We start from the raw sequence: 57,671 nt of genomic DNA on the forward strand, positions 1-57,671 counted from the left end.
TTTGATGTCGAGTTGTCTGCCGAGTTCTTGGGCTAGAGAGGTGACGGCCTTGTCATCGATTCCACAGGGGACAATATTGCCGAAGTAGTTGAGGTCAGTATTGACATTGAAGGCAAAGCCGTGCATCGTGATCCATCGGCTGGCTTTCACGCCTAGTGCACAGATTTTCCTTGCCTTGGTTTCATCATCTCCATCTATCCATACCCCAGTTAGTCCTTCTATTCTTCCCGCTGTGACACCATAGTCCGTACAGGTCATGATGACGGCTTCTTCGAGTAGTCGGAGGTATTGGTGTATATCGGTGAAGAAGTTGTCCAGGTCCAAAATCGGGTAGCCTACGATCTGTCCAGGGCCATGATAGGTGATGTCTCCTCCTCGGTTGATTTTGTAGAAGGTGGCATGTTTCTGTCCCAGTCCTTCTTGATCTAGAAGCAAGTTTTCTTCACGCCCTGATTTGCCGAGTGTATAGACATGTGGGTGCTGGCAGAAGATCAGATAATTAGGCGTTGGGTTTTGATCTGTCGTAGGTAGTTTTCTGTTTTGGATTTTGAGATCAACCGTTTTTTTGAACAGTTTTTCTTGGTAGTCCCAGGCCTCTTGGTAGTCTATCAGTCCTAGGTCGACGAACTGCGTCTGTTTGTTGAGCAAGTGGTTCATGGTGTGGCTAAAAAGACTACTCTTTCTCTCGTTTTTTGAGCGACTTGATAAAGGTGCTCCACGCGAAGGGATTGAGTAGAGAGATGGAGTTGGGCTGGAACTTGTGGTTGTAGGCAGATGCCTGCTGTGCCATGTAGTACTGGTGATTGCCTTCTGCACCCATCGATAGTCCGTTGGAGTAGTTCCTGATGTTGCTGCGGTTGGTGTTGCGGCGCATGTTGTTTATATCGTACTGGTTAGGTAGTTCGAGTGCTAGGATGGCTTCTTTGAACATCTCTTCGCTGGGAAATGGGTACACTTCGAGTTCGTCGAGGTAGGTCGTGTCTTGTTTTAGCGTGATGACGACCGTATAGCTATCTCGGTCACTGGATAGTCGGGGGACTCTGATTTTTTGTTTCTCAAAACTCACCGCACTGACGATGAGGCTGTCCCCTTCTAATACCGCCATGGAGAAGTAGCCATAGGGATTTGTAGTAGTACCACGGCCGCTTTTGGGGGCATAGATATGAACACCAGGGATGCCGATCGTGGCATCTTGATCCACGACTATTCCCGAAAACTGAACGACTTTATTGTCCGTCTGGGCATGGCAGGTTTCTGATGCTGAGATCAAAATGAGTGTGGTCAATATCGTGGCTATGAAAAGCTTCAAGGGTTTTGTTTTATTTAATGCTAATTTGCGTGAGAAAGTTTTCCTACGCGGTAAAATTACTAAATAATTAGTGAAATGACTGGCCGCAGCAGGATGTGTGAAACCAAAAGTCGGCTTGTATGAAGCTCAAAAATTTTAATCTTCAGTATGGCTCCCAGATTTTTAAATCCTTCTCGGATGAGGCCAGAATCAGAATCATGTCGTTGCTTTTCAATCACGAAGAGTTATGCATCTCGGATATTGAGCATATTTTAGACTTCACCCAGACCAAAACCTCCCGACACATCACTTACCTAAAAAATGCAGGTCTATTATCGTATCGCAAGGTAGATCAGTGGGTGTTCTATGAGATCAAAGAGGAGGTCATGGGGATGGTCGCGCAGATATTTAAGTTTCTAAACAAAGACGCCCAGTTGCAAAAAGACGATGAGGTCTATCAGGTGCTCAAGTCCAATAGAGAACTGGCTGTCAACAAAATTCACAAACCGCTTTGAGTAAGACGTATAAGTATGTTTTTTTTGATCTGGATCATACGCTCTGGGATTTTGATGCCAATGCAGAGGCCGTGCTTCGGGATTTGTATGTGTTGCATGATTTGGCAGGGGTAGGGATCGTTTCGGAGGATTCGTTTATTCGGGACTTCTTCGAGACCAATGCAGGCCTTTGGGCACAGTACAATGTAGGTCAGATCGATAAGTTTTATCTTCGAAATCAGCGTTTCCGTTTGATCTTTGAGGCAGCTGGGGCTATTATGAATTTGGTCTCCGATGAGTACCTCAAAGAGTTCAATAAGCAATTTTTGCACAATTGCCCAAGACAAACACGCCTCATGGATGGTACGATAGAGGTGCTAGAGGCGCTGCATGCGAAGTACCCGATGCACATCATCACCAATGGGTTCGAGGAAGTACAGTCACACAAGATGGAGTGCTCGAAGATTGCCAAGTATTTTGATCGTGTGATTACTTCTGAAAAGGCAGGGTTTAAGAAACCTTTCGCAGGCATATTTAATTACGCGATGAAATGGACAGGTGCCAATGCTGCTGAGTCCATCATGATCGGGGACAATCTGGATGCCGATATCAAAGGAGCCAGAGACTATGGGATGGATCAAGTATTTTTTAATCCCGACGGAAACCTACATAGCGAGGAAGTCACCTACGAGATCAGAAACCTGCGGGAGCTGCTGGAGATATTGTAGGGGTGTTAAAACTGGTTAAAAACCGTTTGGGCTGCTAGAAGTTACGGTAATTTTGATCTCGATGACTAGAATTAAAATTAGTTGGTTAGTATTCGCGATGGGAGTTTCTCTCATTGGGTTGGTCGTGTTTCAGATCTCTTGGATAGACAATGTGATATCCTCCAATGAGCAGGCCTTCAAAAATAGCGTGCAAAATGCGCTGCAAAGTGTCGCTTCCAAACTCGAAAAGCGGGAAGCACTCGAAGTGACCGTTGATAATTTTCACACAGACTTTATCTATAAGAGTTTAGCCAATGTGGATAGCAATCGGGTAGAGCTGATAGAAAGTACTTTCGAGAAGAAAATCGTAGAGATACAGGACCTAGTGCAGGACTCTAGTAGTCGGCCAGAGTGGATGAGTTTTTATTTTAACTCCAATGATGAACCCGATGGATTGAAAAACACGGCAGTGTCTATCTCCGCAGACATATCTCCCGATCACAACAAAGTAGTATACCTGGGAAATGATAACGACTCTACGGCTACCGTCAAGCTGCAGTATGAAAAGCGCTTGCGGCAGGTGGCCAAGAAAACCGAATATGTGCAGCTTGCTCTCCGAGAGCTTTTCACGGGCAAGAAAAAATTGTCCGATAGAATCAGTAATAGCAACTTAGACTCGTTGATCACCAGTGGCTTGGCCGACAATGGGATCGAACTGGAGTTTGACTATGCTGTGTTCGATCCAGTAGAGGGAGCAGTTTTTCCGAGGGATGCTGCACCAGAGGTGATGGTGTCTGACCTGAAGGCTACTTTATACCCGAATGATGTGATAGGAGAGGTCGGTTATCTGTATGTGAGTTTTCCTAAACAGGAGCGGTACATACTGAGCCAAGTCTGGTTTACGCTGCTCTCTTCACTCTTTTTTATTTTGATTGTTTTGTTCTGTTTTGGCTATGCCGTGAGAACTATTTATTTGCAGAAGCAACTTTCTGAGATAAAAAGTGATTTCATTAATAATATGACGCACGAACTCAAAACCCCAATCTCTACTGTGGCACTGGCTTGCGAAGCACTCCGTGACAAAGAGATTCAGAGTACAGGCGCATTGATGGGTAGATATCTCGGGATAATAGATGATGAAAATAAGCGATTAGGAGCGCAGGTGGAGAAAGTGCTTCAGATGGCAGTGATAGATCGAAATGATTTTAAGCTGAAGTTAGAACCAGTCAACGTGCACGAAATCATCGAAAATGCATTGGACAAAGTAGCACTACAGGTGGCAGGCAAGGAAGGGCGCATAGAGAAAGAGTTACTAGCCGTTCATCAGAACTTGACAGCTGACCGTGTACATTTGACCAACATCATCTTCAATCTGTTGGACAATGCCAACAAGTATTCTAAGGATGCGCCGGACATTAAGGTGACGACCAAGGATACCCGTAGTGGGATTGTGATTCGGGTGATCGATCATGGGATAGGGATCTCTAGAGAAGGTGTTAAACGTGTCTTTGAGAAGTTTTACCGCGTACCGACGGGCAACCTTCATGATGTCAAAGGTTTCGGGTTAGGCTTGTCCTATGTCAAGAGTATGGTCGAGGCTCATGGTGGTCAGATATCCGTGCACAGTGAGCTGAAAAAGGGGAGTGAGTTTGAGGTGTTTTTTCCTTATGAACTTAAAAACAAAACAGAATGACTAGAATATTGGTAGTAGAGGATGATCCTAATCTAGGACAGATACTTAGCGAGTACCTCCAACTCAAGGGCTTTGTGACAACCCTATGCACAGATGGCGAAAAGGGCTTTGAGAAGTTTAAAACTGAGAAATATGATTTTTGTATCCTAGACGTCATGATGCCCAAAAAGGATGGGTTCACGTTGGCTAAGGAAATTAGAGAAATTGATAAGACGATTCCAGTGATTTTCCTCACAGCGAAATCAATGAAAGAGGACACGATCGAAGGATTGAAAATCGGTGCGGATGACTATCTGACCAAGCCGTTTAGCATGGAGGAACTGATACTCCGTGTGCAAGCCATATTGCGAAGGTCAGGAGCTAAGTCGGATCAATCGAATACGATCAATAGATTCGAGCTGGGAGGATTGACTTTTCACTATGATAGAAGTCTACTCGAACGCCCTTCTGGAGATGTCAAGTTGACCTCTAGGGAAAATGAACTGCTAAAGATGCTCTGTGATCACATGAACCAGACGATGGAGCGTAATGCAGCGTTAAATGCGATCTGGAAGGACGATAGCTATTTCAATGCACGTAGTATGGATGTCTATATTGCGAAGCTGCGCAAGTACCTCAAAGAGGAAGAGCAGGTGCATATCCTGACAGTTCATGGTCAGGGATTTAAGCTTGTCAAAGTTGAGTAAATATCGTATATTTTGGTTATCTCTGTGATCCAAAAGAGATTTACATTAAACAACAACCATTATGCAACTTGTCCCCTCCATAGCCATCAAAGATGGAAAGGTGGTTCGTCTCACCAAGGGCGATTTTTCTCAACCCACAGTATATGACCAGAACCCTATAGATCTAGCGAAGCAGTTTCAGGATCATGGTGTCAAGCGTCTCCATATGGTCGACCTAGATGGAGCGAAAAAAGGAAAAATTATTAACTACCATATCCTCGAAGCAGTCGTCGGTCATACCGAACTGGCAGTCAATTTTACAGGAGGGGTTCACACGGATGGTGATATCACTAAGGTTTTCGAGTGTGGAGCGGAGAGTGTGACTTGTGCGACGATGGCAGCCTATTCTAGAGACCTGTTTGCGGCGTGGATCATGTCCTATGGCAGAGACAAAATTGCCTTAGCGGCAGATTGTCTAGATGGAAAAATCCGAATAGGTGGTTGGCAGAAAGATACTGAGCTTGATATTTTCAATCATATAGACTACTTCTATCAGCGGGGATTGAAATACGTCAAAACGACTGATATAGCTAAAGAGGGCGTACTCAAAGGGCCTTCCTTCGTTCTCTACGAGCAGATTTTAGAGAAATACCCAGGTGTGTTTTTGTTTGCTAGTGGAGGTATTCGAAGTATGAAGGATATCGAAAAGCTAGACAAGTTGGGTGTACACGGAGCTATTTTTGGGAAGGCTTTCTACGAAGGCCATATTACGCTCAAGGATATTGAAAAGTTCTCTGCTAAGTAGCAAAGAACTTTTCATGTCGAAACTATTTTTCGGTAAACCCGGGCTTTTCGTTGTAGATAGGACGTGGTTTTTTGACTGGAACGATCCAGTATATTCCATCGCTTTTTTCTACTTTTTCTTTTTTGCCGTATGGGGATGGATGATCTAGGTCATTGCGTCTATCCTCTACGACTTTCTTTCTACCAAAGATGAAATTGATACCGAAACGTAAGTCAAAGGAAGAGGTGTTTGGCACGTCGAAAGAACGAATAATCTGATCACTAGCTAGATATAATTGAACAGCACCTAGTGTAACGGCCGCTCCTAGCCCCATGTCTATACCTTGCTGAGGTTTTCGAATAACGTTGGCGGAGAGAGCTAATATTTGTCCAAATTTTCTTGTGTAGCCTAGTGCATAGTAGAATTGGGTTCGGTCTTGTACGACATGCGTAGCAATAGTGGCAGTGAACATATCTTTGGTCGTTAGATTATAGCTACCACTGGCATAGATGCTGGTGTTGAGACCAGATCTATAGGACTGGTAGGTTGTAGAATCATCCAGCTTGTTGATCAGTGAGTCTTCAAATGCGTCTGCTATGTTATCAACATCTCTTAGTTCTAATCCGCCGAAGACAAAGGACGTGTCAGCAACCCAGTAGTTCTTGGGGTCTGCTTTCCAATTGATGAAGCCTAGATCATTGACGGCTAGAGAAGCGGAGAATTGTTTATTGATTTGCCAATTAAACCCTAGATCCATTCCGAACCCTAAATTGTTATTGAAAGTAGCATAGGATTGTATTTCGTCATCCGAACCATTTTCAAACATATTGATCCCCGAGGTGTTGACTCTAGCGTTGGAGAGTTGAATGTGATGGTTGTAATCATCGTCAATAGAAATACTACCTGAAAAATCTCGATCTGTGATGACACTGACCATTCCGTTGATTAGTTTGGCACGAATACCTATGTCTATTTTTTGTTTGGGAAGTCGTTTCCAAAGGCCAATGCCATATTCTCGGTAGTAGCGAACGTCCGTCATGGTAGTAGAGAGATCGAGCGTTTGCCCTGCATAGTTTTTGTTTCCGTTCCATGCAAAATCTACTAGGTCATCACTGTAAAAAGATCTAGCCGCGATACGCTCTCTTACGAATAGTGAAATAGCGGTGTTGGCACTGGTACGGAATCCTAAGTAGAAAGTAGAGATCTCAGCTTCTGTCAGAACGGAGTTTTTGTCATTGGATAGCTGGACAAGCTTGTCTATATCTAAGGAATCTATGCCTTCTTCTTTTTTGATCGCGTCATTGTAGCTGTATGGTGAGTTGATATCAATCGCGATTCCAGATAAGACGGGAAGCCCAAAAAACACTTTACCTTCTGGTATGAAGGCGGGGTTCATGTTGTTCCCCTGAAAAGTAGTATTCTTGAGATGATAAAGAGAAATACCTGACTGACTATAGCCCAGTCTCGTTAGGCAGAGAGTCAATAGAAGTAGTATATATGGTCGTAAATTCAAGGTCTTAGAGTTCTATGTCAAGCGTGGCTTCTACACCTAAAAATATTTCTAATTTATAGTCAGCGTATATTTTTACAAAGCTGTCGTTGGCCGTGTCATAGCTGCTGATATTAAGTATCAGCCTTAAAGTAGGCTGGTTGTATAGTGCGTCTAGGCCTTCGCCAGATAACCGAATGTGGTCTATGCTTTCGCTTCCGGCTGTTATCTTGCCCCCAGAGGGGATTTCTGGAGATTGGAGGACACTTACGTTTTTTATCTGATAGATGACTGCACTATCAGCATCCAGAAACTGGAGATCTATCGAGCCGTTGAGTGGTAGCTGATTGATGGTTTTGATGCGAAGTGCAATGGAGTCAGCCTGATCAAAATCAAAATCATCTAAGCTGTAGTCAATATGACGCGTGAGATTAGTGAGTTGTAAATCCAGCGGCAACTCTATTTCCATATACGTAGTGGCGGAGCTGTTCGCATCTACGAAATTCCGGTCTTCTGGTGGATTTACGCTAGTGGTGTTCGAATAGTTAGATTGTGCCTCTACTGATACATTAATCACATTGGGACCAATGTTTAATAGCTCACTTAGATTAGAGACGTCATTATTGATGCGAATCGTTGATGTAGCTGAGTTACCTACTGAGTTGATGTTAGGTGCGTTGATGAACTGTGGAGCCTCTGTGACACTACCTGTGAGCGATACTTGATCACCTGCAGTATTGGATGAGATGATGCTAGAGAGGCTTAAACCCATCGGGACGCCAAATGAGTTGTCTACGATTAACCGAATTTCTGGTGATCCAAAACGGATGTCTCCATCTAGTTCATCAAAAAAATCCATTTCGATAGTTTGTGATTGAATCTCAAAATCTTTCTCTCCAAAGTATCCATAGATGGTCTCAAACTCTACGTCAGCAATGTCTATGCGGTATCTGAATTGGTCTGTCTTGGAGACACTACTGCCTGAAGTGATTTTTAGTGTGCCGTTGAATTCGCCTGTGAAGATGTTTTCATTCGCCGCATTCTGAGTGGCTATTGTCTTGTGGTTGGCTAGACTGAGTGTTTGGCTGCCTCCACTGTTAGCGCTTGCAGCACCGCTTAACACGAGCGGTAGACCAGTAGCACGATCTATGATGTCATCGATTACCATTTCGAACTCCATACCTACATTGAAAGTAGACTCATAGGTAATGGAGATACTGCCTGACGCATAGAGCAGTGAGTCTAATTCTTCACCATTCGAGATGGGATAGTTGAACTGAAGATTCTGAGTGAACTTGAAGTCTCCTGCTTCTGAGGAGCTGGCATTGGTGATTTCAATTGGGGACTCAATGAGCCCATTGTTGCTTACATCATCTATAGCTATGATTTCATTCGCGTCACTAAATATCGTGGTGTCTCTATAAACGAGTACAAGAATGCCTGCCTGAGTCGTGTCTACATCTAGCTGTTCATCATCTAAGTCTTCGATTAGTTCAGATGTGGTAAAAGTCGTAGTTCCTAAGGCTAGTACGACATCTCCAGTATAATTGGGTAGTTTGATGTCGTCAAAGGTCAGTTCTTCCGTGCTACATCTCGAAAGCAGTAGTAGGGAGAGAGAACCAATGATGTAGGGGATGAGTTTAGGGTAGTCGTAATGTTTCAACTTCGTCTATTATGAATGTTAAGAATGAAATAGCAGGAGGTGTAAATAGCGTGCGATTAAATTTTTACATTTTAATCGATCACAATATAATTACATCCTTAACCGTAATCCAAGCGTATTATTATTCCCCTTATGTCGAAAGTACAAATACTACAATTGATTAATGGAATCTTCCACTTTTCGCTTTAGTTCTTCTTTGTATTTTGCCAGATTGTCGCCAATCGTGTCGTCATGAGACCCGATGATTTGCGCAGCTAGTATTCCGGCATTTTTAGCACCATCGAGCGCTACTGTAGCGACGGGTACACCACCTGGCATCTGTAGTATAGATAGCACAGAATCCCACCCATCGATCGAGTTGCTAGATTTGACAGGCACACCGATCACTGGTAGAGTAGTGAGTGAAGCGACCATACCTGGTAGGTGTGCCGCGCCACCTGCTCCAGCGATGATGACTTTCAGCCCTTTTGACTTGGCGCTCTCTGCATATTCGACCATGCGGTGTGGCGTGCGGTGTGCTGATACGATGGTGAGATCATATTCTACTCCGAGCTCGGTTAATACCTCTGCGGCTTGCTTCATGATCTTCAAGTCCGACTGGCTACCCATGATGATTCCTACTTGTGCTGACATAGTTTATGCGATTATTTTAATGCTTTCTTTGAGTGCTCTTGCTTTAGTCTTTAGTGCTGTGAGGTCATCACCCACGAGTGTGAGGTGTCCCATTTTTCTAAAGGGCTTGGTTATTTTTTTGCCATAGAGATGGAGGTGCATTCCTGTTATTTCCATGGCTTCTGCTAGGCCTTCGTAGCGCGCATGACCACTGTGGTCAGGGTGTCCGAGTAGGTTGATCATTACGGCACTGCCTTTAACAGATGTGTCGCCCAATGGTAGATTCAGAATGGCTCTGATATGTTGCTCGAACTGTGAGGTGATGTTGCCTTCTATCGTGTGGTGTCCACTGTTGTGTGTACGTGGGGCGCACTCGTTGACCATGAGTCCACCGTCTTTGGTGACGAACATCTCTACGGCTAGCAGTCCCACCATATCAAATTCGGAGATGACTTTTTTTGCCAGTTCACGGGCATTGTTTCGGATGCTGAGATCTATTTCTGAGGGAGAAAACAGAAACTCTACTAGATTTTGCTCTGGATGGTACTCGAGTTCGACAACAGGGAAAGTGGACATTTCACCCTTTTCGTTCCTCGCTACGATCACAGATATCTCTTTTTGATAGTCCACGAACTTTTCCAAAAGGGAGGGTGCTTCAAATCCTTTGTCTAAATCTGCCTCTGTTTTGATGATTTGTACACCCTTGCCGTCATAGCCATCTGTTCGTAGTTTGTTGGCAGCAGGCAATAGGTTTTTGTGTCGTGTTAGTTCTCCTTTTTTTGAGATCAGTACAAAGTCCGATGTGGGGATGTTGTGATCAAGATAGAACTGCTTTTGGAATCCTTTGTCTTTGATGATTTTGAGTACGCTGGGTTGCGGAAAAACTTTTTTTCCTCTCCTTTCCAGCTCTTCTAATGCCTCGATATTTACATTTTCGATCTCCACGGTGATTACATCACAGCCTTCTCCGAAGGCTAATACTTCGTCATAGTTGGTGATGTCGCCGTTGACGAAATGGCTTGCGAGGTTCTTGCAGGGAGCATTAGGGTCTGGATCGATGCATGCTACTTCTAGGTTGAGGTTCATGGCAGATTGGATCATCATGCGACCGAGCTGGCCACCGCCAAGCACGCCTATCGAAATACTGGGATCAAAAGTCATAGTGCAAAATTGTATTCGGCGCAAAAATAGTCAGCTATGAATAAGGATTGTAAGCTTTTCTATTTTTTGATGATCCCCATCTTTCTCATCAGTGCACTGGCGTTGAAACTTCTACAAGGCCCGTCCGTCAATTTATAGTCAAAGGAGATTTCGTCCTCCGACAATTGACTGTTAAAGCTGTAGTTAGTCATACGGTCGATGGCTAGTTCGGCCAGTTCCACGTCGTGGGTAGAGATGAGACCCAAACTGTTAGAAGTGGTGAGTTGTTCGATGAGTGCGGTCGCCCCAGCATGGCGGTCTTTGGTATTGGTACCTTTGAGGATTTCGTCTAGGAGATAAAAGGTAGGGATGTCCTCGTCTATCTGTTCCAACATTTGTTTGATACGACTGATCTCAGCGTAGAATGAGCTGACGCTTTCTTCCAGATTGTCCTGTGTGCGCATGCTGGTGAAGATTTTGAGCGGAGAGAAAGAAAACGACTTTGCAGCGACCGGAGCACCCATTTGGGCCAGTACCAGATTGATGCCTATCGTACGTAGAAAAGTACTCTTGCCAGACATGTTAGAACCAGTGATGAGTGCGAGTTCCCCTCTACCGCTCAGTGTGAAATCATTGGTGATGGCCTCATAACCTCCGATCAGCGGGTGGAGCATGGACTGAGCTTGGACATGGCAGGTCTGTTGCTTAGGAGTAGGAAAGCAATAGTTTTCCTCGGCAAAACTGAATGCCGCTAGATCGGATAATGCTGCGATCTGATCCACACTGTCAAACCAATGCTCGACGTGATTACAATGACGTTGATGCCAAGTCTGGATACGTCGTAGCACGAATAGGTCCAGCATGAATAGCCCGTTGAGCGACTGGTAAAATAGATTGCCACGGTTGGTCAAGAACTGTAGTGAACCCTTAAGTTGCTTGATTTGAGTAGAAGCTTTTTGTCCATCACTCATTTTGGCTTTGAGGGACTGAAGGAGCGGAGCGGTGAATGTTTGCGACTCAATAGATCGTATGACTTCTTCGTAAGCACCGATGATTTTGGAGAAATCCCCGAGACTTTTGGTCAAATTAAGTAGCGGAATAAATAGCAATCTAAGGAATAGGAAATTGACTCCCAGTACTAAGAATAGCCAACGGGAGTCCCAGTCCATGAAGTTGATTAGAACCAGGAAAGCGATCGAAAGAATGGGTAAAGCATACTGTGCAATTTTCCAGATCGATCCATTAAGTACTTGTGTATCTGTGGCGATATCTTGGAGATAGCTTGAGACTGGACGTGCTTTGTTTTTTTGATTGATCTGGGCGTGACTGTGTGCCGTGTGGGTTTGTGTCCAGTCGGTTGCTTCACGTAGCTCTTTGATAGCAGCTTGTCGTTGTGTTATCGTGTCGATATCTGCAGGAGCAGCCATCCATTGGGCTAGTGTCTGTTGACTACCGAGGAACCGGTTGCGACTGATGAGCTGATACAGAGAGTGTGAACCAAATATATCTAAGTCTGGTGCATAGGGATGATGCGTGTCTAGGTATTCTGCTCCATTATGTAGCGATTTGATATTTCTGTGGAGACGAAGTATTTCGTTTTGATTGATCTCAACGAGAAAGCTCAACTGCTGTATTTCTGCTTTGATGCGACTATGTACATTGACCAGAATACCAAAGATCGGGACGTAAGTGATGATTACTCCTATCGCCCAAGCAGTCTCCCGTGAAGAGAAGAGAGCATAGACAACAGCCGCGAAAACCAAAAAACTAAGAATCCGTACCCAACCGACTAAGATTGAGGTTTGCTTTTTCTCATTTTGTTCCTTTTGGAAACGTTCGATTCGGGATTGAAAAAAGACTTCTTTATTGGCTTGTTGCATTATTTGAGTACTTGGTAGACGACTAATGCGCTAAGGTAAGCCAGTCCAGACATGTAAAACAACTGTAGTAGCGGCCACTTGTAGGATTTGGTCTCACGATAGACTACCGCTAGCGTACTCATGCACTGCATCGCAAAGGCATAGAACACCATTAGTGACATGCCTAGTGCAAAGGTGTACATCGGATCGCCAGTATGCGGATTGATTTCGGCTCTCAGTTTTTCTTTGATGGTCGTTTCGCTTTCCTCGTCTGCACCGACACTGTAAATGGTGGCGATCGTACCTACAAATACCTCTCGTGCAGCGAAGGAGGTGATGAGAGCGATACCGATTTTCCAGTCATAGCCGAGTGGAGCGATCGCAGGTTCTATGCTTTTGCCTAAGATACCTGCGTAGGAGTTTTCTAACTTGTAGGCTGAGACGGCATTTTCGAATGCTTGAGAATCTACTGCTAACGATGGCTGCTCCGCTTGGACTGTCGTAGTGGCCTGATCGAATTTATCTCCTGGACCATAAGACGCCAGTACCCATAGGATAATGGAGATGGCCAGAATGATTTTTCCCGCTTCGAACACAAAGGTTCTGCTCTTGCTAAAGATGGTAATCCATACATTTCTCCATTTGGGCCAGCGGTAGACGGGCAGCTCCATGATGAAATAGCTGCGTTCTTTGACCTTCAGTATTTTTTGCATAATGAGTGCGGAGAAAATCGCCCCAAAGAAACCCAGCAAGTACAAAAACATGAGTGTAAGCCCTTGCAGATTGAAGATGCCCAGTACGTGTTTTTCGGGGATTACCAAAGAAATCAATATAGCATAGACGGGTAGTCTGGCCGAACAGCTCATGAATGGCGTGACGAAAATCGTAATAATACGATCTTTCCAACTTTCGATGTTTCGAGTAGCCATGATGGCAGGGATAGCGCAAGCAACGCCCGAGATTAAGGGTACGATACTCTTACCGTTCAAGCCGAATTTACGCATGATTTTGTCCGTCAGGAAGACTACACGTGCCATATATCCAGATTCTTCTAGGATGGCAATGAAACAAAAGAGCAAGGCTATCTGCGGAATGAAAATCACGACTCCTCCTAGTCCGGGGATAATCCCTTCGGCTAATAGATCGGTGAGTACTCCAGGAGGCAACAAATCGTTGGCTAAGCCGCTAAGTTCGGCGAACCCCATGTCTATCCAGTCCATGAATGGGTTTGCCCACTCGAATATCGTCTGAAACATAAGTAGCAGCACCGCCATGAATATGAGATAACCATAGATTTTGTGCGTCAGTATTTTGTCCAGCTTACTGGTTCTGTTTTTGACTACTCCTTCTTGCGATCGAATGACTACTTCTTGTAGTTTTTTACGAATGATTTTGTACCGTTCTACCGTTTCTGTCGTCTGAAACTGACGGTCACAGAAATTGTATTTGACTTTTGCATCTGCTATAAATTGTTTTTCGTCAATGCTGAGAAAAGACTTGCTGTAGGTCTGCTGAGCATACTGATACGCGATGTAGTCATTGCGTAGCTCAAATTTGTCTTTGATGATAGGGATGATCTCAGGAGATAAATCATTGACATCATAGAATGGGACGTGCTCGGGATGTTTTGTGTCTAGTATTGCCTTTTTGAGATCTTCTAGCCCTTCTCCATTTCGTCCGTTGACTGTTATAACGGTCGTGTTGAATTCTTTTTCTAATGCTGAGATATCGATATTTAGCCCTTGCTTGTTGGCGATATCCAGCATCGTCAATACGAGGATGGTAGGCTGTCCGAGATCTTTGATCTCAGAGAATAGCAGTAGGTTTCTTTCGAGGTTGGACGCATCTGCTACTGCAATGATCGTGTCAGGGAAGTCATGGGCATTTTCATCACTAAGAAAGTCAAATACCACGCGCTCGTCCATAGATCGTGGATAGATACTGTATGTGCCAGGGAGGTCTAGTACGTTGACGGGGTTATTGTTGTAACTGTACAGACCAGAGACTTTGTCCATGGTGACACCTGGGAAGTTGCCCACTTTTTGGTTCATCCCCGTCAGTAGGTTGAATACAGATGTTTTGCCCGCGTTAGGATTGCCTACGAGGGCTACATTGATCGTTCTGCTCATGCTATGGATTAAGAAAGAATAATTGTTTTGGCCTCTTCGACTCTCAGCGATAGTGCATAGCCAGATACGTCTACACAGATAGGGTCTCCTAGGGGTGCGGCGAATTTCATGACGATTTCTGTACCGGGTAGGACACCCATTTCCATGAGCTTTAGTGAGATATACTCGTCTGTAAAATCCTTGACCATACCTTTTTGCCCAGGTACTAAATCTGCCGCTGACCGTTCCATTCTTCTTATTTAGAATAATTTTTAATAAGGCAAATCTATCCTTTTTGGGCAAGGGCTGCAAGTAACCGCAGCTGAGATATGTCATCTATGTCTCTTTTGGTGGTTAGGCTCCAAAATGTGCGTAGACGTAAGGAGTGCCAAAATAGGGTGTCGAGAAGACTAGATTTCTCTATGAAAGGGAATCCTTGTATTTTCGTCCTTGATAATCAATAGAATTATGGCCAAAGCAAAAACTGTTTTTTTCTGTCAAAACTGTGGTGCCCAATCTCCCAAATGGGTGGGTAAATGTATGAGTTGCGGTGAATGGAACTCCTATGTCGAGGAGGTGATAGAGTCTTCCGAAAAGAATGCCAAAATATGGACGGATAAGGAAACCAAAGGAGTGCCCAATAAGCCAGTTAAAATCCATGAAGTCAAAACGGAGAAAAGCGAACGCATGGGGACACATGATATCGAGCTTGATCGTGTGCTGGGCGGAGGAATTGTTGCAGGGTCACTGGTATTGGTAGGAGGAGAGCCAGGGATCGGTAAGTCCACCTTGTTTTTGCAGATGGCGCTGATGATGAATGACCGAAAGATACTCTATGTGTCGGGAGAGGAAAGTCCTCAGCAGATCAAGATGCGTGCAGAGCGGATGGCTCCTCTCTCGTCTGACAACTGTTTTCTATTGGCCGAAACTTCTGTGAGTCAGATTTTTCAGCAGGTGAGACAGGTGCAGCCCGATGTACTGATTGTAGATTCGATTCAGACGCTGTATAGTTCGAAGGTAGATAGCTCCGCAGGTAGTGTCAGTCAGGTGAGAGAGTGTACTGGGGAGCTTTTGCAGTTTGCTAAATCTACCGATGTACCGGTGTTTTTGATCGGGCACATCACCAAGGAAGGGACAATTGCAGGGCCAAAAGTACTCGAGCACATGGTGGATACAGTACTTCAGTTCGAAGGAGATAGACACCTAAGTTACCGCATACTGCGAACGATAAAGAACCGCTTTGGGTCTACCTCAGAAATCGGTATCTACGAGATGCTGGGCAATGGTATGCGTCAGGTCACGAATCCATCGGAGATTTTGATCTCAAATAAAGATAATGAATTGAGTGGGGTGACGATAGGGGCATCTATCGAAGGGAATCGCCCGTTGCTAATAGAGACACAGGCACTGGTGAGTACTTCTGCTTATGGTACGCCACAGCGATCTACGACTGGGTATGATGCCAAACGTCTCAATATGCTTTTGGCAGTATTGGAAAAGCGTGGAGGTTTGCGCCTAGGTAATCAGGATGTGTTTTTGAACATTGCTGGGGGATTGAAAATAGATGATCCCGCCCTGGATTTAAGTATTTGCGTTGCGGTGGTGTCGTCGCACGAGGAGCAAATTGTGTCGTCAGATGTGTGCTTTGCAGGAGAGGTAGGGTTAGGAGGAGAGGTACGTGCGGTCAACCGCATAGAGAACCGCATCTCTGAAGCAGAAAAATTAGGCTTCTCGGCGATCTATGTTTCTGCGGTTAATAAAAAATCGTTAGAGCCTGCTAAATACAAAATCAAAATTCATTTTGTGTCCAATATCGTGGAAGTGTTTAAGAGTCTAGCTACCTTAGATTAGCATCCACACCTATTGGTCGATAGGTTATGTGATGAGAGAACAAACAAATTAAACTATGAAAAAATTAATCTACCTAATCGTATTGATGCCGATGCTGTCATGGGCACAAGTCCCCACACTTCAGCAAGAATTTGCAGGTGCTACGGAGTACAATCAAGGACAACTTGTGCAGTTGATCGGTGTGATTCCTGCAGACAAAATGAGTTGGAGAAGTAGTGAAGATGTGCGTAGCGTGTCGGAAGTCATCGCTCATATTGCAGGGACTAATTATATGTTTGGAAGTTTTTTGGGCACTCCTCTGCCTGAAGGAGTCGATTGGCAGTCTATGGAGAAGACATTGACCAAGAAAGAAGATTTACTCAAAGCAATCAATGATTCTTTTGCCTTCATTAACAAAGCATCTGCTGCTGTAGAGAAGGATGATCTATTGACGCAAGTGGAATTGCCTTTCGGTACATTCACTAAGAGAGCGATCATGGGGATTGCTGGAGGCCACTGTTCGGAACACAAAGGGCAATTGATCGCCTATGCTAGATTTATGGAAATCCAGCCGCCATGGAGTGGGATGGAGTAATTTTGTAATGTTTTTGTGAAATGAAAAGAGCCTCATATCATTGATATGAGGCTCTTTTTTTGACTAGTCATGATATTTTATTTTTCTTCTTCCTTCATTTCTCCGAGTACATTGATCTCGGGGATTTCCACGTAATTGAATTCGTAGTTGAAGAATGAGCTTAAATCTTCTCCGGCTTCCTGCATGTCTTCATCACCATCTTCGAAGTACCAGTTGACTTTGACGTTTTTGCCTTTGTCTACCCTGAGGTCGTTTACTTTCTTGAACAGAATGTAAATACACTTAGAGGAACTCGTGTTGAAGTATTCGTAGGCGATATTCAAAGTAAGAGAAGGCGTATCTGCATTCGCAAACTGATCAATGCTTTCGTGGAGATGTTTGTAAAAAGCTAAGGGATTTTCAGGGCTTGATTTCCCTCTAATGTCTAACAATCCTTTTTGTGGATTAAAGTAGATGGATGGCGTGATTCGAGTAGCGCGTATAAAAAATCCTTTCATGGTGAATAAATCTATTTTTCTCTTAAAACTGGTTAATCAAAAATGAAAAATTCCTAGCACATTTAAAATACAGGAATCTCTTAATTGTTGATTTGGAGAGAAGGATTTCATTCTCATTCAAAATACAAGGATTCTAGTAGGTCAAATAGCCGAAAGAATATTTTTCATTCCTGTTGCGGCAGTACAAATTAGGAAAAATTCCTATAACTCCAACTAGTTTTCTGTGTCTTCGTCTAAATCGGAGAAAAATCTATCAGTATCATCTGTGTCTTCGTCATCTCCTCCCTCGTCACCTTCTTCCTCATCGACGTGTCTAGCATTGTATTTAATCACCTTAAACTCTGTGCGACGGTTTTGTTGGTGTTCTATTTCATTCTCGGCATCTTCAACGATTAATTTGGTCTCACCATAGCCTTTGGCTACTATTCTGTCTTTTTCTATGCCTTGTGAGATGATATAATTGACAGCTGATTCAGCTCTACGCTGTGATAGATCCATATTATAGTCATGATCTGCTCGGACATCGGTGTGAGAACTTAGTTCGATGGTGATCTCTGGGTTGTCTTTCATGATCACGACCAGTTTGTCTAGTTCTTTGGCAGCTGCGGGTTTGATATTGGCCTTGTTGAGATCGTAGTAGATGTTGTTGAGAACTATTGGTTTTTCGATCACGATCTGATTGAGAGGCAAATCTTGTTTGAATTCTACATTGGTGACCATTTCGGTGAGTGTGGATTTATCGATGGACTTGCCTATTGTCGAGAAGTCTATTCGGGTGGTGAAGTAGTTTTCTTTTTCGGCGATCAAGTAGTAGTTTTCTTCAGAATATACACGAAAACGATAACGGCCGTCTACCTCTGTGAATTGCTCATCAATGATTCCATCCTCTTCGTCTACGAGTAGGACTTTGGTGTTAGGAAGGGGCTGTAGTTTTTTGTTTTCGTCTGGCGTCAAGGTGCTGCCTGAGAGATAGTAGTTGACGATCTTCAGGTTGGGATCGTCATTGACGAAGGTGTAGATATCGTCATCTCCTTTTCCTCCCTTTCTATTAGAAGTGAAAAAGCCTCTCGATGGATTGAAAAGGTATAAACCAAAATCGTCACTCGAAGAGTTGATTGGTTCGCCGAGGTTTTTTATGATCTCCTTCCCTCCACCACGTGTTGCTTCGAATAGGTCTAGTCCGCCATAGCCTGGTTGTCCGTCGGATGCAAAATAGAGGACACCAGTACCGCCTACATATGGAAATAATTCATTGCCAGGAGTGTTGATGTGAGCGCCCATGTTTCGGACGTCTACCCATCTGCCACGGCGGTTGAGCTTGGCGGTGTAGATGTCTATGCCGCCATAGCCACCTTCTCTATTGGAGGCGAAATAGAGCGTCGTGCCGTCGGCCGTTAGTGCAGGGCACGAGTCCCATGCGTCGCGCTTGTTGATAGATAGTGGTCTGGCTTCACTCCATTTTCCATTTCGATATCGGGTAAAATAGAGGTTGACTTCATTAGTGCCACTGGATTTTCCGCTGTTGGCCTTGGCAAAGATCATGGTTCTTCCATTTTCGGATAGGGTAATAGAGCCTTCGTTGATGTCAGAGGTGTTGATGTTCTCATCGAGTGCTTGTAGCGTTTCTATATCCACTTTTGCGCCCTTGGTGCGGGCACGGTAGATGTCGGTGAACGGCGTGCCTGTTCCTTTGTAGGTTTTGCCGCCGTCTCGGTTAGAGGTGAAATAAAGATATCCATTGTTGTAGACTGGAGAGTACTCCGCATAGGGCGTGTTGATTTCGTCTAGGCTTTTGACACGGAAGTAATTGACCATGCTACGAACTTCTTCCATTCTGTTGAGGTTGTCTAGTTCGTTTTGTGCCCAGATTACTACGTCTTTGTCTTCGCCTTTGTCTAGGTATTGGGTGAGGATTTTTTTAGCTTCAGTCTCTTTACCATTGGACTTGAGGGCTTGGGCATAGTAGTAGTATGCTTTTTCTTCCGCTATGTTATTGTCTATGGCTACCTTATAGTAGGGTTCGGCTTTCTTGAGCTGATTGGACTGACGATACGCCTCAGCAAGGGCGTAGTTGGAGGTGGGGTCGTTGGGCTTGACCGCTTTTTTATATTGGTGTATTGCAGTGCTGAACTCGCCTGCTTCGAAACTCTTGTTAGCCTTTTTGAGCGGGCTACAGGAGACAATGGCTAGGACGGCTAGCCACGAAAGAATGGATATGTACCGATCAATCTTTTTCATCTATCAGTAATCTAGTCAAAGATTTGGGTCTTAAAAATATCTTTTGAGCCAGCTGTCTTCTGCAGGCACGACCCAGTCCTCTTGCAGTCCTTTGATAGTAGGGACTAGATTGTTGAAAGTTAAGGTCTCTCTGTTTATTTTCCCCTTTTGGATGAGTGATTTTATCTCTGTGATGGTGCTCTCGAATACTTCGTCGTTGATGATGAAGCAGACCTGTGACCGATTGAAGAAACTCAGTTTTAGTTTTTGTTCTAATGTTTTGACAAGACCTACAGACGCATCGATAGAGCAACCGCTAGCTTGGTTGAAACTTTCATCCACAGATACGATCAGAAATTTGTTGTGGAGTATTTTAAAACTGCTTTTGAGTGCCGCGCCGTGAGCAGCCCATCCTTCGAGAAAGCGATTAGACTCTTCGGTTATCGTTTGGACATCCTCAGTATTTAAAATCCTGTCTGCTTGATATATCCAGACTCTAGCATTGTCGGGCAATTGATCGAAAGGTACTATCATAAAATTGACTTTTATACTCCTACGAAATGGAGAGGAAAAAGCTACACTTCTTCCTCAACTGTTTCTGCGGGCTCTACCGCTTCTTCTGCTTGTGGGAAAATAACCGACAAAACGATAGACAAGGTCAGCGCTGCTATGATCACGATGAAAGACCAGATCACAGGGATATGAACATGCTCTTCGATCCCCACGAGCTGAAACGCAGACTGAACAAGACTCCATTCTAGAAGCATTTTGGCACCAATAAAGATTAGAACAATGGAAAGTCCTTTTTGCAGCAGGTAAAATTTATCAAGAACATTGGCTAGCAAGAAGAACATCGCTCTGAGTCCCATGACCGCAAAGATATTCGAGGTGTAAATGATGAATTCATTTTGGCTAATCGCAAAGGCTGCAGGAATGGAATCAACTGCAAAGATCAGATCTGTAGATTCGATCAGGAGTACGACTAGGAAAAGTGGTGTGAACCATAACTTTCCTTTCTCTTTGAAAACAAATTTTCCACCTCTTTCATCTTTAGAGATCGGGAGTATTTTTTTAGCCCATCGCAAAAGGATGTTTTTCTCTGGTTCGATATCCATGTCCTCATCTTCATTGAAGATTTTGACACCAGAGTAGATTAGGAATATGCCGAAGATGTATAGAATCCAGTGGAACTCACCTATCAATAATGCACCTAGGAATATAAACACAGCGCGGAAAACGATAGCGCCTAGAATACCCCAAAATAAAATATCATGGTAATATTCGTCCTTGACCTTGAAGTAGCGTAGGATGAGTAGAATGACGAAAATGTTGTCTACGGAAAGCGCTTTTTCCGTCACGTAGGCAGAGAAGTACTCTATGGCATTTTCTGCTCCGCCACCAAAAAAATAGATTAGACCTCCAAAAATGCACGAGATCACAATCCAGAATATAGTCTGCATGAGCGCGTCTTTTTGCGTAATTTTTTTAGGTCCTTTATGAACGAGTCCTAAATCTACGACTAAGAATAGTACGATAACTACCCCAAAAACACCGAACAGAAGAAATTCATTCGTTCCAGAAAAAATATTATTAAGTATAAGGTTCATTCAATCAAGTCGTTAAATGCTGCTTTTGCTAAATTGTCAGAGCCGCAAAGAAAGTCATAATATAGTATAAAATGTCAGATTCAAGCAACACTTTTGACCTCTTTAGATAAGTGATGGTTATCAGGGGGTTAATGTGGTTAATTATTCGACCAACTGCAGGTTGACCAGATGGTTGTAGGTGCTGTTCGGGTTAGAGAGTAGGCTGTCATGTGTGCCTGATTCTGCAATCTGCCCATGTTCTAGTACGAATATTTGATCTACAGCCTTGATCGTAGCGAGACGATGTGCAATGATGAGTGTCGTCCGCTCTTTCATCAGTTCATTGAATGCCTGCTGGACCAGATTTTCCGACTCGGCATCTAGTGAGCTGGTCGCTTCATCCAATATCAAGATGGATGGATTTTTAAGGATGGTTCGAGCGATCGCAATTCTTTGTCTTTGTCCGCCAGATAGTTTGACGCCTCGTTCGCCTACTAGGGTGTCGAGTCCCTCAGGGAAGGATTGGATAAAATCCATCGCGTGAGCCTTTCGTGCAGCAGCGATAACCTCTTCTTCGCTAGCTGCTGGGTTGCCATAGGCGATGTTTTCGCGGATGCTCCCACCAAAGAGAATGATTTCTTGAGGAACCATACCTATACTATCTCTGAGGTCTTTGAGACTGTATTCTTTGATTTCTTTGCCATCCACAGCGATGGTGCCCTCATAGCCGTTGTATAGTCTCATGAGGAGTTGAGCGATGGTAGTTTTACCTGCGCCACTTTTCCCAACAAGGGCGACCTTCTGCCCTTGTTTGATTTGAAGTGACAGCCTATTCAGTACTTGGATGTCTTGGCGGCTTTCGTAAGCAAATGATACTTGATCGAATGTTATGGCGCCTTTGATAGGGGTGCTAACGGTCGTTGTACTGTCGGTTTCAGATTCTTCGTCCTGAATCTCCAGTACTCTCTCAGAGGCACCAATGGCACGCTGAATCTGACCAAATAAATCGCCCAAGCCCGCAATAGACCCGCCGATGAAGGAGGTGTAAAGCACGAAAGATATTAGGTCACCGATGCTCATTTCTCCGTTTTGGAGTAGTACTGCACCATACCAGATGATGGCAACCATCGCACCGAAGAGAGCAAAAATGATGAATGAAATGAAACCAGCTCTATACTTGGCTGCATGGATGGCTGCTGTAATAACCTTGCCCATTGCTCCGTCGAACCTATTCTTCTCGAAGCTTTCGTTAGTAAAGGATTTGACCGCTAGGATGGACTGAAAGGTCTCTTCTGCTATCGTAGAAGATACCGCTAGTTCGTCCTGAGATTTGCGAGAGAGTGTTCTGATTTTTTTCCCGAATAGCATCGCTGCAAAAATGATGACAGGCAGCACACAGAGCATAAAGAGGCTAAGTGCAGGAGTGGTGATAAATATCATCGTCAGCCCAACTGCCAGCGTAACGATCTGACGAATCACCTCTGCTAGTGTCGTCGAAAAAGTAGTCTGTAGCATACTAATATCGGCCGTGATCCTACTCATAAGGTCTCCTGTCCTGTTCTTGTCGTAGAATGATATTGGGAGATGAATGAGTTTTTGATAAAGCCCTGTACGAACATCTGCCATGGCATTTTCGCTCACCTGAGCGAATAGATAAACCCGAAAATAGGAGATAATACCCTGTAGGAATAGGATGCCCATGAGCGCTAGAGCGACTTGATTGATATCGGTGAGGTACCAGCTTTGGTCTCCACCTGCTACATCGATGAGTTTGCCTGCGACCAACGGAAACGCCAACAATAGGAAGCTACCCACCACGAGAAATACCAGACCGACTAAGAATTTGGATTTGTAAGGGACGATGTACTGGAAGATGCTGTAAAGCTTCTTGAAATTTTCACCATTCAATTTTCTCTTATCCTCTTCCTTTAACTTCTCTCTTGCCATTTATTTCCTTGATAATTTGGGCAAAAGTAAGCTTCTAATGCTTACGGTACAATCGTTATTTATTATTTGGCAATTTTGTGCATCGCCGGGCTAGATTTAAGATATTTGTGCTACAACATTGGATTTTAATATGAACAGTATTTGTGTTTATTGTGGTTCTTCGACGGGTAATAATTCGGCGTTTGTGACTGCAGCTCAAGAATTAGGAAAGAAACTGGCAGAAGCCGAAATCACTATGGTCTACGGAGGTGCCGCACTTGGTTTGATGGGGACGATAGCAGATTCGTGTCTTGATGGTGGAGGTTCTGTCGTTGGTGTAATTCCTAAGTTTTTGGACGAAATAGAAATTTCGCATGATAAGCTCACCGAGATTGTATTGACCGAATCAATGCACGAGCGTAAGACGAGTATGGCTGATAGAGCGGATGCTTTTGTTGCTATGCCAGGTGGTTTTGGTACACTGGAGGAGTTGATGGAGGTTTTGACTTGGAGTCAGTTGGGATTGATCCAAAAACCAATTGGGATATTGAATGTTAATGGTTATTATGATCCGCTAATGACGTTTTTTGATCACATGTTGACACAAGGACTGATCAAGGAAGCGCATATGGATTTGTTTGTAATCAATGATGACGTGGAGAAGCTTTTGGAGGATCTGAGGTCATTCGAAGCGACTAAGGCTGATCATCGACAGAAGCTTGGGTTGGTTTAGTCTTGCATAGCTAGAGACTTTTCGCTTTATTTGGTAGCAGCAGTATGGGAAGCAACTCGTGATACTGTGCAAGAAACTTTTTTACATTTCGTCTGGAACTATCAGCGCTTTGCTAGCGCACATCTCGTGACAGTTGAGGATCAACCGATAGAGATATACAACCTCGGACATCATAATAGTGATGCAGGTCCAGATTTTCTTCAAGCTAAACTAAGAATAGGAGACATTTGCTGGTATGGTAGTGTAGAGATTCATATCAACTCATCGGACTGGGATAGACATGATCATCAATCAGATACCAAATACAACAGTGTGATCCTCCATGTGGTGTGGAATCACGATAAGGAATGCTGTCGTGAAGACGGTGAACGGCTACCTGTACTGCAGCTGTCCGACCGTGTCGATTTACAACTTCTCTCCAAATCGAACAGTTTAATCAACAGTCCTTTGGCGATCCCGTGTCAAGAACAATTTTCGCAAGTGCGCAACATTGATAAGGTCTCCATGCTAGATCACGCCTGTGTGGAACGCCTGAGGCGAAAGTCTGCGCTGTTACTCGATATGCTAGATAGCAACGTAGGCTCGTGGGAGGAGACGGCTTACCAATGGATCGCACAGCATTTTGGATTCAAGAAGAACGCCGAGGCGATGCTTAAGTTAGCTACGCGACTGCCACATAAACTGTTGCTCAAACATCAGCCTGAGCCACTCGATGTAGAGGCTTTGGTGTTTGGCGTGGCGGGATTTTTGGAAGGAGAAGCGAGGGATCAGCATCATGCTGAACTCAAACGGCGCTACGACTACTTGGCGAAAAAATACAATCTGCAAGAGCAAGAGATGCTGCGTGTCGAGTGGGATTTCTTACGGATGCGGCCATCCAATTTTCCTACGGTTCGATTGGCGCAGTTGATATGTTTTGTCAGTACTCATGCTAAGTTTTTTGACCTGATTGTTCATGGGACTAGTGGTATGGAGGTGTGTGGTTTTTTTGACATGAAAGTGTCTGCATACTGGCAACTGCATTATGATTTTGGTAAAACATCGAAACGTGTGACGGCAGGGATAGGCAAAAGCAGTGTGGATGTTTTGCTGATCAATGGTGTGGTGACACTGTTGACGGCCTATGGGACATCGGTGGGAGAGACGCGTTATCTTGATCGAGCGGTAGACCTGTTACAAGGGCTAAAGCCAGAGCAGAATAGTATCATATCGGATTGGGAAGCATTGGGCATGGAGGTGACGAGTGCTTTTGATACGCAGGCACTGATCGAGCTGAAGAATGAGTTTTGTTTGAAAAAGAAATGCCTTTCCTGTAAAATTGGGCTCAAGATTTTATCTAGTTGATTTTGCAGATACTCCTCGTTTATTTTTTTGTACTCCTATTTCTAGCGGGTATTGTCATACTAGTCTATGGCGCGCTGCGTGATATGCTCAGTCCACAGGTTTTTTTTATGGCTTTGGGACTCAAAGTCGTATCGGGAGTGTTGTTAGGGTTCCTCTATAGCCACTACTACTCAGGAGGGGATACGTTTGCGTATTTCGATGAGGCAGTTGGGTTAGCCTCTCTGGATTCTTCTGCTTTTTGGTCGGAGATTACAGCATCTACACTGGTCAGTGAGCCTGTTCGAGCGATTTGGTTCATGCGTTTGGTGGCAGTTTTTATTTATGTGACAGGGGCGGATTATTGGTTGACTACAGTGGTTTTTTCTGTGGTGAGCTTTTTAGGGACAGTATATGTGGTTCGAGCGTTTAGTCTTTGGGATCGCACTTTTAAGTGGCCTGCGGTATTGGCATTTATGTTCGTGCCTTCAGTGGTTTTTTGGTCATCAGGCCTACTCAAGGAGAGCTTGGGGGGGGCAGCATTGTGTAGTATTGTTGGATTTTATGCAGTGTTTCGGTCGTCCCGTCAACTCGGAGTTGGAGACGTGTTTTTCATGGTTCTATCGATTCTTTATCTGGGGATTTTTAAATATTATATCGCGGCGATGTTAGTGCCCGCTGTAGTTTTTCTTTTCCTGATTCAATTTTCTAAATCGTGGTTGCCTTATTGGTCAGAATGGCAAAGGGCTAGTTTGATTGTTGGGATGTTGGCTTTTCCCGTGTATGTAGCATTGACTTGGCTGAGTCCTAATTTTCAAATGAGCAGGTTGATTGCTGTGATTCAGTTCAACCATGAACTGATTTTGTCACAGTCGACTACTAGTACTTTGGAAGTATTGACAGTCACAGGCACGTTTTTGGACTGGGGTATTAACGGGATTTACTATATGTTTTCGGGGTTGTTTCGACCTTTTTTGTTTGAGTCATGGGCTTTTCCTGTTTGGTTAAGTGCGATAGAAAATACGCTACTGCTATTAATCACTTTTTTTGCTTTGTCTCGTAAAGGGGTTTTAAAAAAACTCTTCAAGATCGAGTGCATCATTGCGATAGTCTACGTGGCGAGTTGTGCGGCCTTACTGTCTTACAGTGTGCCCAACCTCGGTACGATCGCAAGATACAAAGTGTATTATTTCCCTGTCCTGATATTGCTTCTTGCTTCTGTGACTGTGGGGAGTTTTCGGTTAGGGAGTCAAAAATAAGTCCGCATTGAAAAGAGGGTTCCCTTCCTTTTTCATTTCTTGGACGAGCATGGTAAACTTATTCGAATATGGATAACTTTGCGCCATGGACAACCCAGTAATAATATTCGGCGCGGGTGGCTTAGGTCGCGCAGCACTAGAGATTTTTGAATCCAACGGCAATGTCATCTATGGCTTCTTAGATGATAATAAATCACTACATAACACCGAGATTGATAATGTGCCCGTTTTGGGGGGGACCTCAGACGATGGTTTCTTAAAGCTGATTGGTAAAAAGTGTGAGGCTTTCGTCGCTACTGATGACAACAAGGAGAAGAAGAGCTTTGCGAAAGTGTTGATCGATAAACGTAAAAAAATGCCTGTCAATGCGATCCATAATAGCGTGGTGATGTCCAGGTCTTGTGAGATCGGTCATGGTAATTTTGTGAATAGCGGGTCGAAATTAGGTGCTGGGGTGCAGATAGGTAGCCACTGCCTGATCAATAGCGGTGCTACGATAGATCATTCGGCTAAGTTGGGAGATTTTGTGCAGGTCGGTGTAGGTTCTGTGATTGGAGCTGGTGTGGAGATTGCGGACGAAGTGTTCATCGGATCAGGAGCGGTGATCGTCTCTGGAGTCAAGCTAGGTAAAGGGGCTCGTATAGGAGCTGGGTCTGTCGTGATCGCAGAGGTGCCCGCTAAGCAGACCGTGTTTGGTAATCCTGCCGTCGAGGTGAAAAAATAATGAAGGACTTGGGTTTCATCCTGTCGTAGTTTGTCATTTTATTAGTTTTCACTAAATTCAAATCTGACCTAGAGATTTACTAATTGATGCAAACTATTTCCGAAACAGACCTGATCCTAAACAAGGACGGAAGTGTCTATCACCTCAATCTGAAGCCTGAGAATATTTCCGATACTATCTTGACTGTAGGAGATCCTAGCCGTGTCTTTCGGGTGAGTCAGTACTTTGATACCATTGATTTTGAGATGAATCGTCGGGAGTTTATCACGCACAAGGGGACCTACAAAGGGAAGAAAGTCACCGTGATTAGCACAGGGATGGGGACAGACAATGTAGAGATCTTCATGACTGAGTTAGATGCCTTGGTTAACGTAGACTTGAAAACACGTCAGGTTAAGGAAAAGAAAAAGAAGCTCAATATTATCCGTATAGGCACCTCGGGTAGTTTGCAGGAAGATTTGCGTCTCGGGTCTCATTTGGTGTCTGATTTTGGAGTCGGGTTGGATACGTTGATGACTTTCTACAACCTGAGACAGACAGGACAGGAAAATACAGTGACTAACAAACTGAGAGATTACTTAGACTTTCCTTTCAAGCCTTACTGTGTGGAAGGGTCTACGATGCTTAGAGAAAAATTTGCTTTTGATATGGTGCGCGGCAATACGGTCACTTGTCCAGGGTTTTATGGTCCGCAAGGGCGAAATGTTCGGTTGGACCTAAAATACCCACACCTGATGGAGGATCTCATGTATTTTCATGAAGAAGATTTTTGGTTGACGAATTTCGAAATGGAGACTGCAGGATACTATGCTCTGGGAAGACTCATGGGGCACGAAATGCTAAGCCTCAATGCCATCATTGCTAATCGCGCCAAAAATAAGTTCTCCAAAGACCCTGACCGTGTGATTGATTCTCTTATTAGAAAAGTCCTAGAGAGACTTTAACTCCATCTGCCTGATAAAACTCAGTAGTTTTCCCTCTCTATTCCTGCTTCCTTTTTACTATCTTAAAGGTCTAAAGGCTTGATTATGGAAAAACCGACACGCGTTTTTGATTTTTTACAGTACCAATCTACTCATCACCCGATCGAGGACTGTTTGGCGTGTTCTGAAGCGGGAAACTGGAGAAAGTATTCTACCCAAGAAGTAATGGATATAGTCTCCAAACTTAGTTTGGGGCTTTTGCGCATGGGACTGGTACCAGGTGATAAAGTTGCCATTGTATCTACGAACCGTCCAGAATGGAATTTTGTAGATTTGGCCTGTGCCCAAACAGGGGTGATTTCTGTTCCCATGTATCCCACGATCTCCAAAGAAGATTACGCTTACATCTTCGAGCACGCAGAGGTTAAGGCTGTTTTTGGTGCAGATCAGGAGATTTTAGATAAGATCACTGCGGCAAATAAAGAGTATGCGTTGGCGCATATCTATTCCTTTGATGATATCGCGGGTGTAGATAACTGGAAACAAGTGTTGAGTTTGGACCCGCAAGGAGATATTGCCCAAGTCGAGAAGATTAGCAGTGCAATCAAGCCTGAGGATTTGTTTACCATTATCTATACCTCGGGTACGACTGGGAGGCCTAAAGGCGTCATGCTGTCACATCACAATGTTGTCAGTAATTCTGTTGCCGTTCGTGTAGCACTCAAAGGCTTGTTAGATCAAGGGGGGCGTGCACTCAGTTTTCTACCTCTCTGTCACATATTAGAAAGAACCGCTTCTTTCTTCTATTTCTATAGCAGTATCTCGATTTATTATGCGGAGAGCATGGATACCATTGGAGATAATCTCAAAGAGGTCAAACCCCACATGTTCACGACTGTGCCTCGCCTGCTGGAGAAGGTCTATGATAAAATCATTGCCAAAGGCTATGAATTGCCATGGTTGAAGCGAAAATTGTTTTTCTGGGCGGTTAATTTGGGGTTGAAGTTTACGCCATTTGTTGATCAAGGGAGTTGGTATAATGCTCAGTTGGCACTAGCGCGTAAGTTGGTATTCTCTAAGTGGAGGGAGGCTCTTGGTGGTGAATTGTCCTATGTTCTCGTTGGTGCAGCTGCATTGCAGCCACGTTTGGCACGGATTTTTTGGGCAGCACAGATTCCAGTATGTGAGGGTTATGGTTTGACAGAGACTTCACCAGGTATTGCGTTTAACACGCCCTTTGAGGGAGGTGTGCGCGTTGGTACGGTGGGTAAAATTCTAGATCAGATTAGTGTTCGTATTGCAGAAGATGGCGAGATATTATGTCAAGGACCTAATGTTATGATCGGGTACTACAAGGATCAGGAACAGACAGAGGCTGTGATGAATAGTGGCTGGTTTCATACGGGGGATATTGGAGAGCTCAATGAAGGTTTTCTCAGGATTACTGATCGAAAAAAAGAAATGTTCAAGACCTCTGGTGGTAAGTATATCGCACCACAGATGATGGAGAATCGGTTCAAGGAGTCTAAGTTTATAGAGCAAATCATGGTGCTTGGTGAGGGACGTAAATTTCCTTCTGCACTGGTTGTGCCTAATTTTGAGACTTTAGCGACATGGTGTCAAGGTCGTGGTATCAAGATGCAAGAGCCAGACCTGTTGATCAAGAACCCCGAGATTATAAAATTCTATAATGAGGTGATCCAACGATACAATCAAGGGTTTGGGCACTGGGAGCAGGTCAAAAAAATAGAGCTCATGGATCATGTCTGGGGTGTCGATAGCGGCGAACTGACGCCTACGCTCAAACTGAAACGACGTGTACTTTTGGACAAGTATGCAGCGTTAATAGAAGCTATGTACGATTAAACCTCCTTAGTAAAAGGCGTCTTCAAAATGAGTGATCGACATGGAGGCGTCTAGCGCTATGATGTCAAATCTAATTCGGCCTTTCCATTTCAACCTTTCTAGGTAATACTGAGCTGCTCCTATAATGTTGCGTTGTTGGTTTTCGGAGACAAACTCCTCTGGGTATCCATAAGTGGCTGTTCTTCGGTATTTCACTTCTACGAATAGTAATAAGTTTTCATGCGATACGATCAGGTCTATTTCTGCCTTTTTGTGCCTGTAGTTCCTTTCCAAAATTTCAAACCCTAGACCTGTTAGGTAGTCTTCTGCCTGTTTTTCGGCCTTGTCTCCTGCTTTTTTATAGTGAGTCATCGGGTTGTTGGTTTATGTGTTTACGTATGTACGTATTTTGTTGCGTATTTAGTAGAGCATTTTACTTACTACTTAATCAAATTTCCAAGTAATAAACCTGCGAAATCACAGTAAAATAAATGTGTATAGCACATATAACTATTGTTTTAATCAAAGAATCTCCTGTTTTGTTGAAAAAATCATACTGTATTGGTGTGTTTTCAAGTGTTTGTTGAATAAAATTCAATAAAATCATTAAAAAATGTGAATGGTATAAATATTAAGTAAATCAGGATAATTTCTGTGTACCTACTAAGTAGTTCTACTTGGTTTTGCTACTTTAGCAGCTGAGGAAATTAAAAAACTCCCGAATTCATCAGTAGTTCAGTTCTTTTTCACTGACACAAGATGATATCTAAATTAAGGATTTTTTCGGTGATGTGCGCCCGCAGCAAGCAAGCATTTACTACCGATTTAGGACTATAAATTTATTTTAAACTTAAAATTATTGCTATGACAATTTTGACTAATGTAATGAGCGAGATGACAACTGAGGCAGCTGCACAGGCTACCGAAGGAGCTGTTGCGCTTTTTACGGCAAACAACATCTGGATGATGTTGGCTACAGCTTTAGTGTTTATTATGCACTTAGGCTTTGCAGGTGTAGAAGCTGGTTTTGGACAATCCAAAAACACAGTTAATATCCTGTTTAAAAACACAATTACCCCAATCATCGGTCTATTGACTTATTTGGTTTGTGGATTCAACTTGATGTACCCTGGTGAATTCAACGGTTTCTTAGGGTTCGCTGGATTAGGTATTGGTTTCGATGCAGCTACTGATGGCGCATCTATTGACTATGCTGGTGCAGGGTATACTTACTGGACGGATTTCTTGTTCCAAGGAATGTTTGCTGCGACTGCTGCGACTATCGTATCAGGTGCGATCGCTGAACGTGTGAAGGTGTCCGCTTACATGATCTTCACTGTAGTGTATGTAGGGTTGGTTTACCCAATCTTAGGCTCATGGAAATGGGGTGGTGGATTCCTAGACGAAATGGGATTCTATGACTTTGCTGGTTCTACTTTGGTTCACTCCGTAGGTGGATGGGGTGCATTGGCAGGTATCATGATCATTGGCCCACGTCTAGGTAAATACGTAGATGGAAAAGTAATCGACAAGCCAGGTGCTTCTGTGCCTTTGGCAGTGATCGGCGTGTTCTTGCTATGGTTAGGATGGTTTGGTTTCAATGGCGGTTCTGTATTGTCTGCTGATCCAGATTTAGTCTCTTATGTGTTGGTGACGACATGTATGGCTGCTTGTACTGGAGGTCTATTCGGATTCTTCACTGCTAAAGTGGTATTTAAGAGAATGGACTTGGGAATGGTACTCAATGGTATCCTTGCTGGTCTAGTTGGAATCACTGCTGGGGCAGACGTAGTGTCTGTGACTTCTTCATTGATCATCGGTGCAGTAGCAGGTATTTTGGTAGTGTTGTCTGCCGTGACTATGGACAAATTCAAACTAGATGACGTAGTAGGTGCTGTATCTGTTCACTTGACGTGTGGTATCTGGGGTACGCTAGCTGTAGGTATCTTCGGTATCGGTGAGTTCTCTTTCATGACTCAGTTGATCGGAGTACTATGTTACGCAGGTGCTGCTTTCCCTATCGCTTTCTTGTTATTCTTCATCTTGAAGAAAACTATCGGTGTAAGAGTTTCTGAACAACACGAAACAGAAGGTCTAGATAGTCATGAGCACGGTATCAGAGGTTATACTATCATCTTCGACGACTGATTCACCAATTAGATATAAAAGAGAAGACCTGTTCACACTGTGGTGCGAACACAGTAAAACAGGTCTTTTTTCAACTTTAAAATTTCAACTCTAAAATAAAGTAATAATGAAAAATTTTACAAAAATATTATTGGCGGCATTGCTAGTAGTTTCTTTTGCAGCTTCTGCTCAGGACGAAGAAGAGTCATCTACACCTGTCCTATCAATATCTGGTAGTGTAGATGCTTACTTTAGATCAAACCTGTCTCCTACTAATTATGGAAACCAACAAGCACCAGGTTCTTCTTTCGCTAACCAAAACGGTTTTGCACTAGGTATGGCTAACGTGATCATTGGATTAGAAGGTGAGAAAACGGGTTTCGTTGCAGACCTTGTGTATGGGCCTAGAGGAACGGATGCAGTTTTTGGAGCGACTACTGCTTCTTCTAGCATTGTTAACCAGTTGTATGCATACTGGATGGTGAGTGACGCTGTTACTCTTTCAATGGGTAACTTCAATACTTACCTGGGGTACGAAGTAATCTCTCCAACGGCTAACTTTAACTACTCTACATCATACATGTTCTCTTATGGTCCATTTTCTCACTCAGGTGTGAAAGCTGATTTTTCTTTAGGAGAAGCTAGTTTGATGGTAGGTGTATTTAACCCTACTGACATGACTGATTTCAATCCAGTCGATACTTATACTATCGGTGCTCAAGTTGGATTCGGTGGAGCGTACTTGAACTTATTGTACGGTGACCAAGATGGTTCAATGGCATATATAGATGGAGATGGAGCTGTTGTAGACAATAGTGCTACATTCCAAATTGACTTGACTGCTGGATGGGATTTGAGTGACGCATTATACTTTGGTGTAAATGCTACTTACAATACAACTGGTAGTAACCTTGATGGTGTAGATCCTTTCGGATTCTACGGAGCTGCAGGTTATTTACAATATTCTTTGTCTGATGCATTCGCACTCGGAACTAGAATAGAGTATTTCGGAGAGTTTGAAGGTGGAGCTGGTGCAATCGGTGGTTATGATGCTGATGGTAAAGCTAGTGTAGTAGATGTAACGCTAACTGCTCAATACACAGTAGGTGGATTGACATTCATTCCTGAGTTGAGACTAGACGCTGCTTCAGAAGATGTATTTAGCGATGGTTCAGAGGCTACAGGTTCAATGTCTTCATTCGTGCTAGCTGCTGTCTATGCATTCTAAACAGTAAGACTTTATTAAGTGTTTAAGCAATTTTTGTGTCTGGGGAGGTAAGCTGCCACTCCAGACACTATTTATAACCAATTGATTGTCTTATGACATGGAGGGTTTAAAAAAAGTTGCTACCTTTGGTTTCCGTAATAATACGTACTTGTTCTCGGTAGACCACATTTTATCTGACAACACTTCCTAATACAACATTTCCCCAAAAACTGAAAAGAGCTTAGAATTAGAAAATTATTAAATACTTATAGAAAAATGGCAAAATCAAAATTAGAGTATATCTGGCTAGATGGATACCAGCCTACTCAATCTCTTAGAAGTAAAACCAAAGTTGTATCAGATTTTAGCGGCAAGCTAGAGGATTGTCCTGAGTGGTCTTTTGACGGTTCATCAACGCAACAAGCAGAAGGTGGTTCTTCTGATTGTATTTTGAAGCCAGTCTATATTTGCCCAGACCCAGCAATCGAAAATGGTTACTTGGTGATGACTGAGGTATTGAACGCTGATGGTGAGCCACATGAAACTAACGGTAGAGCAACTATCGATGATCAAGATGACGACTTCTGGTTCGGATTTGAGCAAGAGTACTTCTTGATGGATCCAGAAACTAAACTACCTGTTGGATTCCCAGCTGGTGGATACCCTGCTCCTCAGGGACCATACTACTGTGGTGTAGGTGGACAAAATGTATTCGGTAGAGATTTCAAAGACGAGCACTTAGATTTATGTATCGCTGCTGGTTTGAATATCGAAGGGACTAACGGTGAAGTAGCTGCTGGTCAGTGGGAATGGCAAATATTTGCGAAAGGTGCACAACAAGCTGGTGATGAAATCTGGATCGGAAGATACTTGATGGAAAGATTGTCTGAGCAGTACGGATTGTACATCGAGTACCACCCGAAACCACTAGGTGCTACGGACTGGAATGGTTCAGGAATGCACGCTAACTTCTCAAATTCATTCTTGAGAAACGCAGCATCTGAAGAGAAAATCAAGAAAGTATGTGAGGCATTCAGAAATGTAGTTGCTGAGCACATCGAGGTTTATGGAGCATACAATGACCAGAGATTGACTGGATTGCACGAGACTGCTGCGATCACTGATTTCTCATACGGTGTGTCTGATAGAGGAGCATCTATTCGTATCCCTCTTTACACTAAGAACAAGGGATGGTCAGGATACCTAGAAGATAGAAGACCAGCATCTAACGCTGATCCGTACAAAGTAGCAGCAAGAATTATCAAAACAGTGAAAACTGTAGGATAAGAAATTAGCAATAAATTTATGAGAAGGGCTGCCAACTAGGTAGCCCTTTTTTGTTTCAAATTTTTGAATAGTACCTTATTCGGGTTCGAAAAATTTTCCTGTAGGAAACAAACAACCGTCTTTTCTTCGCGTGTCTGCTAGTGTAAAGATTCTCCATCCTTGTGGGGACTTAACGAGTTGAAAAGCATCTACACCACAGTGACTAAACCGCTCGCCAGCAAAAAAAGCATATTGACACCAAGCCTGTGCTAGTCCACCGTCTATTGATATTTTGTAATCCCAAGACTTTTCTATCCATTTGACCTGGTGAGGAGTACCTACGGACTGAAGAAATTGATTCAGTCCTCCTTCTACCTTGAATGTGGAGTCGTTGCGCTCATAGATGGTGTATAGTAGGGGAGAGTCGTCGAATAGTGGTCTGATTGCGCTGCTATCTCCGTCATACATCGCTTGGAATAAATTCAAAATAACTTGACGGACCTTCATCTCTTCAGCCGACATTGTCTTATTCGGCTCAGGAGAGGAGCAACTACTCATCATGCAGATGAGTAGAGCAGCAGGGAATAATAGCAATTTTATCATGCTATGAAGATGACCAAGCATCTGCTAAAATCCAAGACAATCTACGTCAAAGGGGCTGGAGACAGGGAAGTCTTATTATAAGGCTGACCCCTCTAGGGTTAGGTGATCATAAAGTACAGGTACGAGAGGCCTTGATTTTATTACTAAACCTAGATGGGGGCCTATATGGCAAACGCCATCAGTGAGCAGCTGATCAGGGTAATGATCGTTATGATTTTAAATACTTTCATTTGTTTGTGATTTTATTTCTTGACAAACAAACGAAGTGCCACCACTAGGATTGTGCTATAAATTATTTTTGTTACCTATTGATTTCCAGTGTCTTATTATGTTTTTAGTTTTCTCTTCGGAGAATCGTTAAGGGCATTTCTCGGAGGACTGGTCTCATATTGAGTAAACCCATTACCAAAGTGGCAATGATCACAGCGATGAATATATACACAGTAGACATGTAATCTATGCTATAGGTTGCATCAAAGAGCGTCACGGATAGCACCCAAGTCAATAGATGAGCGGTGATGAGCCCCGTCAGTGATGCAATTGATCCTAGGGCGAGGTATTCGATAGTGATAATGGCAATGATGTGTTTGGCTTTTGCACCGAGTGTGCGTAGGAGAACACTGTCTTTGACACGCTGTGATTTGCTCAGCATGATGGAGTTGATCAAGACAAGTAATCCTGTCATTACGCTGATCAGTGCCATGAAGCGGATGACGAAAGAAATCTTGACGAGGACTTCTTCGATTGTTTTCAGCACCAGCTCGAGATCGATGATGGAGATGTTAGGAAACTGGCGTACGATGGCTTGTTGGAAGGTGGCAGACTGCTGGTTGTCTTTGACTTTGGTTACGAGTACATGAAACTGTGGTGCTTCTTCTAGTAGCCCTGAGGGGAACAGCACGAGGAAGTTCGTCTGTATTCTGCGCCAGTCGATTTTTCTAAAGCTTCCGATATAAGTTTTCATAAGAGCCCCTTGCACATTGAAAATGATTTCATCACCTAGTTCCCATTCTTGTCGCTCTGCAAACCCTTCGGCGATTGATATGAAGATGGAGTCATTGGCTTGGTAGGGATGAAGGGCACCCTTGGTGATGGTCTCGGAACTGATGAGGCTGTCCCGGAATGTCACGCGGTATTCTCGGTTATAGAGCCAGTCTGGGATTTCCAAAGTAGAGTCTTGGCTAGCCTGTTTTTTCGTGATCCCGTTGTACTCTAGTAGGCGCATCGTCACCACAGGTACATCCTGTATGATGGGTAAGTCAAAGTCCGTGACGAGTGTTTCCAAGGCGGGTTTTTGGTGTGATTGGATATCAAATAGAACCATATTAGGACGCTCTTCGCTCCCTGCCATCGTGATCTGATCCAATAACACATGACGAGAAAAGTACATGATGGAGATCAACATGGTACACATACCGACGGTGATGATGAGCAGGCCTGTTTGGTTTTTGGGTCGGTGTAGATTGGCAATCCCATGACGGAGCAAAAAGCTCCATTTAGGGGAAACCATAGTCTTGGCGAGGTAAATAAGCCCTTTAGAAAAAAGCCAGAGAATCAGAAAAGTAACAAAGAGACCTCCGATGAAAATCGCTGCTTGATCCAACTCTTGGATTTGTAGATAAGAAAACGAAAAGAGGAATAGCGTGATCACACCAAATAAACTACTTTTCAGAATTAGATTTTTTTGGTCATCTCCACCTGACTCAAACTCTGCTCTGATGGAGTTGAGCGGAGAGATTTTGAGTATGGATAGGAGAGGTAGGAGCGAAAACAGTACGGTGACAATCATGCCAATGGCGACACCTTCTAGAGCGACTAAGGCATAAAATCGTGTTTGTATTGAAAATGGGATCAGACCTTCTACCAACCTTGGTAGAAACAATTGTAGTCCTGTACCAATGGTGGTGCCAATTAGTGAGCCTAACAGCCCCATGGTTAGCACTTGATAGAAGTATATATAGAATGCCTGGCGCCCGCTCAGTCCCAAGCAGCGCAAGATCGCAACGGATCTGCGTTTCTCTCCAAGGTAGCTGTAGACTGCTCCTGCTACACCGATGCTGCCCAGCAAGAGCGCAATGAAGGCCGACATGTTTAGGAATACAGTCGTATTGTTAAAGGCGATACTGGTGTTCTTTTTTCGTTTGTCTACCGTCTCGTAGCGCAGTGCTAATTCTTCAAATCGTGTTTCGTAGGTCTCATCGAATTCCTCTTCGATAATTTCTTGATCTGTTTTGAAGAAGTACGAATAGTATACGCGACTGCCACGCTCTACGAGTCCAGTTTGTACGAGGTATTGGTGAGGGATATAAACGACGGGAGCTACAGCGGTGTTGATGCTGTTTTGACCGGGGATGCTTTGGAGTTTCCCTATGATCTGGAATTCTAGTTGCCCTATCTTGACGGGATCACCGATGTTGGCATTGTACTGCATCATCAGTGTCTCATCTACTAGAGCGAATGCACCAGTTTTAAAGTCTGTTGCTGCTGAAAGTGGTAAGGTTTCAATCTCGCCATAGTAAGGATAGTCACCTTCCAGTGTTCGAACCTGTATCAATCGCGTGCCACCAGTCTGCGGAAAGTAGATCATCGAAGAAAAACGACTTTGTAAAGAACGTGTCGACCCCAAGGAATCTATAAAACTCATTTGTTCCTCCGTAAAAGGCTGCTGAGAGTAGACCTCTAAGTCTGCACCTAATAGGGACTTAGATTGGTTATTGATCTCGTCGTTGAGGTTTTCTTTGAAGGAGTTGATGGCAACTAGTGCCGCTATGCCTATCGTGATGGATAGTGTGAATAGTAGGAGTTTGGATCTGCTGCGTCGGCTGTCTTTCCAGGCCATGCGGAGTAGCCAGGTGTGGGACATTTGTCTAGGAACTAAATGCGGTGATTTCAAGATTGAGCGTGTGTTTGGCTGAGGAGATCGGATTCAAATACTTTTCCGCCCTTGAGACGAATGAGGTGGTCGGTTTTGTAGGCGAGCTCTATGTCGTGGGTCACGAGTACGAGGGCAGTGCCCTTGTCTCGGTTGAGGTCGAAGAGCAATTTTTCGATTTTAGCACCTGTCTCTTCGTCTAGGTTGCCGGTGGGTTCGTCGGCGAAGAGGATTTTGGGACGGTTGGAGAAGGCGCGTGCCAGTGCTACTCGCTGTTGCTCTCCTCCTGAGAGTTGGGACGGGTAGTGGTTTTTTCGATCTGCCAGCCCGACTTGATCGAGGAGAGCTGTAGCTTCTTGAAGTGCATTTTTGTCACCGAGGAGTTCGAGGGGGATCATTACATTCTCTAGTGCTGTGAGCGTAGGGATCAGTTGGAAGTTCTGAAAGACAAAGCCTACGTTTTCGTTGCGTACTTGCGCTTTTTGATCTTCGCTGAGTTGATCAAGGGCGTGCCCTGCTATGCTGACACTGCCTGTATCGATTCGATCTAATCCTGCGCAGAGTCCGAGTAGAGTGGTTTTGCCACTGCCAGAGGGACCTACGATTGCAAGGGATTTTCCTGCTTCTAGACTGAAGGAAATTTGATCTAATACGGTAAGGTTTTTTTCTCCGCTTTGGTATGTTTTGGAGAGCTTGTGAACTTCTAAGATCTGTGACATAAAGGATACTATAAGTCACAATTTACGGGATATGAGCCAAAGGGTTTAAGCTTCGAGGCTCCTAATTGCCTTTTGTTTGTAGGTTCTGCTGATGGGAAGGGTGAGTTCACCGATTTGAACTTGATCTTTGGCGAATGCCGTGACGTGATGACGATTGACAAGGAAGGAACGGTGGATACGGATGAACTGGCTGGGTAGGCGATACTCGAGTACGCTGATTTTTTCTTTGGTGGTGATTTTTTCACCCGAGAGGTGAATCGTGACATAGTCGCTGAGGCTTTCGATGTAGTGGATGTCATCGAGGTTGACAGGGCGATTTTTGCGATTTTCTTTTATGGTAATGGTGGTGGTACTTGCTTTTTTGACTTCTTCTTCGAACCGAGAAATGGATTGTTGGTTTTGAAAATAGAACCGAACCAAACGAACGAAGGAAAAACCAAAAACGACAAAGTATAGTGCTAGGGTCAATATGGACACGTCTGTGGTGATGGGGTTCATGTTGGTGAAGTCATACTCGGCGAGTACAATGAAGGCGGTGGTGATGACGAGCATCTCAAGGTTGAGCGAGATGATTAGTAGATAAAAGCTGTAAAGTACAAACTTGCCATAGCGCTGCATGAACAAGTACTTAGGCACTAAATAATAGTTGAAATAGTAAGCCGTACCGACTGTCATCGGGAGTAGCAAGCAGACGAAGTAAAACGACTCTGAAAAGCTGTGATAGGATTTGCCAAAGATCAAGGTGAGCAGCAGGACGATGACGATCCAAAAGAAAACATGTCGAGTGATTTTCATGTCGCTAAAATGTTGAATTAATACCGAATATCGAACTTTTGTCGACGAGTAGCAGGTTTAGGACTGGATTCTGCATTGACATCAGGCTGTGGCTGACTCTACCTTTGATTTTATATTTTTCACTTAAATTTAAATGATCATGGTAGAATTATTTTACATGGGCGGAAGCCTTTTTATGGGTGTGTTGACATTGTTGCTGATGGGGATAGTGGCGATAACAATAGCTCAATTTATTGCTCTTTTCAACGGGAAAGCTGTGGATGTCAGTTGGGTCAAGTCTATAGGGTTGTTTGCTTTGGTGTTTGGCGTGCTGGGGCAGTTCATTGGTCTGTATTCGGCTTTTCAATCCATAGAGCAAGTGGGACAAGTATCTCAGGCCTTGTTGGCCGGGGGATTGAAGGTGTCTTCGATCACCAGTATGTATGGGATAGCAATATGCTTGATTTCTTACCTGCTGTGGTTTGGTCTCAAGATGGCTAGTGCCAAAATGATAGCGAGACAGGCTGTTTGATGAGGGATAAAAAAAGGATGCTGGAGAGTCATTTTCAGCATCCTTTTTCTACGATAGGTTCAATGGCTTAGAGAAAGCGGTTGAGCTCTACGGATTCTTCGAGGTATTCCACGAAGTTGTTGTCTTTGTCCAGTAGAATCACACTTGGAGTGATGTCTTCATTGGTGAGTTCGTACCCGATGATGATGATCTCTTCGCCTTCACCGATGAGGTGAGAGGCAGCACCATTCATACAGATTTCTTTGGATCCACGGTCTCCTTCGATCACGTAGGTTTCTAATCTAGCACCTGAAGTGTTGCTCACGATTTGGACTTTTTCGCCCTTTTTGAGCCCTACCATATCGAGGAAATCCTTGTCAATAGTAATACTCCCCACATAATTCAGATTCGCTTCGGTGACTACCGCTTTGTGAATCTTTGATCTCATCATCCATCTCATAATCAAGTCGTTCTTGTATGGTTCAGCACTTACGTTGTGCCCTAATGCAATGTTGTTTACGAAACGCAAAATTAATTATTAATTTATTTCAAACCATTTAGGATTAGAAAGTTAATTTTGGTTTCTTATCGAAATACACCCGAAAATCATGTGCATTAGAAACTTACGGATACCCACGACGGTTTTTCTGACGATCTTTTTTTTGTCGATCCTGACCAGTTGTAGTTCAGATCAAAAGCAAAAAACAGCATCTAATTCAGAAATTGAAGAGACCAAGCAAGTCGCAGATGAAGAGAAGAAGACCATACTCTTCTTTGGCAACAGCATCACTGCGGGATACAAATTGGACCTGACCGAAGCGTTTCCAGCTTTGATTCAGGAGCGATTGGACTCAATGGAATTGCCCTATCAAACGATCAATGCAGGTTTGAGCGGAGAGACTACTGCTAGCGGGGATGCTCGGGTGGAGTGGGTGCTGAAGAATCCGATCGATATTTTCGTCCTAGAGCTTGGCGCAAACGATGGACTGAGAGGCGTGAGTACGGAGGAGACTCGAAAAAACTTACGGTCGATCATTGACAAGGTCAAAGCCAAATACCCAACCTGTCAAGTGGTACTGGCAGGCATGATGATCCCTCCGAACATGGGAGCGGACTATGCGGAAGATTTTCAGCGCATCTATCCAGAGCTCGCCGCGGAGTACGAGTTGCCGTTGATTCCGTTTATCCTGCAAGGTGTAGCGGGCATACCCGAGCTGAACTTAGAAGATGGGATACACCCTACAGCTGAGGGGCATGCAATCTTAGCCGAGAATGTATGGGCTGTGCTACTGCCTTTGCTGTAAATCATTTACAATGAACACAGTTTGGGGTCAGGAGGACTCTGGACTTTACTATTTTCACTCCTTTATGGATTTTTTATACACGTTAGAAGATTTTTTTAAGCAAGCAGAATCATTTGTATGGGGCAAGCCTTTGCTCTTTTTGTTGATCGGAGGAGGGCTCTTCTTTATGCTCTACTCTAGGTTTTTGCCTTTTCGTTACCTCGGGCATTCGATCAATATCCTTCGAGGCAAGTACGATAGCCCAGAAGAGAAGGGTGAGATTTCTCACTTTCAGGCCTTGTCTGGCCATCTGGCTGCTACCGTAGGTATGGGCAATGTCAGCGGCGTAGCGCTGGCGATCGTGGCAGGCGGGCCAGGAGCAATATTTTGGATGTGGGTCAGTGCTTTTGTAGGTATGGCGACCAAGTTTTTTACTTGTACGCTGGCGGTGATGTACCGTGGCTATGATAGTGAGGGACAGATACAGGGTGGCCCCATGTATGTGATTCGAGAAGGGATGCCCAAATATTTCAAACCGCTGGCCGTGTTTTTTGCGGTAGCGGGGTTCTTTGGTGCTACACCTATTTTTCAAGCCAATCAGATTGTGCAGGTCACACGTGAGGTGCTCATTCGTCCACTCGGTTGGGTAGAGGGGAATGAGTTCTTGGTGGATCTTTCGCTAGGGATGGTTATCGTGTTTTTTGCGGTACTTGTGATTTTTGGGGGGATCAAACGGATCGGTGAAGTAGCGTCACGCTTGGTACCGCTCATGGTCGTAGTGTACATCCTGAGCGTACTTGTGATTATGGTTGTGAACTGGAGTGGTGTGGTTGATAGTTTCTTTTTGATATTCGAAGATGCGTTTCATGCGGACGCAGTGCTGGGTGGTGCTGTAGGTGCGATCGTGGTAGAGGGAGCCAAACGAGCGGCGTTTTCCAATGAGGCAGGTATTGGTACCGCACCGATGATGCACGGAGCAGCCAAGACCGACGAACCCGTGCGGGAAGGGCTTGCGGCCATGCTGGGGCCATTCATTGATACGCTGGTGATCTGTACGATGACGGCTTTGTGTATCCTGTCGACTGGGGTCTGGACGGAGACAGGCCTGGATGGGATTTCTTTGACAGCCAAGGCTTTTGATGTGTCGATTCCTTACCTGGGGCATTATATACTCCTTGCTTGTGTGCTGATTTTTGCCTTTACGACGGTGTTTGGCTTTTCGTACTTGGGACAGAAATGTCTTTCTTTTTTGGTGGGCGTCAAGTACGCGAAGTTCTTCAACTACTGGTATGTAGCCATCATTTTGATTGGTTCGGTATGGAGTCTAGACGGAGTGGTGAGCTTGATCTTCGTGATGTATGGTCTGATGGCGATCCCCACCATGGTGTCTGCGATCTACCTTGCACCCAAAGTGATGCAGGCCGCTAAAGTGTACTTCGCGAAAGTGGAGTGATCATTTGAGGGCAAAAGAAAAGCCAATCCACATACTCATGAATTGGCTTTTACAATTAAAACAGGGGTAAAAAGGGGTCTTTTATTCTTTCCATCCACCGCCTAAGGCTTGGTATACATTGACCTTGGCGTTTAGTTGTTTGATTTTGGTCTCTACCAATTCGAACCTTGACGAAAGTGCATCACGCTGCGTCATCAGTACTTCCATATAGTCTGCTCTGGCAGATTTGAATAGGTCTGTAGCGATGACGATGGACTCATTTAGTGTTTCTACTTCTTGCTGTTTCAAAGCATAGCTTTGTTCCAAGTTGCTAATATTGGAGAGCTGATTGATCACATCGATGTAGCCTTTTAGGATCACTCGTTCGTAGTTGAATACCGCTTGGATTTGTTTGGCATTTGCACTGAAGTAGGTAGCCTTGATGGCATTTCTATTGATCAGTGGCGCGGAGATATCTCCGACCAATGAGTAGAGCAGCGACTCTGGTGACTTGATCAGATACTTCGGATTGAAGGCTTGAAAACCGATGCCCGCTGAGATACCTATCGATGGATAAAACCGTGCTTTGGCTACTTGTATATCTAGTTTAGCTGCTGCTAATTCTAGTTCTGCCTGCTTGATGTCCGGTCGGTTGTCTAGCATCTGAGCAGGGATCCCGGCATAGACCATGTCTGGCACGAGACCATTAAATACCTCAGCGTTTCTTTCGATAGGTTGTGGGTACCGTCCGACCAGAAAGTTGATCTTGTTTTCCATCTCGATGATCTGCTGCTGGATACCATACTGAAGACTTTTCGTCCCGAGTACTTCTGCCTCGAATTTTCGCACGGGCAATGCCGTGACACGTGAAGCAAGCTGTTGCTGCTTGACGATCTCCAAGGCATTGCTCTGAATCTCGATGTTTTGCCGGACTATAGCCAGCTGATTGTCCAGGGCCAAAAGCTCATAGTAGGAATGCGCAATTTCTGCAATCAGATGTGTCACCATGAAGTTTTTGCCTTCGATAGTAGACAGGTATCTTTTGACCGCAGATTTCTTAGCATTACGCAGCTTTTTCCAGACATCAATCTCCCAGGTCGCATAGGCGCCTATGCCTAGCTCTGGTACTGGGTCTGGCATAGCCTTGCCTGGCTTGATGTCCGTCGTAGCTTCACTTGCTCCTTCAGGTGTATAGCGTCCGACTTTCTCAAAACCTGCACCAGCCCCTACGCCTACAGAAGGGAGGTACTCTCCTTTTTTCGCTCTCACCTCGAACCGAGCGATTTCTATCTCTTGCAGTATGATGTTCAACTCCTGATTGTTGATCAGTGCGGTATCGATCAGTGCTGTGAGGTAGGGATCGTTAAAGTAATCCTGCCATGCTATATCGGCAGTGTTGGTAGAGTCCTGTACGTCGTTGAAACGGTCAGGAACTACCTCTGTGTTTTCGGTTTTGGTAGTGGCTAGGTCAGGCGCACAGGCCCATAGGCCAGATGCGACTGCTGCTGCTACCAAACTCTTCTTCATGGCTCTTTTAATCATGGTGCGAATGGTTTTCAGTTAATGGCTCGAAATCTTCATCTTTGATCATCTGGCGTCCTTCTGCCAATGATCCGAATATGTAGTACAGTCCTGGGACGATAATCACCCCGAATACTGTACCGAACAGCATACCTCCCAGTGCTGATGCACCGATGGTCTTGTTGCCGATGGCCCCAGGGCCATGTGCCAGTACCAATGGTATCAATCCTGCGATGAAGGCGAAGGAAGTCATCAGGATAGGACGAAAACGTACTTTGGCTCCCTCTATGGCAGCATCCAGTACCGTCATGCCCTCTTGATGCTTTTGCACGGCAAATTCGACGATCAATACGGCATTCTTACCCAATAGCCCCACCAGCATGACCAGTGCAACCTGCGCATAGATATCATTGGACAAGCCCATCGCTTTGATGAATAGGAAAGATCCAAATACCCCAGCGGGTAGTGAGAGTACTACAGCTAGTGGGAGGATGAAACTCTCATACTGTGCAGACAATACAAAATAGACAAAGATCAATACAATGAGGAAAATATAAACTGCTTCGTTACCACGAGAAACCTCATCTTTTTGGAGTCCAGCCCAGTCTATGTCAAAGCCTCTTGGCAGTTTCTCAGCGGCTACTTCTTGGATCGCTTTGATCGCCTCGCCACTACTGTACCCTTCTGCTGGTGCACAACGAATCGACGCTGTGGTGTACATGTTGTAGCGGTTGATCTCGTAGATCCCTTGCGTCTTTTTGATCCGCATGAAAGCCGAATAGGGCACTTCTTCACCGACATCATTTTTGACATAGAGCTTCATGATGTCCGTGGGTAGTTTTCTAAATGACGGATCAGACTGCACAAATACTTTGAAAAAACGACCAAACTTGATAAAGCCCAGATCATAGGTACTACCTATCATGATGGAGAGGTTGTCCATCGCTTTACCGATTGAGACTCCTTTTTGCATGGCTAGTTCGTTATCGATTTCTAGCTCATATTGAGGGTAGTCTGTTCGGTAAAAAGTAAACAAAGAGGTTAGCTCTTCTCTTTTGGCTAGCTCGTCCATAAAGGCTTCATTGACCTTGCCCAATCGCTCGTAATCTATGTCTGTATTTTTGTCCAATAGCTGTAGTGCAATCCCTCCTGCTGCACCATAGCCTGGCACGGCTGGTGGATCGAAAAACTCGATTTTCGCACCTGGAATACTTTGGGCTTTTTCTTCCAACTCTTCGATGACCTCTTTGATACCATGGTGTCGTTCACTCCATGGGTCTAAGTTGATCAGCAATGTACCAGAATTGGACCCTCTACCCTGTGTTAGGATTTCATATCCTGCTAGCGAAGAGACTGATTTGACTCCATCTACTTGGAGCGCTTTCTTTTGGAGGTCTCGGCTGATAGCATACGTCCTCTCCAAAGTAGACCCTGGAGGTGTCTGCAGTACAGCGTAGATCATCCCCTGATCCTCGGATGGAATGAAACCTGACGGTAAGTATTTGGTAATCCCTAACGTACCGACAGCAAAGGCAATTAACAACCCGAAGGTCACGACACGACGATTGGCGATGACTTTGAGTAGACCGACATATTTACCTGTGAGCTTTTCAAATCCACTATTGAAACCATCCATCGCCTTGGTAAACATGTTTTTCTTCTTTGGTTTGCCATGATCATTCTTGAGAATGATTGCGCAGAGTACGGGAGTCAAAGTCAAAGCAACAACCCCCGATATTACGATGGATGAAGCCATAGTGATGGAAAACTGTCGATAGAAAATCCCGACGGGTCCAGACATAAACGCTACGGGTACAAATACTGCTGTCATCAACAGTGTAATCGCGATAATTGCTCCACTGATTTCACCCAGCACTTCCTTTACTGCCTTAAACGGCGAGAGATGTTTTTCTTCCATCTTCGCATGGACGGCTTCTACTACGACAATCGCATCATCGACGACAATACCGATGGCAAGTACTAATGCAAAAAGCGTAATCATGTTGATATTGAGTCCAAACACCTGCATGACGAAAAACGCCCCTATCAGCGATACAGGTACCGCTAGCGTCGGGATCAGCGTAGATCGCCAGTCTCCGAGAAATATAAACACCACGATAGACACTAAAATAAACGCATCTCTCAAGGTGTGAATCACCTCATCGATTGATGCATCTAAGAAGTTGGATACGTCGTAGCTGATTTCGTATTCTATCCCTGGAGGAAAATCTTTTTTCATTTCTTCCAGCTTGGCTTTCACTTCCTCGATTACTTCAGTCGCATTACTCCCATAGGCTTGGTTCAGAGTAATCGCTGCTGACGGGTATTCATCTTTGTTAGAGTAGATGTCGTAGTACTCACTACCGAGCTCTACATCGGCGACATCTTTCAGTCGCAGGATTTCCCCATCATCATTGGCACGAATGATTACATTTTTGTATTGGTCGGCATCACTATAGCGACCCTTATAGGTCAGTACATACTCGATAGCTTCAGATCTTTTACTATCGGCACGACCGAGTCGACCTGGAGATCCTATGATACTTTGTTCGTTAAGTGCATCCATGACCTCTTCGGACGAGATATTATAGGCCCGCATTCGGTCTGGATTTAACCAGACTCGCATGGCGTACTGACGACTACCTACGATCTGAGCCAGGCCGACCCCATTGATCCGTTGTAGCTCGGGGAGCATGTTGATGTAGGCATAGTTGAAGATGTACTTCATGTCTACGTTGGTTGTATCTTTACCATAGAGGTTGACATACATCAGCATGTTTGGCATCAGTCGCTGAACCCGTAGACCTTCCAGCTGTACAATCGCTGGCAGTCGGTTCTTCATTTGCTGCACCCTGTTGTTGATGTTGACTACCGCTTGGTTCGGGTCACTTCCTTTGTGAAACACAATCTGAATATTGGCTTCCCCAGAGCTCGCTGCGGTGGAGAACATGTACTTCATCCCCGGTACACCGTTGATTGCTTGTTCTAACGGGATTAGCACCGAGTTAGTCAATACTGTCGAACTAGCGCCTGGGTAAGATAGATACACCACAACCATAGGTGGGGCGATATCGGGAAATTGGGATTTAGGTAGTGTTTTGATGGCGAGTGCCCCCATAAACATAATGACCAAAGAGATCACGATGGCGAGTGCAGGCCTACGTATAAATTGCTGAAACATTGTTATTTTCTTTTAGTGCTTGATATAGGATTACTCTGCGTGCAATCTCAAATGAGAAATGACTTCTTTGGGTTCTTTGAACTCATAGTTGATCTTGTCATTGTTTCGCACGAGGCGCAAACCTTCAAGAAGAATTTTGTCACCTTCGTCTAGGCCGCTATCGATGACAAATAGATCGGACATTTCAGCACCGATGGTAATGATTCTGGATTGTATTTTATTGTCTTTGTCGACGACATAGACGTATTTTTTGTCTAGGACTTCAAAAGTTGCTTTTTGAGGTATGATTAATGCGTCCTTGAGGTCTACTCTCACGACAACATTGCCCGTCTCACCGTGTCTCAACAGACGGTCTGGGTTAGGAAATGTCGCTCTAAAGGCGATGTTACCCGTTTGGTTGTTGAAATCCGCCTCTATGGTCTCTACTACACCTGTTTGGTCAAACATCTTGTTGTTGGCCATCAGTAGATTGACTTTCATCAGACTGCTGTCTTTCTTTAAGTTGAGTCTGTAGTCTAGATACTCTGCCTCTGGGACGTTGTAGTAGACCCACATTTTGCTGTTGTCCGAGAGGTCGGTGAGTAGATCCCCTTCGTCTACTAAACTTCCTGGTCGTTTGTGAAAACGATCCATGATACCCGAAAAAGGAGCTTTGATGTCCGTGAAACCCAAATGAATTTGAGCCAGTGATAAGGCTGCTTTGGCTTTGTCATACTTGGCCTTCGTGAGTGCCAGTTCATTTGGCGCTACGATATTTCTATCAGCAAGGGACTTGGTGTTCAAATACTCAATTTTAGCAAATTCTGCTTCTGCTTCTGCTTTTTGGAGCTCGGCATTGTAGAGTAGTGGCATGATTTTGAACATCAACTGCCCTTTTTTGACAAACTGCCCTTCATCTACGAAAATATCTTGCAGATAACCTCTTTCGAGTGCTCTTAGTTCGATGTGACGAATGGAGCGGATTTGACAAACATAATCTTTGGTAATCGAAGTGTCCATTTTGATTGGACTAGTGACCAAGAACTTTGTTTCAAGTTTCTTGTGTTCTTTGTGTGATTCACAACTCGTGCAGTATATAGACGCACACAGAGCCATGAGAATGAGCATTTTATTCATGGTTTTATTTTGTAATAGGTGTTATTGATTATTTCCTAGGAGGATTAGCTTGTTTCCTCACCTCACATGACATGCTCCGTTTCCATTAAATGAACAGCACCTTTAACTAAAATAAAAATGTGTTTGTAGACATCTATTTCATTGTGATTTATATCCATAGAATTATGTCCGCAGTGTAAAATAGACGGAGTGATTCAAGGGTATAAAAGACATATAGGCTGCCAGTCACTGGAGGGAGTATGACAAAAAAGGGAGGGAGTAGATAAACTTAACTATCTACATCGACAGGATCATAGGATGAATACCTGAAAAAGAATATTGTTACTGGGGGTAGAATAAGTAGTCTCCGTGTAGGAGAGTAAGCGTTTGTTCAGCGCGATGAAGAAATGACCAAAGGTTGGTGTATCAAATATCGAGTTGAAGAAATTGCCATGCACGATATGCTTTTTATAAGCATGCAGTTTGTCATCTTCTTCTTTTTCTTCTTCGACTTTCTCTATAGCATCATCGTTGGCGTCACGGTGATGTTTCTCTTTGTCAGGAGTAGCGGCTTGAATCTTACATTCATTGCGTAGCGATTCGCCTTCTTTACTCTCAGAGGCTAGTAAAGCATTATCATGATAAGTAAAGATGTTTTCATCAAACGTATGCGCATACGACTGGCTGTATCCGTTCAGCAGTAGAACGAATAACACGAGTGGCGATAGTATATGTTTGACTATTTTACTTGGCATTTAAAGGCTAAAGTATAAAAATGATTTCTAATATAGGATCAATAAACTCTTGTATTTTATGTTTTAGGTAAAAACATTATCGTTTTCGGGGGGTGGCACTAGGAAAAGTGCAATTTACTCACCCAGATACAATATTTTCTACTATAACTTCGGCGTGCACTCTGGAGTTCTCGATGAACCATTTGTTGGTTTGCAATCCACCACATACTACGCCTGCTAGGTAGAGACCTGATACATTGGTTTCCATGGTTTCGGGGTTGTGGACAGGGGTCTTCATATTGTCTTTTCCGATCTCTATGCCCATGCCTTCTAGAAATGGAAAGCTAGGCTGGTATCCTGTCATAGCCAATACAAAATCATTTTCTATCGTTACCAGTCCTTCGGGCGTCATGATATCCACCTCATGCTCACGGATCTCAGCGATCGACGAACTAAAATATGCCTTGATAGACGATTCTTTGATCCGGTTTTCTATATCCGGGAGTACCCAATACTTGACCCGTGGGTTGATGGCTTCATGACGAATGACCATCGTGACTTCTGCACCTTTTCGATAGGTTTCTAAGGCTACATCGACAGCACTGTTAGCCGCTCCGATCACGACGATTTTCTGTCCAAAATAGGGATGAGGCTCATCGTAGTAGTGTTTGACCTTAGATAAATTCTCTCCTTTGACATTCAGCAAAAAAGGTAAATCATAGAAACCTGTCGATAAAACAACATGTTTAGACTGGTAGATGCCTTTATCTGTTTTGATGGCGAAAGTGTCCGTTTTTTGAACCGATTCGACTTTCTCGTACAGCTTGATGTCTAGGTCCCAGGTGGTGGTGACCCTTCGGTAATATTCGAGCGCCTCGGCTCTGGTTGGTTTACTGTTGTGAGAGATGAACGGAACTCCTCCTATTTCTAACTTCTCGGAGGTAGAAAAGAAGGTCATGTTCATCGGATAGTTGTAGAGTGAGTTGACCAAGCAGCCTTTTTCGATGATGACATAGCTTAGCCCTTTTTTCTTCGCTTCGATACCGCAGGCTAGACCTATCGGGCCGCCACCGATGATGATGACGTCATATATTTTCTTTTCACTCATGGATTAAAATTTGTAGTTCTTTAGCGGGGTAATACAATAGTCCAAAGCTACATCATACGAATCTACGTAAGGAATGATATCTAAAGGTGGAGACATGCTTAGCCCGACTTTTAGACAGTCGGGACGACAGCTACTCAAAAACCGATCATAGTAGCCCTTGCCATAGCCAATCCTATGTCCCCGTCTATCAAAAGTTATCAATGGCACGATTACCATATCTATATCATCCTCCAGTACAATCTGACCACTAGTAGGTTCTGGAATGCCCCATTTGTTGAACTGAAGCTGTTCTTTATTTTCGTAGCGGTAGTGTGTGAGTTGGTTCGTTGAGAGGTCTGACTTAGAGATGATGGTATCAATACTTTCAGAGATCAGGTGATCGATAATCAACCAAGTGTTGATCTCGCTCTGCTTTGTGATGGGTAGAAAAACATGCACATTTCGAACAGTTACTTGCGTCAAAAAGACTTTAAACTGACATAGTATCTTAGAGGCTATCTCTGCAGACATTTCAGCAGAGAGCATTTTACGTTTTCGGAGATAGACCGTTCTCAGTTTGGCTTTGTCAATGGTGCTCATGGGAGTTCAAATAAAGCCATTCGGGAGCAATTGACCATGAGAAAATATTTTTTCGCTCGAAAAATGTGACTTTATGTCCATCTTAGGATTATAACTATAAACTAACAAAGCGACGACCTGATCATTGGACTATTCAGAAGCAGATATCATCCAGCGTGCAAAAGCAGACATTAAGCATTTTGAGCCATTGTATAATAGGTACTATGAGTCAATTTTCCGCTTTGTGTATCGGCGTACTGATGAGGAGAGTGCCGCTGCGGATGTTACTTCGCGGGTTTTTATGAATGCGATGCAGGCCTTGCCTAAATATCAAGTGCGTGAAGTGGGATTTGGTGCGTGGCTGTACAAGATCGCGACCAATGAGACCAATAAGTATTTTCGTGAGACGAAAAAGCGGCAACATTTGAGTCTCGAAGATGAAAAGGTCAATCTCGTAATGAGCTGCGAGCAAATCGAGGATCAAGAAGAAAAGCAGACTGTACTGATGCAGTTGATCGCAGAGTTGAGTGACGATGAGATTCAGATTTTGGAACTCAAGTTTTTTGAAAGTAAGAATTTTAAAGAGATCGCCTTTATCTTAGATAAAAAGGAAAGTGGAATCAAAATGAGACTATACAGGTCTTTGGAAAAATTAAAGGAGAAGTTTGATTCATTAAAAAAGGAGTCATGACCAAATATGATATCAGATTGAGGAGGGGATCGGTGAAAAAAAGCCAGATCGATAAGCACAAAGATTTTCAATCTTTGAGTGATCTCGTACAGCGTGAAAAAAAATCCACTTCGTCGCGCAGAATGTGGTTGCTGTTAGTTGCGGCAGTCTTGATCTTCGGTATGCTCGTGATGGGGCTCATCCGTGTGACGACTCACTCAAAGCAACCGAAACAAGAAAACGTCGACCAGATGCTCTTCGACGAATTCAAAAGCGAATAAACTGTAATTAAGGCTCATCCCGGGAGTAGTCTTAATTCTGTGATTGAATAGATGTTTTAACCATTAAAATTTACAATTATGGAATTGAGGAAAAATCCAGCCTTCGATCTGGAACGCAAAAGAGGTATGTTTTTTAGTATAGGGTTAGTGACGAGCCTGTCATTGGTGTTAATGGCCTTCAACTGGCGAACAGAGGAGGTCGTGCCTCACCTGCCTGAACCAGAGGTAGAGTATGATGTGTTCTATGTCATCGAACCAGTAGCTACAGTGATCAAACCACCCGAAAGGCCTAAGGCACCTATTGAACGAAAATCTGTGCAAGCACCTGTCTTCGTCGAAACGCAGGAGGAGATAGAGGCACTCGTAGAGATTGAAGAATTGACCATCGATATTGATGATGTAGTAGTGGTAGATGAGGAGTTAGAAGAGGAAGAACCTGATGTATATATAGGTGTAGTCGAGCAGATGCCAGAACCTGTCGGTGGTATGGCTAGCTTTTATAGTCATATAGGGAGAGAAATGAAATACCCGAATCGCGCCAGAAGAGATGGTGTTGAAGGGCGCGTATTTGTGCAGTTTGTAGTAGATAGGGATGGTTCTATCGCTGAGATAGAAGTTATCAAAGGAATAAGTACTGACTGTGATGAGGAAGCCGCACGTGTGTTAGCCACCGTGCCTCGATGGAACCCAGGCAAACAAAGAGGGAAACCAGTTCGTGTGAGGATGATCGTGCCGATCGTGTTTAGACTCAACTAACCTATAAAAAAGGTCATTTCTTAATTTCTTTTAAGTGAAGTTAAGAAATGACCTTTTAAATTTTGAGGGTTCATGTATTACCTAATGCTAAATATTCTAACCGTTTCCACAAGGAAATCAGCAATACCTTGGGTAAACTCATTTCCAGAACCCCTACCTATAATGTAGAGTACGAATAGAACGTATATCGTCAATAGCGTAAACGCTTTTGCTTTACCTATATATTTAGAGGAGGTAAAAATAATCACTGCTATAGTTGTCAAGATTAGCAACAGCAATCTTAGCTCGCTACTGAGGTCTACGAGCTCTGGTGGCATATGAATAGGCCCATAAATAATTGTGAACAAGAATAGCGGAAACCCTAAAGCAAAACACACATCAAAGATATTACTACCGAGAGCATTCGAGATAGCATCATCATATTGTCCACGTTGCGCATCCTTAATAGAGATAATTGTGTCTGGAAAACTAGAAGCTGCAGATGCCAAAATCAATGCGACAAACATTAACGGGATATTCAACCCATTAAAAGTTCCTAAGTAAGGAACCACATAAGTATCAGCTCCCATCCATTCGCATGCCACCACCAAAAGATAACAGACCAATGCGATCGCTAAAGTTGAGAAAAAGAGTAATGGCCAAGCGTTTGATCCCGTGATCTTTCTTCTAATAAAAGTGTTCTCAAGGTCAAAGGTTAAAACACTCTTAAGAAAAGATGGCTTTGGTTCATCATCTTCATCCTCTTCCTCGGTAATATCTTCATTGGAATCATCAGACAATGCATTTTTCCCCATTGATAAAAACATATAGGCAATGTACACCAAGTAAACGCCCATGAGGATTAGGCCATGATACCAATCTAGCTCTGAACCACTAATCAAAATCAAGAAGATTAGTTCTGTGAGGATAAGTGCAATACCATCACGGAGCATTACTTTTTTAGATACTTCTATGCGTTTGGCAAGTCCGATCCCAATCACTGCGATAACAGAGACTGCAGGGATGACCATGCCGTTGAAGATTGCGCTACCCGCAGTAGTACCGATCCCTCCAGAAAAACCAGAAGCATCCTTGAGTACGAATAAAAAGAACATAGAAGTGAACACCTCGGGCATAGAGCTGGCAATCGCATTGATAGACGCTCCCCTCACACCATCAGAAAGATTTCTACCTATGTACTCCGATGCGGTCATGAAACCATCTCCAGCTCTCCAGATGACTACACAACTGATTGCAATTAGTATTAGCGGTATTATTATGCCCATTATTTAAGTTTTTTTGGCTTGGTAGTTTGTTGAGTTTTACATCTTGTGAATTATTCAAAAGATGTATAGCGCTGATTCAAAAACTAAATTACGCTATTTTTTTTATATCAATATTCACGTAAATCAAATAAGAACTTGATCTACCGTTTTTTGGGTATAGGATAACTACGTTGCAATACCTGAATTTGGATTTTTAGTATAAAAATTAATGAAATGGAGAGGCTTCTTTAAAGGATGGGCAGCCTTATCTAACGCTTTGTTTTAAGAATGATTTGTATAATGCGCTAATGTTCGATTTTTTTGTATCTTTAAATTCGAAGTATATAAAAACGAACCTATGGATTTTAAAGCTCAGATGAGTGTGATGGTACAGCTTTCTCTAGTAGATAATAAGTTGTCCAATATTGAAAAAAGATACATCTACGCCTTGGGTAAAGCGAACGCTGTTCCAGAGCGTGAAATAGATCAAGTTTTTGAAGATCATTTGAGTAGCAAGAAGATGGCCATGCCCGATTTGGGGCAGTTATCTGAAGATGAGAAGTTTGAGTACCTATATAACATTGTTCAGCTCATGAAGGTGGACAAGAAGGTTTATTTGAGTGAGATTAGATTCTGTCAAAAGTTGGCAAAGAAACTAGGTTACAAGGCTTCAGTCGTATCAGAGCTCAGTGGAGGGATATTCAGTGACCCTTCGGTCACATCTGATAGAGATTACCTCAAGACACTGATTCAAAAACATAAAGCATAATAAAGAAAGCGTTTTCTTAATCCTGAAAACAGATACCCCTTAAACTAGAACCGCATGAATATTAAATCACAACTCAGTATGCTCATCGGGTTGGCAAATATTGACAATGATTTTGCCGATGACGAAAAAGACATGATCTACATGGTAGGCAAGGCCAACGGAGTAGCCGAAAGTGAGATCGAAGACCTCCTCAAAAACCCCGTTCCATTACCCGACCTTAACACGATGATGGATGACGAAAAATTTGAGTATCTGTTTAATGTTGTTCAGTTGATGAAAATAGACAAAGAAGTTTTCTTGAGTGAGGTGAAATATTGTGAAGATGTAGCAGTAAAATTAGGCTTTAAAAAAGCTGTGATAGCGGAGCTCTCTTCTAAGATATATTCTAATCCGGCGATTACATCTAACAAAGAAGCGTTGAAAAAAGCTGTGATGAAATACCAAAATTGATACCCATTGATTTCTGGTTTAAAAAGTTAATAATAAGGGGTGTAGCCCCTTTTTTTACGCACTACTAAAATGAATCTCTACACATGATTTTTTCCGCTTCATTAGTATGCAAAAATCCTTACCTTTGCACCTTGTTTTTCAAGCATGTGGTATAAAATTTCTAACATCATTATAAAATTCCGTCTGTACCTGATCATACTTCTGGTGGCTATCACTGGTTTTATGGCATATCAGGGACAGTTTGTCAAATGGTCATTTGTATTGGCCAATGTCGTACCCGACCATGATCCCGACATGGTGGATTTCATGGAGTTCAAACGGGTCTTTGGCGAAGACGGCAACATTCTGGCACTAGGAGTGTTGGACAGTGCGGTCTACAAGGTGGATAATTTTCGTAAATTCAGTTATATGTCGGATGCATTGATGAAAGTCAATGGTGTCAACGATGTGGTCAGTCTGCCGTCCTTGCGCAAACTTGTCAAGGATCAAGAGGAAAAGAAATTTAAACTTGTTCCAGTTTTTGACAAAATACCAGCTGATCAAGATGACTTGGATTCACTGATCAAATATGCCCAAGATATCAAGTTCTACAGTGGGCAACTTATCAACCCCGACAATGGAGCCAGTGTCGTATTAGTGACTATTCAAAAAGAGCTAATGGACTCGGATGCACGTAACCGTGTTATTGGAGACATCCTATTTGTAACAGAATCTTTTGAGAAAGACACAGGCATCAAGCTGCGATATGCAGGGCTGCCATACGTTCGCTACATTAATACATCAAAGCTCAAAGACGAGTTAAGGATGTTTTTAGTATTGTCTGTGATTGTCACGGGTTTTATTTTATTCTTGTTCTTTAGGTCTTTCAAAGTACTGTTAGTCGCGTTGGCTATCATTGGGATGGTGGTGCTTTGGGTTGTTGGTACTTTGGTGCTCCTAGATTATGAAATCACGCTGTTGACTGGCTTGTTGCCACCGATTATCGTCGTGATAGGCATCCCGAACACGGTCTATATGATCAATAAGTACCACCAAGAGTACTTTGCACATGGGGATCAAGAAAGGGCCATCCGAACCATTATCCAAAAAATAGGCATCGTTACTTTTATTACTAATGTGACGACTGCTGTGGGTTTTTTAGTACTGGCACTAACGGACATCGTAATTCTAAAGGAGTTCGGGATAGTAGCAGGAATCAATATTTTGGCCACCTTCGTGGTGAGCATGATTATGATTCCATGTATCTTTTCTTACCTGAAACCTCCAGGACGTAGACATCTCAAACATTTAGAATTTAAGGCATTAGATAAAGTCCTCACGGCACTGGACAACTTGGTGCATAGATATAAGGAGTATGTGTTCATTGCGACAGCAATCGTTGCGATTGTGTGCTGTTATGGGATTACCAAAATAGAAGCAGTCTCTTTTATGGTAGATGACTTACCCGAGGAGAGTCAGACTAAAAAAGATTTGGAGTTTTTTGAGAAGAATTTTGCGGGTGTGATGCCGCTCGAAATCGTCGTAGATACGAAACAAAAGAAAGGCGTACAGAATCTGTCCAATCTGCGTAAGATCGATGAGTTTGAGTCTTTCTTAGATTCTATAGAGTATGTGTCTAAGCCCATGTCTGTTGTGAGCTTTATCAAAGCAACTCGTCAGGCATTTTACAACGATAAGTCAAGCTACTATAGCTTGCCAAATAGCCGAGATAAGAATTTCATCCTTAGATACCTGAAAGAAGAAACGGATGAGTCCGATTTAGCTTCAGGATTCATAGACTCTACGGGTCAAAAAATTCGTATCTCACTCAAAATGGCTGATATAGGTTCTGTCAAAATGGACTCCCTTGTCAATCAAGTCATACAGCCTCGGATAGACTCTATTTTTGGAGAGACGAAGTTTGATGTAGCCATTACAGGAACGACATTACTTTTCATCAAAGGGAACAAGTTTCTGATTGACAATTTGATCATGAGTATGGTTATCGCGTTTGTAATTATTGCATTCATTATGGCGCTCTTGTTTAGGAACTTCAAAATGATAGTGATTTGTTTAATCCCTAATGTCATTCCTCTCTTGATCACTGGTGGAATGATGGGGCTCGTGGGTATTCCGCTCAAACCGAGTACCGCATTAATATTCAGCATCGCGTTTGGTATCTCAGTGGATGATTCTATTCACTTTTTGGCCAAGTACAGACAAGAGTTATTCGCAAATAATTTTTTCGTTCCTGTAGCAGTCAGCAAAAGTATTAGAGAGACTGGTGCCAGTATGATCTATACATCGGTCATTCTATTTTTTGGCTTTGTGATTTTTGCCGCATCGGAGTTTGGTGGCACAGTAGCACTGGGTGTATTGACGTCTACTACCTTGCTCATGGCAATGCTAACGAACTTAACTCTATTGCCTGCTTTGCTGTTACGATTTGACAATGGGAAACGAAACGCGACACAACACCCCCTGATAGAACAGTACCCTGAGTTCTATGATGAGGAGGAGGATGAAGAGATAGATTTAGGATTGATAGAGGTCGACCCCCCATCAACCGATAAG

The 57,671-nt window shown here is 43.6% G+C and carries 52 protein-coding genes (2 of these 52 only partly in view); 25 read left to right on the forward strand and 27 right to left on the reverse strand.

Going from position 1 to position 57,671, the window contains the following annotated elements; all coding sequences use genetic code 11:
- Together lipB and BGP76_RS15830 are read right to left on the reverse strand one after the other, a co-directional pair.
- A protein-coding gene (gene lipB, locus BGP76_RS15825) for a lipoyl(octanoyl) transferase LipB (RefSeq protein WP_119845392.1) crosses the window boundary here: on the reverse strand, positions 1–657 show its 5' portion. Its footprint begins 60 nt before the window's first position; only the first 657 of its 717 coding nucleotides appear in the window; it begins with the start codon at positions 655–657; the stop codon falls past the left edge of the window.
- A 16-nt stretch (positions 658–673) separates the two neighbouring features.
- Positions 674–1,309, reverse strand: a complete 636-nt coding sequence (locus BGP76_RS15830; RefSeq protein ID WP_158584300.1) for a carboxypeptidase-like regulatory domain-containing protein — start codon at positions 1,307–1,309, stop codon at positions 674–676.
- Between the two features lie 119 nt (positions 1,310–1,428).
- Here BGP76_RS15830 and BGP76_RS15835 point away from each other — a divergent pair, with 119 nt between their 5' ends.
- The 5 genes from BGP76_RS15835 (at position 1,429) to BGP76_RS15855 (ending at position 5,652) form a co-directional block, all read left to right on the forward strand.
- The gene (locus BGP76_RS15835; RefSeq protein ID WP_119845394.1) at positions 1,429–1,803 is read left to right on the forward strand and encodes a metalloregulator ArsR/SmtB family transcription factor; all 375 of its coding nucleotides are present in this window, start codon (positions 1,429–1,431) and stop codon (positions 1,801–1,803) included.
- Positions 1,800–2,510 (forward strand): YjjG family noncanonical pyrimidine nucleotidase, encoded by a 711-nt coding sequence (locus BGP76_RS15840; RefSeq protein ID WP_119845395.1) that lies wholly within the window; start codon positions 1,800–1,802, stop codon positions 2,508–2,510. Before BGP76_RS15835 ends, BGP76_RS15840 begins: the two co-directional genes overlap by 4 nt.
- Positions 2,511–2,571: 61 nt before the next feature.
- On the forward strand, positions 2,572–4,182 hold the full coding sequence (locus BGP76_RS15845) for a sensor histidine kinase KdpD (protein WP_119845396.1): 1,611 nt from the start codon (positions 2,572–2,574) through the stop codon (positions 4,180–4,182).
- Entirely contained in the window at positions 4,179–4,868 is a 690-nt protein-coding gene (locus tag BGP76_RS15850; protein ID WP_073121064.1) for a response regulator transcription factor, read from the forward strand. The genes BGP76_RS15845 and BGP76_RS15850 overlap by 4 nt, the downstream gene beginning before the upstream one ends.
- A gap of 61 nt (positions 4,869–4,929) precedes the next feature.
- A complete protein-coding gene (locus BGP76_RS15855; RefSeq protein WP_252737294.1) occupies positions 4,930–5,652 on the forward strand; it encodes a HisA/HisF-related TIM barrel protein in 723 nt (240 codons plus the stop codon).
- Between the two features lie 22 nt (positions 5,653–5,674).
- Here BGP76_RS15855 and BGP76_RS15860 read toward each other — a convergent pair whose 3' ends face one another.
- The 7 genes from BGP76_RS15860 to BGP76_RS15890 form a co-directional block, all read right to left on the reverse strand.
- Positions 5,675–7,114 (reverse strand): DUF5723 family protein, encoded by a 1,440-nt coding sequence (locus BGP76_RS15860; protein WP_158584301.1) that lies wholly within the window; start codon positions 7,112–7,114, stop codon positions 5,675–5,677.
- Positions 7,115–7,148: 34 nt separating this feature from the next.
- Positions 7,149–8,783 (reverse strand): hypothetical protein, encoded by a 1,635-nt coding sequence (locus tag BGP76_RS15865; RefSeq protein WP_119845398.1) that lies wholly within the window; start codon positions 8,781–8,783, stop codon positions 7,149–7,151.
- A 150-nt stretch (positions 8,784–8,933) separates the two neighbouring features.
- Positions 8,934–9,416, reverse strand: coding sequence for a 5-(carboxyamino)imidazole ribonucleotide mutase (gene purE / locus BGP76_RS15870; protein ID WP_119845399.1), 483 nt, complete (start codon positions 9,414–9,416; stop codon positions 8,934–8,936).
- Between the two features lie 3 nt (positions 9,417–9,419).
- Complete coding sequence (locus BGP76_RS15875; RefSeq protein WP_119845400.1) at positions 9,420–10,556, reverse strand: 5-(carboxyamino)imidazole ribonucleotide synthase; 1,137 nt, start codon at positions 10,554–10,556, stop codon at positions 9,420–9,422.
- A gap of 59 nt (positions 10,557–10,615) precedes the next feature.
- On the reverse strand, positions 10,616–12,415 hold the full coding sequence (locus BGP76_RS15880) for a hypothetical protein (RefSeq protein ID WP_119845401.1): 1,800 nt from the start codon (positions 12,413–12,415) through the stop codon (positions 10,616–10,618).
- Positions 12,415–14,523 carry a ferrous iron transport protein B gene (gene feoB / locus BGP76_RS15885; RefSeq protein WP_119845402.1) on the reverse strand — a complete coding sequence of 703 codons (2,109 nt, stop codon included), beginning with the start codon at positions 14,521–14,523 and terminating at the stop codon, positions 12,415–12,417. The genes BGP76_RS15880 and feoB overlap by 1 nt, the downstream gene beginning before the upstream one ends.
- 8 nt (positions 14,524–14,531) lie before the next feature.
- Positions 14,532–14,753, reverse strand: coding sequence for a FeoA family protein (locus BGP76_RS15890; RefSeq protein WP_073121047.1), 222 nt, complete (start codon positions 14,751–14,753; stop codon positions 14,532–14,534).
- 217 nt (positions 14,754–14,970) lie between these two features.
- Between BGP76_RS15890 and radA the strand changes: the two genes are divergently transcribed.
- Positions 14,971–16,353: a DNA repair protein RadA gene (gene radA, locus BGP76_RS15895; RefSeq protein ID WP_073121045.1), complete on the forward strand. Its 1,383-nt coding sequence runs from the start codon at positions 14,971–14,973 to the stop codon at positions 16,351–16,353.
- A gap of 55 nt (positions 16,354–16,408) precedes the next feature.
- The gene (locus BGP76_RS15900) at positions 16,409–16,927 is read left to right on the forward strand and encodes a DinB family protein (protein ID WP_073121043.1); all 519 of its coding nucleotides are present in this window, start codon (positions 16,409–16,411) and stop codon (positions 16,925–16,927) included.
- Between the two features lie 77 nt (positions 16,928–17,004).
- On the opposite strand, the gene BGP76_RS15905 is transcribed toward BGP76_RS15900, so the two are convergent.
- The 5 genes from BGP76_RS15905 to BGP76_RS15925 form a co-directional block, all read right to left on the reverse strand.
- Complete coding sequence (locus BGP76_RS15905) at positions 17,005–17,424, reverse strand: DUF1987 domain-containing protein (RefSeq protein ID WP_073121041.1); 420 nt, start codon at positions 17,422–17,424, stop codon at positions 17,005–17,007.
- A gap of 213 nt (positions 17,425–17,637) precedes the next feature.
- On the reverse strand, positions 17,638–19,662 hold the full coding sequence (locus tag BGP76_RS15910) for an OmpA family protein (RefSeq protein ID WP_119845403.1): 2,025 nt from the start codon (positions 19,660–19,662) through the stop codon (positions 17,638–17,640).
- 30 nt (positions 19,663–19,692) lie between these two features.
- Positions 19,693–20,175 carry a hypothetical protein gene (locus BGP76_RS15915; RefSeq protein WP_119845404.1) on the reverse strand — a complete coding sequence of 161 codons (483 nt, stop codon included), beginning with the start codon at positions 20,173–20,175 and terminating at the stop codon, positions 19,693–19,695.
- A gap of 41 nt (positions 20,176–20,216) precedes the next feature.
- Positions 20,217–21,248 carry a TerC family protein gene (locus BGP76_RS15920; RefSeq protein WP_119845405.1) on the reverse strand — a complete coding sequence of 344 codons (1,032 nt, stop codon included), beginning with the start codon at positions 21,246–21,248 and terminating at the stop codon, positions 20,217–20,219.
- A 141-nt stretch (positions 21,249–21,389) separates the two neighbouring features.
- The gene (locus BGP76_RS15925; RefSeq protein ID WP_119845406.1) at positions 21,390–23,174 is read right to left on the reverse strand and encodes an ABC transporter ATP-binding protein; all 1,785 of its coding nucleotides are present in this window, start codon (positions 23,172–23,174) and stop codon (positions 21,390–21,392) included.
- Between the two features lie 130 nt (positions 23,175–23,304).
- Between BGP76_RS15925 and BGP76_RS15930 the strand changes: the two genes are divergently transcribed.
- The 6 genes from BGP76_RS15930 (at position 23,305) to BGP76_RS15955 (ending at position 29,978) form a co-directional block, all read left to right on the forward strand.
- The gene (locus BGP76_RS15930; protein WP_073121033.1) at positions 23,305–23,886 is read left to right on the forward strand and encodes a TIGR00730 family Rossman fold protein; all 582 of its coding nucleotides are present in this window, start codon (positions 23,305–23,307) and stop codon (positions 23,884–23,886) included.
- A gap of 30 nt (positions 23,887–23,916) precedes the next feature.
- Positions 23,917–25,230 (forward strand): DUF2851 family protein, encoded by a 1,314-nt coding sequence (locus BGP76_RS15935; RefSeq protein ID WP_158584302.1) that lies wholly within the window; start codon positions 23,917–23,919, stop codon positions 25,228–25,230.
- A gap of 2 nt (positions 25,231–25,232) precedes the next feature.
- Entirely contained in the window at positions 25,233–26,465 is a 1,233-nt protein-coding gene (locus BGP76_RS15940) for a hypothetical protein (RefSeq protein WP_147407489.1), read from the forward strand.
- An 85-nt stretch (positions 26,466–26,550) separates the two neighbouring features.
- On the forward strand, positions 26,551–27,189 hold the full coding sequence (locus tag BGP76_RS15945; RefSeq protein ID WP_119845409.1) for an acetyltransferase: 639 nt from the start codon (positions 26,551–26,553) through the stop codon (positions 27,187–27,189).
- An 86-nt stretch (positions 27,190–27,275) separates the two neighbouring features.
- Positions 27,276–28,133: a nucleoside phosphorylase gene (locus BGP76_RS15950; RefSeq protein ID WP_119845410.1), complete on the forward strand. Its 858-nt coding sequence runs from the start codon at positions 27,276–27,278 to the stop codon at positions 28,131–28,133.
- Positions 28,134–28,217: 84 nt separating this feature from the next.
- Complete coding sequence (locus BGP76_RS15955) at positions 28,218–29,978, forward strand: long-chain fatty acid--CoA ligase (RefSeq protein ID WP_119845411.1); 1,761 nt, start codon at positions 28,218–28,220, stop codon at positions 29,976–29,978.
- A gap of 6 nt (positions 29,979–29,984) precedes the next feature.
- Here BGP76_RS15955 and BGP76_RS15960 read toward each other — a convergent pair whose 3' ends face one another.
- Positions 29,985–30,329, reverse strand: coding sequence for a YraN family protein (locus BGP76_RS15960; protein WP_073121023.1), 345 nt, complete (start codon positions 30,327–30,329; stop codon positions 29,985–29,987).
- Positions 30,330–30,842: 513 nt separating this feature from the next.
- On the opposite strand from BGP76_RS15960, the gene BGP76_RS15965 reads away from it, so the two are divergent.
- The 3 genes from BGP76_RS15965 to BGP76_RS15975 all read left to right on the forward strand — a co-directional run bounded on the left by BGP76_RS15965 (position 30,843) and on the right by BGP76_RS15975 (position 34,578).
- Positions 30,843–32,105, forward strand: a complete 1,263-nt coding sequence (locus tag BGP76_RS15965; protein ID WP_370453810.1) for an ammonium transporter — start codon at positions 30,843–30,845, stop codon at positions 32,103–32,105.
- Positions 32,106–32,211: 106 nt separating this feature from the next.
- The gene (locus tag BGP76_RS15970) at positions 32,212–33,312 is read left to right on the forward strand and encodes an outer membrane beta-barrel protein (protein ID WP_185146854.1); all 1,101 of its coding nucleotides are present in this window, start codon (positions 32,212–32,214) and stop codon (positions 33,310–33,312) included.
- Positions 33,313–33,567: 255 nt separating this feature from the next.
- A complete protein-coding gene (locus BGP76_RS15975) occupies positions 33,568–34,578 on the forward strand; it encodes a glutamine synthetase beta-grasp domain-containing protein (RefSeq protein WP_073121017.1) in 1,011 nt (336 codons plus the stop codon).
- 75 nt (positions 34,579–34,653) lie between these two features.
- On the opposite strand, the gene BGP76_RS15980 is transcribed toward BGP76_RS15975, so the two are convergent.
- From BGP76_RS15980 to BGP76_RS15995, 4 genes are all read right to left on the reverse strand, one after another.
- Complete coding sequence (locus BGP76_RS15980) at positions 34,654–35,160, reverse strand: nuclear transport factor 2 family protein (protein WP_147407490.1); 507 nt, start codon at positions 35,158–35,160, stop codon at positions 34,654–34,656.
- 334 nt (positions 35,161–35,494) lie between these two features.
- A complete protein-coding gene (locus BGP76_RS15985) occupies positions 35,495–38,023 on the reverse strand; it encodes an ABC transporter permease (RefSeq protein WP_255416148.1) in 2,529 nt (842 codons plus the stop codon).
- 26 nt (positions 38,024–38,049) lie between these two features.
- On the reverse strand, positions 38,050–38,751 hold the full coding sequence (locus tag BGP76_RS15990) for an ABC transporter ATP-binding protein (protein ID WP_119845415.1): 702 nt from the start codon (positions 38,749–38,751) through the stop codon (positions 38,050–38,052).
- A 45-nt stretch (positions 38,752–38,796) separates the two neighbouring features.
- On the reverse strand, positions 38,797–39,546 hold the full coding sequence (locus BGP76_RS15995) for a LytTR family DNA-binding domain-containing protein (protein WP_073121011.1): 750 nt from the start codon (positions 39,544–39,546) through the stop codon (positions 38,797–38,799).
- Positions 39,547–39,685: 139 nt separating this feature from the next.
- On the opposite strand from BGP76_RS15995, the gene BGP76_RS16000 reads away from it, so the two are divergent.
- Positions 39,686–40,057, forward strand: coding sequence for a MotA/TolQ/ExbB proton channel family protein (locus tag BGP76_RS16000; RefSeq protein WP_158584303.1), 372 nt, complete (start codon positions 39,686–39,688; stop codon positions 40,055–40,057).
- Between the two features lie 67 nt (positions 40,058–40,124).
- Here BGP76_RS16000 and panD read toward each other — a convergent pair whose 3' ends face one another.
- Positions 40,125–40,487 carry an aspartate 1-decarboxylase gene (gene panD, locus BGP76_RS16005; protein ID WP_289847948.1) on the reverse strand — a complete coding sequence of 121 codons (363 nt, stop codon included), beginning with the start codon at positions 40,485–40,487 and terminating at the stop codon, positions 40,125–40,127.
- Between the two features lie 157 nt (positions 40,488–40,644).
- Here panD and BGP76_RS16010 point away from each other — a divergent pair, with 157 nt between their 5' ends.
- Positions 40,645–41,340 carry an arylesterase gene (locus tag BGP76_RS16010; RefSeq protein WP_119845417.1) on the forward strand — a complete coding sequence of 232 codons (696 nt, stop codon included), beginning with the start codon at positions 40,645–40,647 and terminating at the stop codon, positions 41,338–41,340.
- 10 nt (positions 41,341–41,350) lie between these two features.
- Positions 41,351–42,772, forward strand: coding sequence for an alanine/glycine:cation symporter family protein (locus tag BGP76_RS16015; RefSeq protein WP_370453803.1), 1,422 nt, complete (start codon positions 41,351–41,353; stop codon positions 42,770–42,772).
- Between the two features lie 81 nt (positions 42,773–42,853).
- Here BGP76_RS16015 and BGP76_RS16020 read toward each other — a convergent pair whose 3' ends face one another.
- The 6 genes from BGP76_RS16020 to BGP76_RS16045 all read right to left on the reverse strand — a co-directional run bounded on the left by BGP76_RS16020 (position 42,854) and on the right by BGP76_RS16045 (position 50,969).
- A complete protein-coding gene (locus BGP76_RS16020) occupies positions 42,854–44,293 on the reverse strand; it encodes a TolC family protein (RefSeq protein ID WP_119845418.1) in 1,440 nt (479 codons plus the stop codon).
- The gene (locus BGP76_RS16025) at positions 44,286–47,453 is read right to left on the reverse strand and encodes an efflux RND transporter permease subunit (RefSeq protein WP_119845419.1); all 3,168 of its coding nucleotides are present in this window, start codon (positions 47,451–47,453) and stop codon (positions 44,286–44,288) included. The genes BGP76_RS16020 and BGP76_RS16025 overlap by 8 nt, the downstream gene beginning before the upstream one ends.
- A 30-nt stretch (positions 47,454–47,483) precedes the next feature.
- Positions 47,484–48,569, reverse strand: coding sequence for an efflux RND transporter periplasmic adaptor subunit (locus BGP76_RS16030; protein ID WP_073121000.1), 1,086 nt, complete (start codon positions 48,567–48,569; stop codon positions 47,484–47,486).
- Positions 48,570–48,859: 290 nt separating this feature from the next.
- Positions 48,860–49,303, reverse strand: coding sequence for a hypothetical protein (locus BGP76_RS16035; protein WP_119845420.1), 444 nt, complete (start codon positions 49,301–49,303; stop codon positions 48,860–48,862).
- A 118-nt stretch (positions 49,304–49,421) separates the two neighbouring features.
- Positions 49,422–50,390 (reverse strand): YpdA family putative bacillithiol disulfide reductase, encoded by a 969-nt coding sequence (locus BGP76_RS16040; RefSeq protein ID WP_119845421.1) that lies wholly within the window; start codon positions 50,388–50,390, stop codon positions 49,422–49,424.
- A gap of 3 nt (positions 50,391–50,393) precedes the next feature.
- Positions 50,394–50,969 carry a 5-formyltetrahydrofolate cyclo-ligase gene (locus BGP76_RS16045; protein WP_084190423.1) on the reverse strand — a complete coding sequence of 192 codons (576 nt, stop codon included), beginning with the start codon at positions 50,967–50,969 and terminating at the stop codon, positions 50,394–50,396.
- A 124-nt stretch (positions 50,970–51,093) separates the two neighbouring features.
- On the opposite strand from BGP76_RS16045, the gene BGP76_RS16050 reads away from it, so the two are divergent.
- The 3 genes from BGP76_RS16050 to BGP76_RS16060 all read left to right on the forward strand — a co-directional run bounded on the left by BGP76_RS16050 (position 51,094) and on the right by BGP76_RS16060 (position 52,655).
- Complete coding sequence (locus tag BGP76_RS16050) at positions 51,094–51,639, forward strand: RNA polymerase sigma factor (protein WP_073120994.1); 546 nt, start codon at positions 51,094–51,096, stop codon at positions 51,637–51,639.
- Entirely contained in the window at positions 51,636–51,899 is a 264-nt protein-coding gene (locus BGP76_RS16055) for a hypothetical protein (RefSeq protein WP_073120992.1), read from the forward strand. The genes BGP76_RS16050 and BGP76_RS16055 overlap by 4 nt, the downstream gene beginning before the upstream one ends.
- Before the next feature lie 78 nt (positions 51,900–51,977).
- Complete coding sequence (locus BGP76_RS16060) at positions 51,978–52,655, forward strand: energy transducer TonB (RefSeq protein WP_119845422.1); 678 nt, start codon at positions 51,978–51,980, stop codon at positions 52,653–52,655.
- Between the two features lie 77 nt (positions 52,656–52,732).
- On the opposite strand, the gene BGP76_RS16065 is transcribed toward BGP76_RS16060, so the two are convergent.
- Positions 52,733–53,920, reverse strand: coding sequence for a sodium:calcium antiporter (locus tag BGP76_RS16065; RefSeq protein ID WP_119845423.1), 1,188 nt, complete (start codon positions 53,918–53,920; stop codon positions 52,733–52,735).
- Positions 53,921–54,257: 337 nt separating this feature from the next.
- Here BGP76_RS16065 and BGP76_RS16070 point away from each other — a divergent pair, with 337 nt between their 5' ends.
- From BGP76_RS16070 to BGP76_RS16080, 3 genes are all read left to right on the forward strand, one after another.
- On the forward strand, positions 54,258–54,668 hold the full coding sequence (locus BGP76_RS16070) for a hypothetical protein (protein ID WP_073120986.1): 411 nt from the start codon (positions 54,258–54,260) through the stop codon (positions 54,666–54,668).
- A 54-nt stretch (positions 54,669–54,722) separates the two neighbouring features.
- Positions 54,723–55,118 carry a hypothetical protein gene (locus BGP76_RS16075; RefSeq protein WP_073120984.1) on the forward strand — a complete coding sequence of 132 codons (396 nt, stop codon included), beginning with the start codon at positions 54,723–54,725 and terminating at the stop codon, positions 55,116–55,118.
- A 144-nt stretch (positions 55,119–55,262) separates the two neighbouring features.
- Positions 55,263–57,671 carry the 5' portion of an RND family transporter gene (locus tag BGP76_RS16080; protein ID WP_119845424.1) on the forward strand. The gene runs 18 nt beyond the window's last position, so 2,409 of the gene's 2,427 nt are visible here — the first part of the coding sequence; its start codon is at positions 55,263–55,265; its stop codon lies off the right edge, out of view.

Origin of the sequence: Reichenbachiella sp. MSK19-1, assembly GCF_003590315.1 — a bacterium.
GTDB lineage: Bacteria > Bacteroidota > Bacteroidia > Cytophagales > Cyclobacteriaceae > Reichenbachiella > Reichenbachiella agariperforans.

Excerpts from the sequence above, each read along its gene's own strand:
- BGP76_RS15835 (WP_119845394.1), top strand. The coding sequence starts at position 1,429 with ATGAAGCTCAAAAATTTTAATCTTCAGTATGGCTCCCAGATTTTTAAA.
- BGP76_RS15845 (WP_119845396.1), top strand. The coding sequence starts at position 2,572 with ATGACTAGAATTAAAATTAGTTGGTTAGTATTCGCGATGGGAGTTTCT.
- BGP76_RS15850 (WP_073121064.1), top strand. The coding sequence starts at position 4,179 with ATGACTAGAATATTGGTAGTAGAGGATGATCCTAATCTAGGACAGATA.
- BGP76_RS15855 (WP_252737294.1), top strand. The coding sequence starts at position 4,930 with ATGCAACTTGTCCCCTCCATAGCCATCAAAGATGGAAAGGTGGTTCGT.
- purE (WP_119845399.1), bottom strand. The coding sequence starts at position 9,416 with ATGTCAGCACAAGTAGGAATCATCATGGGTAGCCAGTCGGACTTGAAG.
- BGP76_RS15875 (WP_119845400.1), bottom strand. The coding sequence starts at position 10,556 with ATGACTTTTGATCCCAGTATTTCGATAGGCGTGCTTGGCGGTGGCCAG.
- BGP76_RS15880 (WP_119845401.1), bottom strand. The coding sequence starts at position 12,415 with ATGCAACAAGCCAATAAAGAAGTCTTTTTTCAATCCCGAATCGAACGT.
- feoB (WP_119845402.1), bottom strand. The coding sequence starts at position 14,523 with ATGAGCAGAACGATCAATGTAGCCCTCGTAGGCAATCCTAACGCGGGC.
- BGP76_RS15890 (WP_073121047.1), bottom strand. The coding sequence starts at position 14,753 with ATGGAACGGTCAGCGGCAGATTTAGTACCTGGGCAAAAAGGTATGGTC.
- radA (WP_073121045.1), top strand. The coding sequence starts at position 14,971 with ATGGCCAAAGCAAAAACTGTTTTTTTCTGTCAAAACTGTGGTGCCCAA.
- BGP76_RS15900 (WP_073121043.1), top strand. The coding sequence starts at position 16,409 with ATGAAAAAATTAATCTACCTAATCGTATTGATGCCGATGCTGTCATGG.
- BGP76_RS15905 (WP_073121041.1), bottom strand. The coding sequence starts at position 17,424 with ATGAAAGGATTTTTTATACGCGCTACTCGAATCACGCCATCCATCTAC.
- BGP76_RS15910 (WP_119845403.1), bottom strand. The coding sequence starts at position 19,662 with ATGAAAAAGATTGATCGGTACATATCCATTCTTTCGTGGCTAGCCGTC.
- BGP76_RS15915 (WP_119845404.1), bottom strand. The coding sequence starts at position 20,175 with ATGATAGTACCTTTCGATCAATTGCCCGACAATGCTAGAGTCTGGATA.
- BGP76_RS15920 (WP_119845405.1), bottom strand. The coding sequence starts at position 21,248 with ATGAACCTTATACTTAATAATATTTTTTCTGGAACGAATGAATTTCTT.
- BGP76_RS15925 (WP_119845406.1), bottom strand. The coding sequence starts at position 23,174 with ATGGCAAGAGAGAAGTTAAAGGAAGAGGATAAGAGAAAATTGAATGGT.
- BGP76_RS15930 (WP_073121033.1), top strand. The coding sequence starts at position 23,305 with ATGAACAGTATTTGTGTTTATTGTGGTTCTTCGACGGGTAATAATTCG.
- BGP76_RS15945 (WP_119845409.1), top strand. The coding sequence starts at position 26,551 with ATGGACAACCCAGTAATAATATTCGGCGCGGGTGGCTTAGGTCGCGCA.
- BGP76_RS15950 (WP_119845410.1), top strand. The coding sequence starts at position 27,276 with ATGCAAACTATTTCCGAAACAGACCTGATCCTAAACAAGGACGGAAGT.
- BGP76_RS15955 (WP_119845411.1), top strand. The coding sequence starts at position 28,218 with ATGGAAAAACCGACACGCGTTTTTGATTTTTTACAGTACCAATCTACT.
- BGP76_RS15960 (WP_073121023.1), bottom strand. The coding sequence starts at position 30,329 with ATGACTCACTATAAAAAAGCAGGAGACAAGGCCGAAAAACAGGCAGAA.
- BGP76_RS15965 (WP_370453810.1), top strand. The coding sequence starts at position 30,843 with ATGAGCGAGATGACAACTGAGGCAGCTGCACAGGCTACCGAAGGAGCT.
- BGP76_RS15970 (WP_185146854.1), top strand. The coding sequence starts at position 32,212 with ATGAAAAATTTTACAAAAATATTATTGGCGGCATTGCTAGTAGTTTCT.
- BGP76_RS15975 (WP_073121017.1), top strand. The coding sequence starts at position 33,568 with ATGGCAAAATCAAAATTAGAGTATATCTGGCTAGATGGATACCAGCCT.
- BGP76_RS15980 (WP_147407490.1), bottom strand. The coding sequence starts at position 35,160 with ATGATAAAATTGCTATTATTCCCTGCTGCTCTACTCATCTGCATGATG.
- BGP76_RS15985 (WP_255416148.1), bottom strand. The coding sequence starts at position 38,023 with ATGTCCCACACCTGGCTACTCCGCATGGCCTGGAAAGACAGCCGACGC.
- BGP76_RS15990 (WP_119845415.1), bottom strand. The coding sequence starts at position 38,751 with ATGTCACAGATCTTAGAAGTTCACAAGCTCTCCAAAACATACCAAAGC.
- BGP76_RS15995 (WP_073121011.1), bottom strand. The coding sequence starts at position 39,546 with ATGAAAATCACTCGACATGTTTTCTTTTGGATCGTCATCGTCCTGCTG.
- BGP76_RS16000 (WP_158584303.1), top strand. The coding sequence starts at position 39,686 with ATGGTAGAATTATTTTACATGGGCGGAAGCCTTTTTATGGGTGTGTTG.
- panD (WP_289847948.1), bottom strand. The coding sequence starts at position 40,487 with ATGATGAGATCAAAGATTCACAAAGCGGTAGTCACCGAAGCGAATCTG.
- BGP76_RS16010 (WP_119845417.1), top strand. The coding sequence starts at position 40,645 with ATGTGCATTAGAAACTTACGGATACCCACGACGGTTTTTCTGACGATC.
- BGP76_RS16015 (WP_370453803.1), top strand. The coding sequence starts at position 41,351 with ATGAACACAGTTTGGGGTCAGGAGGACTCTGGACTTTACTATTTTCAC.
- BGP76_RS16020 (WP_119845418.1), bottom strand. The coding sequence starts at position 44,293 with ATGATTAAAAGAGCCATGAAGAAGAGTTTGGTAGCAGCAGCAGTCGCA.
- BGP76_RS16025 (WP_119845419.1), bottom strand. The coding sequence starts at position 47,453 with ATGTTTCAGCAATTTATACGTAGGCCTGCACTCGCCATCGTGATCTCT.
- BGP76_RS16030 (WP_073121000.1), bottom strand. The coding sequence starts at position 48,569 with ATGAATAAAATGCTCATTCTCATGGCTCTGTGTGCGTCTATATACTGC.
- BGP76_RS16035 (WP_119845420.1), bottom strand. The coding sequence starts at position 49,303 with ATGCCAAGTAAAATAGTCAAACATATACTATCGCCACTCGTGTTATTC.
- BGP76_RS16040 (WP_119845421.1), bottom strand. The coding sequence starts at position 50,390 with ATGAGTGAAAAGAAAATATATGACGTCATCATCATCGGTGGCGGCCCG.
- BGP76_RS16045 (WP_084190423.1), bottom strand. The coding sequence starts at position 50,969 with ATGAGCACCATTGACAAAGCCAAACTGAGAACGGTCTATCTCCGAAAA.
- BGP76_RS16055 (WP_073120992.1), top strand. The coding sequence starts at position 51,636 with ATGACCAAATATGATATCAGATTGAGGAGGGGATCGGTGAAAAAAAGC.
- BGP76_RS16060 (WP_119845422.1), top strand. The coding sequence starts at position 51,978 with ATGGAATTGAGGAAAAATCCAGCCTTCGATCTGGAACGCAAAAGAGGT.
- BGP76_RS16065 (WP_119845423.1), bottom strand. The coding sequence starts at position 53,920 with ATGGGCATAATAATACCGCTAATACTAATTGCAATCAGTTGTGTAGTC.
- BGP76_RS16070 (WP_073120986.1), top strand. The coding sequence starts at position 54,258 with ATGGATTTTAAAGCTCAGATGAGTGTGATGGTACAGCTTTCTCTAGTA.
- BGP76_RS16075 (WP_073120984.1), top strand. The coding sequence starts at position 54,723 with ATGAATATTAAATCACAACTCAGTATGCTCATCGGGTTGGCAAATATT.